We start from the raw sequence: 57,671 nt of genomic DNA, 5'->3' as shown, positions 1-57,671 counted from the left end.
GGGTAAAAATAGTCCCTTCAACCAAAGATCTCACATTATCTGGCGTGATATCACCAAGGCCAATGACATGATCAGCACCGCCATCATAAGCAACAACAGTATCAAAAGTAGAAGGATATCTATCAGTATCAAATTGGAAAATCAGTTTCTTCATGAGGCAGTTTAAAGTTTATGACAATAATGCGTTTAAACGAATATAAAATCGCGCTATTATACCGTATAAAAAAAGTTAAGCCTGCTTTGTCGCGCTGAAATTATCTCGCAACAATATAAGTCTATACACAAACAATAATCACAGAAAGGATGATAAATGAAGACACCCATTGATATTGCTGTTACCGGAGCCGCTGGGCAAATTAGTTATTCCTTACTGTTTCGAATAGCATCAGGCGAGTTATTTGGGCCTGATCAACCCGTTGTCTTGAGATTACTGGAAATCACTCCTGCCTTACATCGTTTGCATGGTGTTCAGATGGAGCTTAATGATTGCGCCTACCCTCTCTTACAAAAAGTCATTCTAACCGATGACCCTTTAGTCGCATTCAAAGATATAGACTATGCCTTTTTAGTGGGAGCGAGACCACGTGGCCCAGGCATGAAGAGAAAGGATTTACTAGAAAGTAATGCAGGCATTTTCTCAGAACAAGGCAAAGCGTTAAATGAAGTCGCACACCGAAATGTTAAGGTACTAATTACTGGAAATCCAGCCAATACCAATGCATTGATCACCCAGCGTAATGCTCCGGACTTAAGTCCCAAGTGTTTTTCTGCCATGAGTATGCTGGACCATAACCGGGCAATCTTTCAATTAGCAAAAAAATGTGGCGTACGCTCAAAAGATGTCAAAAATATAATTGTCTGGGGAAATCATTCTGAAACCCAGTTCCCTGATTTAACTCATGCAACGGTCAAAGGTTTAAGTGCTTTAACATTAGTTGATGAAAACTGGATTGAGAATGAGTTTGTCCCCATTGTACGACATAGAGGGGCCAGTGTTATTGAAGAACGTGGTGGAGTATCAAGTGCCGCCTCAGCAGCTAATGCAGCGATTTGTCAGATGCGCTCCTGGGTTTTTGGTACAGAAACCAGCGACTGGAGCGACTGGGTTAGTATGGCGGTTATATCCGATGGGAGTTACGGCGTAGAAAAAGGGTTGTTTTTTTCCTTTCCAGTTCAAGTATCAAGCTCAGGAGAAGTATCCATTGTGCAAGAGCTGGAAATAGATGACTTTAGCAAATCGTGCATTAAAGCATCAGTACAAGAATTAAAAGATGAACGTAAAGCTATAAAGCATTTATTGTAAAAACAAATTAAACATAGGGGGAGTAAGCTTTAGTCCATATAGATTATTGTACTCCCCCATTAATTACTACTAGTCAAATCGCTTTATTTTTCTTTATTGCACACGCTACTGACAACCATCTATCAGAAAGGATCAATGCATAGTAGACCTATACCTGAAGCATAAATACCACTACACAGGACATTTTGATTACTGATTGCACTGGTTAGGGGTATGAATTACTTGCTCAAGCGTATCTGAAACCCATTGATTAAGGCTCTTTCCAGAATGAACAGCTGCTTCAGCTATTTCGCTATGTAACGAGGATTTTACTCTAATCACAAACTTGCCAGAAAAGGGCTTATTAGGCTCTCTTCCTGCTTTTTCACAACTTTCAAGGTAAAAATCAACCGCTTCATGAAAAGCTTCTTTTAATTCATTGACTGATTCACCATGAAAACCGACAGTATCACGAATTCCAATAATATTGCCAAACAAAATATTATCATCTGGATCAAATTCAATTTTTGCTGTGTAGCCGTTATAACTCATTGTATTCATGGTTTCACCCCTGCTCTTAATAAAAAATCCCTGGCATTCCGTATTTGATAACGCTTTGCTTCTTTTTCAGGATGAGGCCTGTGAAAGTCACCTTTTTCATTATTAATGATGAAAGAAACTCGTGAGCCATCCCCTTCGATAACATCAGCACCTAAAGCCACAAATAGAACTTCAATTTTACGCCATTTAAGACTTCCAGGTATTGGATGTGAAAAAATAACTTCCAGAGTTTTTCTTTGTTTGCTATTCATCCCCTGATAATACTAAATGATAGTATCACCATCAAGGTAAAATTTTTAAAGGGTACTTTTTAAACATTCTAAATTTAACCTATCAATAATATCTTTAAATTAAAATGCTTAGAGGCTTTGTTTTTGAACCACTTCACTTTTCCTGAGCACATACCCCTGGCTGATAACCAATCACCTCTTCATGACTACATGCTGTACAGTCACTTGAATAACTAGTGAACTGCCCGCTTGTTTCCATTGCGCAGACAGGCGCATAAATCATGGTGCACACTTGCGGCCTTATTTCTGGGCAATCAATTAAATCACTAGGTCTTTTAGACGTATTTTGACAAGCACTAACCAGAATCAGCATCATCACAACCAATAAATTTCTCATTCTCATTGCAAACTCTCCAGTTCAACGGGTGATACTTTCACCACTGCACCAAACTTTGGATGATCTAAATAATGCATATCATTTAAAAGCACCCGCCTTTTTTCATTTAACCGATATATCACACCTTCAGACTCAGCCGGACTGAACTCCAGATCAGCAATGACATGCAATAAGTGTCCTCGCTGAACCTTAATCCAGCCATTTAAATCCACACCAGTACCAGAAACCTCAATAGGTAAACTGACACTACCACTCTCTACAGAAATTCGCCAAGCCTGATAATAAAATGGCTGATAAATACTGGACCTTTGTAGCCGATTAAAAGTACTTTGCAGAGTCTTGTTACCTTCTTTAACTTGCGCATACCGCGCTACAGGTTTAAGTTCTGTTTCTATTTGATCAAAAATTTCGGAATTAGGAGCCTGCAGCTGAAAAACGATTAGCTCCACCTGAAACCAGCGCGGCTCGGCAAGAGCTAGACTATTAAAGCAAAAAAGTAGTACAGCAAACTGAACCTTCAGTTGATACTTCATGAATTATCTTCCGTTAATTGTGTCAATAATGCACTGACAAACTCAATTTTTTCATCTGTTGTCGCGAATTTATGAGTAAAGCGTAATTTATCGCCGCCTTCAAACTTATAGAGATGGGCCTGCGTCTGAATCAAAATCAATAATTGCTGCATATTCAGTTTAGGGTCAGCACTAAATAGCAGCCGTCCGCCTTCATTATAAACATCAATTTTCTTAACCCCTATCTTATCCGCCTGCTGCTTTAATTCTGTCACTGAAAATAACACTTTAACCTGATCAGGTAACAAGCCAAAGCGATCAATCATTTCTATTTTTAAATCGCGCAATTCCTCTTTACTATCGGCACTGGAAATACGCTTATATAATACTAATCGTGCATGTATATCCGGCAAATAATCTTCAGGAATTAATGCAGCGGTCTGTAAATCCACTTCAGTGCCAGTATGTAACGGCGCATTTAATTCAGGTTGCTTACCCGACTTTAAAGCTTTCACTGCACGGTCTAATAACTCAGTATATAAGGTAAAACCTATTTCCTGAATTTGCCCACTTTGACCATCACCTAACAACTCACCCGCGCCACGAATTTCCATATCATGCGTAGACAACAAAAATCCTGCGCCTAATTCACCCGAGGTTTCGACAGCCTCTAAACGTTTTAAGCCATCTTTACTGATTAATTTTTTCGGCGGGGTAATAAAATACGCATAAGCGCGATGATGCGACCGCCCTACCCGCCCGCGCAGTTGATGCAATTGTGCGAGACCAAGCTTATCGGCTCTATTAATGATAATAGTGTTTGCGGTAGGTATATCGATACCACTTTCAATAATCGTGGTACTTAAAAGCACATTAAAACGCTGATGATAAAAATCTAACATAATGCGCTCAAGTTCACGTTCTGGCATTTGTCCGTGGGCAATTTCTACCCGCGCTTCCGGAACTAATCTCTCAAGTTCTCGCGCCATCTTGTCCATCGACTTAACATCATTATGCAGAAAATACATCTGCCCACCCCGTTTAAGCTCTCGCTGACAGGCCTCTTTAACCAATGAATCAATCCACTCAGTAATAAAAGTTCTAATTGAATGACGGTTCGGTGGTGGAGTTGCAATAATCGAAACATCCCGCAGACCTGCCATTGCCATATTCAATGTGCGTGGAATCGGTGTAGCCGTTAGCGTCAATAAATCAACTTCCTGGCGTACCAATTTAAAATGTTCCTTCTGGCGTACGCCAAAACGGTGTTCTTCATCAATAATCACCAGACCCAGGCCACGGTACTTAATCTCTTTAGAAAGCAATTTATGTGTGCCGATGATGATATCAACTTTACCTGCAGCTAAATCTGCAATAATTACCTTTTGTTGCTTAGGCGTAACAAAACGCGATAACACCTCAATTCTAAAAGGCCAGTCAGCGAAACGATCACGAAAATTATGGAAATGTTGCTGCGCTAGTAAGGTTGTTGGCACTAATACCGCCACTTGCCTACCACTTTGTGCAGCGATAAAAGCCGCACGCATAGCCACCTCGGTTTTACCAAAGCCAACATCGCCACAAACCACCCTATCCATAGGCTGGCCTGAACTCATATCCTCAAGAATACTATCAATCGAAGTTTGCTGATCCGGTGTTTCTTCAAAAGGAAAGGCATCCGCAAAAGCCAGATATTCACTTTCCTCATAAATGAAAGCATGGCCTTTTTTCAATGCTCGCTGAGCATGGATATCTAGCAATTCAGCCGCCACATCATGGATTTTTTCCAGCGCTTTTTTCTTCGCTTTACTCCACTGATCCCCGCCTAATTTATGCAACGGCGCATTTTCAGGGTTAACGCCAGTATATCGCCCGATGACATCTAGCGCCGAAACAGGCACGTATAGCTTATCTCCATTAGCATATTCCAGAGTAAGAAACTCTGCATCTATATCACCAAACTTTAAAACCTGTAGCCCCAGATAACGACCAACCCCATGCTCTTGATGAACCACCGGCGACCCAACGGAAAGTTCATTAAGATTATTAACAATCTTTTCCAGCTCACGAGCGGCTGATTTTTTTCGTCTGCGCCGTTGTTGCGCCTTATCTCCGGTTAACTGGCTTTCGGTAATAATCGCCAGGCCAGCATGCTGCAGATATAAACTATGATCTAAAGACGCAACGATAATACAGGGAGATTCCTCAGCCTGTACAAACTGCCCCCAGCTATCCAATTGTTTAACATTGATTTTATAGCCGCGTAATTTATCAATTAACTCCTCTCTATGCCCCGCCGTTTCAGCAACGAAAAGTATTCGACTCTCGCTATTCGCCACAAATGCCTTTAAACGACTCGCTGGCTCACGCAGCCTCTGATCTATACTTACTTCGGGCAGAGCAATACTCTCAGCCTGCCACGCCCCTGTCTCTTCCTGTGTCGTTAAATAGATACGCCGAAATTTATCTATATGTTGAATAAATTCATCAGCCTGTATATATAGCCTCTCTGGTGCTAACAGGGGCCGCTCAAGATCATATTTACGCTGTTGAAAGCGCTCATCAATCTCTTCAATAAAATGCTGTGCCGATTGCTCCAGTGCTTCAGGCAAAACAAAAGCAGTCGTTGCCGGAAGATAATCAAACAGCGTTTCTGTTTTATCAACAAATAAAGGTAAATACGCTTCTATTCCACTAGGAGTAATACCCTTGCTAACATCCTGGTACAAAGTATTATTCTGATAATTATCCGGAAATGTCTCACGAAATGCCTGCCGAAAATGATTAATCGCCTCATCAGTAAACGGAAACTCACGAGCAGGGAAAAGCTGTATTGCATCAACCTTTTCTATAGAAAGCTGAGTTTCAGGATCAAAGGTTCTAATCGACTCAACCTCTTCATCAAACAACTCAATACGAAATGGGTATTTGCTACCCATAGGAAACAAATCAACAATAGCACCACGCACTGCAAACTCAGCATGTTGCACCACTTGCGAGACACACTGGTAACCTACTGCCTCCAGCTTAATACGATTTAAATCCAGATTAAAAATACTGCCAATATTGATAGCAAAACTATTCGCTAAAATATGCTCTCTGGGGGCCAAACGGTGCATTAAGGTTGCTACCGACAGCACTAACGCCCCACGGCTGACTTCAGGTAATTTAGCCAGAGACTTTAAGCGTTCGGAAACAATCTCGGGCAAAGGCGAAAAAACATCATAAGGCAGCACTTCCCAATCTGGAAAATGCAGAATGGGATATTCGTCCTGTAGAAAAAAAGACAACTCATGTTCTAGCCGTAAAGCTGTCTGGCTATCAGGCGTTAACACCACAAATAGGCGGGATTCATTTTTAATCGCCGTTGCAATCGCTAATGAATCAGCACAGCCTGTTAAGCCAGACCAGAATAGTGGCTGTTTTATTTTATGCGGGACTTTGGGTAAAAAAATGGACTGACTATCTGACATTGTAAGAAACCAAAAAGATCAAAAACTGTAGAGCGAACTTCAGTCCGCTAAATAACACAAAACAACGAATAGTTTACCATGCACAAAAGCAGAGACTCATATCTAACTCTGTATATCGGAACAAATCTGGTAATACCCAAGGGCGTGGCTTTAGCCCGTCAATATACCGAGAGGCATTAATAGCGGGCTAAAGAGACTGTGAAAGTATCTGCTTTTAGCCTCCTCCCTTGAGAAGGGGGGATTGAGGGGGGATCATATAAAAACATATATCATTGATATTGCGTGATTAGTTTTAATATATCCCCCCCCCCCTAACCCCAACTTAACTAAGGAGGGGAATTTTGTTGAATACTTTCACCGCCTCTAAAGCTACGCTCTACACCTATTCACGCTGAATAAACATCGCATCACCATAGCTAAAAAACCGGTATTTTTGTGCAATGGCATGCTGGTAAACCTTTTTAATCCGCTCATAACCAGAAAAAGCGGAAACCAGCATTAACAAAGTCGATTCAGGCAAATGAAAATTAGTCAGCATCGCATCAACCGTTTTAAACTGATAGCCCGGCGTAATAAATAAATCAGTATCGCCCTGACATGCGTGCAACTCCCCGGTACGAGAAGCAGATTCTAAAGAACGCATCGCTGTCGTTCCAATCGCGATGACACGCCCACCTTGCGATTTCGTTTGCTGTACAGCCGCCACTGTTTCTTGCGGAACTTCAAAATATTCTTTATGCATCACATGCTCAGCCAGGTTTTCGACTTTAACCGGGCGAAAAGTTCCACTGGCCACATGTAAAGTAACAAAGGCAATACCACCCCCTTTAGCACGAATTTTATCCATCATCGCATCATCGAAATGCAAGCCCGCTGTGGGCGCTGCTACTGCTCCACTTTTCTGAGCAAAAACTGTTTGATACCGAGTCTGGTCATTTATATTATCAGCACGCTCTATATAAGGAGGTAAAGGCATATGCCCGATATGCTCTAAAATATCAGCCAGAGCCAGCTCACCCTGAAACTGCAAATGGAATAAATCATCGACCCGCCCTAATACCAGACACTGAAAACCTGCATCTAATCGAATCAATGCTCCCGCTTTAGGTGACTTACTAGAACGCATATGTGCCAAAACCTCTCGTTCATTTAGCACCCGCTCAATTAATATTTCAACCTTGCCACCCGATTGCTTATGACCAAACAAACGAGCGGGAATCACTTTAGTATTATTGAGCACCAACAGATCATCTTTATTCAGCAGCGCCAGCAGGTCAGTAAAATGCCTATCTTCAATCCCATCACTGTTTTTATCTAAACATAATAATCGGCTTGCACTACGCTCGGCCAAAGGTTGCTGAGCAATCAATTCATCAGGCAACTCATAGTAAAAATCACTTTTTTTCATGCACGCCATATTCGCCGCTTAGACGACTCTTAAAATTAAAACAGTCTATTTTATAGAATTTTCTGGCAATATAAAAAAAGATTACTTATAATTATCAGATCGTCTATGCCGGGGTGGTGAAACTGGTAGACACGCCGGATTCAAAATCCGGTTTCTTCGGAAGTGCCGGTTCGATTCCGGCCCTCGGTACCATAGATGACATAGGCCTTGCGTAAAAATGCAACGCCTTTTTTTTTGCTTAGATTTAGCGAGGAAAACAATTGAATACTTTTCAAAAGTTCATAATGTCTTTAATGGGCTGGGGATTAGCTTTACTCAAACTTCTCATTGCATTATCTCTCCTGGCTATTGCAAAAATCACTCTACGTACTAATCCAGACCTCGCCATTGCAGTACTAGGAACCGCAGCAGTCATATTTCTTCTTTGGTATTTCACCCCACAAATAAAGCAATTTTTTAGATAAATTCAGAGCTTCTAAAGTAACACCAGTATTGAGGGGCAGACTCGATTAAACTCTATGTCACTTGATTATTTTTAACTTTCAGCGACTTACCATTTATATACAAATAAAGGGTACTGACCCCTTATGGTTAGGTTAGTTTTTATTTATCCAACCTCCCCTAGCCCCTCCTTAACTAAGGAGGGGAATTATGTTGAATACTTTCACAGCCTCTAGAGTCCCCCCTCCTACAAAAAAACCAATATTCTAAGGAAATATAATGGGTGGGCACTGTGTCGTTATGCCTTGCTCAATAGTAACTTTAACCAACTTTGCACTTTCCTGACTTGAACTATCCTTATGTAAAACTTCGATAGCCATATCCCCTACCGGTGTATTCTTGATCAAAAAATGACCGCTTTCATCAGTTTTGATTGATTATGACCAACCAGATTCACTGAAGCACCTTTTACCCCTTTTCCTCCTCCAGCAACTTCACACACCTGCCCAGTGACCGAACCCGTTAAAGAAAGTGAATCCGTTGCTACCGGAGTTATCTTATTGGTTAATTGCCGAATCATCATAAGAATTGCTTCCGAGGAAAATCCCGCAATAAAACCCAGTGCCACGGCACTCGCCAGATTTCCCGGGTCAATAAGCTGATACGCCACTATCGCTATCAGAGGTGCAGAAATAAACTGAATGATCTGGAAGGCAAGGCTTTCACGAACCTGGCCTTTAGTCATATACGGTTTCTTATCAGTAGCAATGGACAGGTAATTACTTGCCGATCGCTTTTGATATTCAGGTACTCTACGCGTCAGGCTAATGGCCCCTCCGAGTAGTGCCAATACGATAAAATACAAAGGCACCTGTAAACCACCTGTGATCTCACAAGTACCTACACCGTAGTTATTACAAACTGTTCTACCACCAATATTAAACAGCCATTGTAAGTTAACATTCGAAGATTTTTTTCTCTGACGATCAATCGCTGAAACTCTTGTTCAGCCTCTTGCAAAGAGTTCCCTGCATTATTCAGATTTTCCTGGTCAATAGATTCCAGAGTTTTTGCCTTATTAAAATTACACCACAGCCAGAATACCTGTTATTTTCGTTACCGCAAAAGGTGAGACAGCCGACGAAAGTCTTGGCTTTGATATTGGTGCGGTAGATTACATTACCAAACCCGTTAGCCCTTCCCTAGTCCTACGTCGCGTACATACACAGCTATCACTTTACGATGAGAAACGCCTATTAGATGAAATGGTTAAGGATCGTACCAGAGAACTAGAGCAGACTCGTTTACAAATCATTCAACGCCTAGGTCGTGCCGCAGAGTATAAAGATAACGAAACGGGTATGCATGTCATTCGAATGAGCTATTACTCACAAATTTTAGCTCTTGCCAGTGGTATGTCAGAAGATGAGGCTGAACTTTTACTTAATGCGGCACCAATGCATGATATTGGTAAAATCGGAATTCCAGATAAAGTCCTTTTAAAACCGGGAAAATTAGATGCCGACGAATGGAAGATCATGAGGCGGCACCCGCAAATGGGAGCTGAAATTTTAGGCAGCCATGACTCCGTGTTACTGAACTTGGCTCGTGACATTGCACTAACCCACCATGAACGATGGGATGGTACAGGCCACCCCAACGGTTTGAAAGGCGCAGAAATCTCCATTCACGCTCGTATAGTTGCCATTGCTGATACTTTTGATGCTCTTACGACTGTCCGCCCGTATAAACAAGCCTGGCTAACAGGGGAAGCTATCGAGCAGCTGAAAAAAGAATCAGGAACACACTTTGAACCGGCTCTGGTGGATATATTTTTAAGTATTATCCCTCAAATACTTGAAATAAAAGATAAGTATGCCGAAATTACAGTTCAACACCTGGAATAACTTGAGCAGCTGATTTTCCTAGGTTAAAGGCTGTGAAAGTATTCACATCCACCTCTGCAAGAAGTAGCCCGTATGAAGCTTGCGGAATACGGGACAAATGCACTAAGAATTTTTTATTTCAATAAGTTACATACGTAATTACGGCAAATACCCTACCAACAAAATTCGATATTTGTGAGGTATCTCTGGTTCTTTTTATAGGTAATCATATAAACTCCCTTAAGAAATAATCCAGAGTTCATTCGGATTAAGTACAGGGAATCAATAACGAATATTATTTCTAAAAACTCACCGAGGATAATAAAATGAATAAATTATTATTAACCAGTACCCTATTATTTTCGAGCATTCTGATCAGCCGTATCCACTATAAATTTTAGGGAGGCACAAAATTTATAGTGGATACCACAAAACCACCTAGCGTCTGGGCTCACCACCCGAAATATACAAATAAGCTGCAGACATAAAAAAAGGCCCATTACCTTACCAGTAATGGGCCTTGGATTGATTTGATGTTTTAAATCAATACACCATAAACAACTTGTTTAGAAGTTATGATATTTTTCATTAACTTTTTTGAAACGCTGAACAGCATCAGTCATTAATTCTTCAGCTTTTTCATGTTGATCTTTTTTATAGGCTGAACGAGCTTTAGAAACTTTTGATAGTGCTCTATCACGATCAGCTAAAACAACAGAACTTTCAATAGTTTTAGCAGTTTGCTTAGTCTTCTTGAACATTGCTACAACAGTATCTTTATCTGTACCATCTTTCATAGCTGCTAACGTTTCTTCTGCCACTGCAATAGTATCTAAAAGTGACTGCTCAACTTCTGCCTGAGTCTGGTTAGCTACTTTACCTGCTGGCTTTGCCATTGCAGAAGGAGCTGTTGCAAGCATTGCAAAGCTAACAAAAAAAGCCAGTACTAATTTTTTCAATAAACCCATCTTAGATTTCACCTTATGTAAATGATTATTATAGTGTTAATGCATAATAAAAACATACGCATTGTTTTATGATACCACAAATAAAAAATGATTAGTTTTAAATATTAATGCCTTATAATATTTATGGTAATTTCAACTACTGCTCCGATTGAACGTAATTATTGCTTTACAATAATCACGTTCCACCTATAAATCAGCAACCTATTCAGGAATCAGGCCCTCACCCACAGTAACCACTTTAAGCGCATTGGTACCGCCTTTCTGCCCCGTTAGATCTCCTTTAGTAATAATAAAGGTATCTCCTTTTTCGGCATAGTTGAATTTTTTTAACAACTCAACAATTTCCCTATTCAATTGCGCATGATCCTGATCTTTAAGCTCAAAGTAAATGGGGATGACACCACGATACAAAGTCACCTGACCAAGAGTTTCTTCATGGCTACTAAATGCAAAGATAGGCAAACCTGATCTTATACGCGACATCCATAAAGGTGTTGCACCCGACTCAGTTAATGCCACCAGGCCTTGTACATCAGAGTGATTCGCCATGTACATTGCAGCCATTGCGATCGCTTCATCCTTACGATTAAAGCGCGCATCAACACGATGCTTAGATCGTCTGGCAGCACGCTGTTTGTCTGTCTGTATGCAGACACGTACCATTGCCTCAACCGTTTGTACCGGATAGCGTCCCGCGGCTGTTTCTGCAGACAGCATAATCGCATCGGTACCATCAAGCACTGCATTGGCTACATCAAATACTTCAGCACGAGTTGGAATCGGATTTTCAATCATTGATTCCATCATCTGCGTAGCAGTAATTACCGCTCGATCTAGTTCTCTTGAACGCTTAATAAGAAACTTTTGTGCAGAAGGCAAATTAGCATCACCAATTTCTACGCCTAAATCTCCACGCGCAACCATAATCACATCAGACGCAAGGATAATCTCATCCATTACTTCTGGCACCATAGCTTCTGCACGCTCTACTTTAGCAACAATGCTTGCATAACAATCAACATCGGCTAATAAACGACGCGCTTCATTTAAGTCTTCCGCACAACGCGGAAAAGAGACCGCTACGAAATCAGCTTTAATTTTACCGATAGTGATAATATCTTCTTTATCTTTAACCGTTAGCGCTGCAGCTGATAAGCCACCACCTAATAGATTAATACCTTTATTGTTAGATAAGTTACCACCGACAATCACTGTACAGTTAATACGGCCATTAACAACATCAACAACATCTAAAACAACGCGACCATCATCAAGCAATAAACGACTTCCGTTTACAACTTCTTTTGCTAGCGCTTCATAAGTAATGCCGACTTCTCTATTATCACCCACATTCACATCCAGGTTCATATCAAGTGCAAAGTCCTGCCCTTCATCAAGCCAGACTTTATCTTCAGAAAAACGAGCAATACGAATTTTTGGACCTTGTAAATCAGCCAGAATCCCCACTCTACGACCTGTCTTTTTAGATAAAGCACGTACTTGATTCGCCCGATCTATATGATCCTGGGCAACACCGTGCGAAAAGTTTAAGCGTACGGCATCAACCCCTGCATAGAACAGTTTTTCTAAAACGCCTTCTTTATCTGTTGCAGGTCCAAGGGTTGCTAATATTTTCGTTCTTCTAATTTCAGGCATATAAAAGGGAGTGGCTATTTAAGTTATCTATGACAATACAGGAGTTCAACTACAGAAACAGTTGAATATTCTAGCTACTGTAAGGCGGGGGGTTAATTAAGCTCAGAAAAAACAGGGGGACTGCTGCCCCCCGTTTCTTCTAATAAGAAGTTTATTTTGCGTTCATCAAGGCAATTGTTGTATCGATCATACGATTTGAAAAGCCCCATTCGTTATCGTACCAGGCCAGTACTTTAACTAATGTTCCATTAGTTACTTTAGTCAAGCTTGACTCATAAGTAGATGAAGCTGGATCATGATTAAAATCCATTGAGACTAAAGGCTTAGTATTAATATTCAATACACCTTTTAAAGGACCTTCTGATGCAGCCACTAATAACTGATCAATTTCTTCTTTAGTTGTCTCTCTTGAAGCAACAAAAGTTAAATCAACCACTGATACATTTATAGTAGGTACGCGCATTGCGAAACCATCTAATTTACCAGCCATTTCAGGTAGCACTAGACCTACTGCTGCTGCTGCCCCTGTTTTTGTAGGAATCATTGATTGAGTGGCCGAACGTGCACGGCGTAAATCCGGATGATAGACATCAGTTAATACCTGATCATTCGTATATGAATGAATCGTGGTCATTAAGCCGCTTTCAATTCCGATAGCATCAATTAATGGCTTAACTAACGGAGCAAGACAGTTAGTTGTACAAGAAGCATTAGAAATAACAGTATCAGATGCTTTTAAAATCTCATGATTAACACCATAAACAATGGTTGCATCAACATCTTTTCCGCCTGGCGCAGAAATAATGACTTTTTTAGCGCCTGCAGCTAAATGCGCAGAAGCTTTTTCTTTAGTAGCAAAAAAACCAGTACATTCATGTACTACATCAACACCTAACTCAGCCCACGGAAGTTTTGCTGGATCTCTTTCCGCTAAAACTCTGATTTTATCGCCATTAATAACAATATAATCGCCTTCTACATTGACTTCAAAAGGAAATTTTCCATGCACAGTATCATATTGCGTTAAATGTGCATTAGTTTCTGCGTCGCCTAAATCATTGATTGCAACGACTTCAACTTCACCTGTACGGTTTGCTTCATATATAGCACGTACAACATTACGACCAATACGGCCATAACCATTAATTGCAACTTTAATCGCCATCAAGTTTTCTCCAAAAGATAAATGTAAAAGGTTTATTCATGCACTAAAGATGCACGAAAATTCTTGAAACTATAACAAATTTTTTAGGGGTGCGTCTATCGAATTCGCACTCAAGCAGACAATAAAAAAGGGAGGACTAAATAATCTGAAGTTTCCCAATAATTATTTATGGTAAAATTGAAACTATGTAGCATTGTGTATTTCAGCTACTCAATAATTGGGAAACTTCAGTAAATAATTAGCCCTCCCTTTCTGTGGATTTATTTAATTACACTTGCGGTCCCGCTTTGGAATAGTCAAAGTTACCCGTTGCATCTTTATATTTTTCAAAGTTATTTATAAACATACCAGCTAATTTGGTCGCCGTTACATCATAAGCAGCTTTATCAGACCATGCATTTCGCGGATTAAGAAGCTTGGCATCGACATCTTGCAGAGTTTTAGGTACACATAAGTTAAATAGCGGCACATTTTCAAACTCAGCATCATGAATACTGCCATCTAAAATACTATTAACACAGGCGCGAGTCGCCTGAATACTCATACGCTCGCCAACACCATAACCACCACCAGCCCAGCCAGTATTTACCAGATAAGCACGAACACCATAGCGCTCCATTTTCTCACCCAGTAACTGAGCATAAATAGTTGGGTGCAACGGCAAAAAAGCTTCCCCGAAACAGGCAGAAAATGTCGCTTTTGGCTCAGTAACCCCTCGTTCAGTTCCCGCCACTTTAGCAGTATAGCCAGACAAAAAGTAATACATAGCCTGCTCTTTATTTAGCTTGGAAACAGGTGGCAAAACACCAAAAGCATCGCAAGTTAAAAAGATAATGCTTTTGGGCATTCCGCCTTTCAAGCCTGGACGATGGTTATCTATATGTTCAATAGGGTAAGAACCCCGGGTATTTTCCGTCTTCGAATTATCAAAATAGTCAACAACTCCATCATCGTCTGCCACCACATTTTCCAGCAATGCATGACGTTTAATAGCCCCATGAATTTCTGGCTCACTCTCTTCAGAGAGCCCTATGGTTTTTGCGTAACAACCCCCTTCAAAATTGAAGATTCCACTTTCATCCCAACCATGCTCATCATCGCCTATTAATTGGCGATTTGCATCGGTGGATAGCGTTGTTTTGCCAGTCCCTGAAAGACCAAAGAATATGGTTACTTCATCGTCTGCACAAACATTTGCACTACAGTGCATGGATAAAATACCCTTTAAAGGCAACCAGTAGTTCATCATGGTGAAGATACCCTTCTTCATTTCCCCTCCATACCAGGTGCCACCAATGATAGCGATATTTTTTTCTATATTAAAAATCACAAAAACTTCGGAATTCAGCCCATGCCCCTGCCATTTTGTATTAGTAAGATTGCTGGCATTATAAACACGAAAGTCAGGTGCAAAATTTGCTAACTCCTGCAGCTCAGGACGAAGAAACATATTTTTGACAAAATGAGACTGCCAGGCAAATTCGGTAATAAACCGGGCTGATATTCGCGTATCACCACTTGCTCCTGCATAACCATCGGTTACATACAGGTCTTTACCCGAAAGGTAATCAATCACTTCATCATAAAGCTCATCAAATATTTCCACAGAGACCGGCTTATTCACCTCACCCCAGGCAATGTATTCTTGAGAAGGTCCAGCTGTACAAAGTATTTATCTTTTGGTGATCGCCCGGTAAACTTCCCCGTATCGATCATTATCGTACCACTGCTTGCTACACGCCCTTCCTTGTTATTGAGTTCATGCTCAAAAAGCTCATCATAGCTCAAATTATGATAGACACTTCCAACACTTTTTAACCCTAAACTCTCCGCACTTAAATCACTCATTTACTGCCTCCCTTTAGACAAAAATAATTGCCATAATTTAAAAACAGTTGCCATTGTATCCATTAAACCTAGAAAAATCAGTTGCCCACGGTTTCTAGCACAAGCTTTTGATCCCACAGCACTTCAAAAAAATGCCCGCTTAACCTATGGGTGAAGCTAAGATTTTTTTAAAGCACTGTGCAAGCAATACCTTGCACTATAAATTCGCGTTTAACTGGTTTTTCTAGGTTGAAAATGACAACAATCTACATAACAACTTAATAATATATTAAAATATTTTTTCATTCAAACTATTGCTGAAAAAATCACACGCGTTCTTTCTACAGCCCACAGCATCAAGCATAACCAATAGTCTGTTATGTTATAATCTGATTAATATTTTTTAACCTCGGGGAGTTGTCTTTAGCCTATATGCATTGCTACATAGTGCGAGCAAAAACCTACTCCCTTTATTTTAAGGAATACGCACGACACACTTGAGCATAATATGGAGCACGGTTCTTTAAAGACGGTAAAAGTATGCAATATAATCCCCCTCCTTAGTTAAGGAGGGGCCAGGGGAGGTTTGATATATGTTGTTATACGCCCCCCCCCCCTCAATCCCCCCTTCTCAAGGGGGGATTGAGGCTAAAAGCAGATACTTTTACACCCCCTAAAGACCTGCGCCCCATATAGTAATGCAAAAGTGTGTCCTACACTTTCCCTACATAACCTCTCACACGAGCCATCTACAAATGCCAGTATCACTACAAACACTTGAAACCATCGTCCGCGAGGCCGGAGAAATCGCCCTAAGTCAATTTAATGACCTACAAAACCTGGAAGTTTCACAAAAAAGCCCGCGTGACTTTGTTACTGCAGCAGATATCGCCGTTGAAAAGTTTTTAAAACAGGCTCTCGCCCAGCATTACCCTGAGTATGGATTTTGGGGAGAAGAAAGCGGACAAAGCGAAAACCAGACTCAACGATGGGTTGTTGACCCAATTGACGGCACCCACTCGTTTGCTAAAGGACAATATTTTTGGTCCATCAGTGTCGCACTAGAAATTGATGATGAACTGATTTTTGGTGCGGTTTACGCGCCCGCATTAAATGTTTATTACTGCGCTAAAAAAGGCCATGGCGCCTTTAAAAATGGCCAGAAAATCAATGTTTCCAGCGAAACTGACTTAGGAAACTCGATGATTGCAACAGGATTTGCCTGCTTACGCTCTTATCTGGAAGAAAACAACCTGGAACGCTTTTGCAGAATTGCACAAAAAACAACGGGACAACGTCGTTTTGGTTCAGCTGCAATGGATTTATGCTTAGTTGCCGACGGGCAAGTTGATGCTTTCTGGGAGCAGGAATTAAATTTGTATGATGTTGCTGCAGGTGCCTTAATCGTACTTGAAGCAGGTGGTACGATAACTGATTTCAAAGGTAATAACGGTGTATTCCCTAAGCATATTCTAGCCAGTAATGGCACAATTTTAGATGAACTTTTGCAGCTGATGTAAGCTTTGGGATAGCCTGTATCTCGACAAGACTCTGTAGATTGGATATTTCACCTATGCCCCACCCAATCTCATTGCGCCTGATATTTCTACGCAAATAGAATAACCAAACCTTTACTGGAGTTTCTTAACTCTAATAATTAAATTGCCTGGGGCTAATAGTGCCTTTGCCTGTATTAACGGCCCCGACGTCCTGCCTTAGCAGTCTCGAAACCAACTTTTAACGGCTTACCGTTAAAATCTTTACCATCAAGCCCAGCAATTGCAGCACGCGCTTCATGTCCTTCCATTTCGATAAAACCAAAGCCTTTGCACTGCCCGGAAAATACATCAGTCACAAGTTTAAGTGAACGTACTTTACCAAATTCAGCAAACAAAGCCTCAAGATCAGTTTCACTTGTGCTAGCAGACAAATTTCCAACAAATAGTTTTTTCAATTCTTTTCCCTTTGCGAGTATGTAGGAGGGTTAAATAAATTAAGCCACAAAAAAAGAACCCCGCCGGAGCGGGGTTCTGCGTATCTAAGGCGTGACGCCTTAGGCCGCTGTAACACTCGTAGCCTGAGGGCCTTTAGGACCATCTTCTACTTCATAAGCAACTGCTTGATCTTCATTTAAAGTTTTAAATCCAGAACCCTGGATAGCACTAAAATGAACGAATACATCTGCACCGCCATCATCTTGAGAAATAAAACCAAAACCTTTGGCCTCGTTAAACCACTTTACTGTACCTGTAGCCATGAAACTTTTCACCTGAAAATAAATTAAACAAATAGGGTGTGCGTACAGCTAGTGAAACGGGGAAACCAGAAGGGGGTAACACGGTGGGAACAACCATTACTGCCAATTACAAAACCTGTAGCTTTGTCTACTATATGAGAATTTTGATCAATTTACCAGAAATAATTTATAATTCAGCCATTTATTATCTTAATTTTATATTTCTCTATACTAATTCACTATGGAACGCGCACGGAATAAGTTAGGCATCTGGCGCAGTGTTTGATTCATATTTAAGGCGCAGAAGACGTATAAAAAGACAAGCAAGTTGTCGAAGTTATTCCGTGTGCACTCCTTAGGAGTCAAAGTTTAATAAATCCAAAACGTTTTGTAGCCCGTATGGAGCTGGCGGAATACGGGAAAGTAAGTACGCCGCTCTTCCTGTATTACGCAAGCTCCATACAGGCTACATTAGAGAGTAGACTTTCGGACATTATTAAACCCGCATTCCTAAGCATTAAACTTAAGTATATCCTATAGCTATGAAGCAAACAGCGATAAAAGCAAACATTAATTTCCAGCAATTACTCAAGCAATTTCTGGAAATTCTTCCTGCAGAAGCTGTTCTATATCAGGAAGAAGATTTACGGCCATTCGAATGTGACGGTCTGGCTGCATACCGCCAGTTACCTTTGCTTGTCGTTTTACCCGACACAGTAAAACAAGTGCAGGACATATTACGCCTATGTAATAAAGTTGACCTTCCTGTGGTAGCCAGAGGAGCAGGAACAGGTTTGTCTGGAGGTGCATTACCTCACGCACAGGGGCTGTTACTTTGCCTGACAAAACTAAAAAACATTATTTCCATTGATCAGGAACTCCGCACTGCCCGTGTGCAGCCAGGCGTACGTAATCTAGAAATCTCACAAGCAGTTAAACACCTTGGTTTATATTATGCACCTGACCCTTCCTCACAAATTGCCTGCACTATCGGCGGTAATGTAGCTGAAAATTCTGGCGGTGTACACTGCTTAAAATATGGCTTAACAGTACACAATATTCAGCAAATAAAAATTGTCAGTATTGAGGGTCAACTCATTACCCTAGGTGGCAATGGATTAGATACTCCCGGCTATGATTTACTGGCTTTAATGACTGGCTCCGAGGGTATGCTCGGCGTCATTGTCGAAGTCACTGTAAAATTATTACCCAAACCAGAATGCACGCAAACATTATTAGCTGCATTTGATGATGTAAGCAAAGCAGGAGCAGCTGTCGCCAATATTATTTCAGCCGGAATTATACCTGCTGGCTTGGAGATGATGGATAAACTAGCTATTCAAGCCGCTGAAGATTTTGTCCATGCAGGGTACCCAAAAAATGCTGCTGCCATTTTATTATGTGAACTCGATGGTAATCGAGGCGAAGTTGACACTCATACCCTGGCAGTACATGAAATTTTAATCACCAGTGGTGCCACTGAAGTGCGTACTGCAAGAGATGAACAGCAAGGCATCACATTCTGGAAAGGCCGTAAATCTGCCTTCCCGGCAGTAGGTCGCATTTCTCCTGATTATTATTGTATGGACGGCACTATTCCACGCAAAAAACTGGCTCATGTATTGCTGGAAATGACTGAAATGTCACAACAATATGGGCTTGCTATTGCTAATGTTTTTCATGCGGGCGATGGTAATTTACACCCTTTAATTCTTTATGATGCTAATATTCCAGGCGAGCTGCAACGAGCAGAGGATTTTGGCGCTAATATCCTCGAGCTGTGCATTAAAGTTGGCGGCACTATCACAGGTGAACACGGCGTAGGCATGGAAAAATTAAATCAGATGTGCGTGCAATTTGAACTCACGGAGCTCAATCAATTTCATGCAGTCAAAGCAGCATTTGACCCTAAATCCTTATTAAACCCAGGCAAGGCAATACCAACTTTACATCGCTGTGCTGAATTTGGTGCCATGCACATACATGATGGAAAACTTCCTCACCCTGAGCTGGAGCGTTTTTAATGCATTCCACTCAAAACGACCTAAGCAAACAGATACAGGACACAGTTCTGCAAGCCATCAATACAAATAAAACCTTTACCATTAAAGCCGGCGGATCAAAAGATTTTTATGGACGCAATGTTACTGCTGATAAGCTCTTAAGCCTTGCAGAACACCAGGGCATTATTAGCTATGAACCGACAGAGCTGGTTATTAAAGCTCGCTCAGGGACACCCTTAAAAATATTACAACAAGTTCTGGCAGAAAATAGGCAAATGCTAGCATTTGAACCCCCTGCCTATCATGAAAAAACCACTTTAGGAGGTACTCTTGCAGGTAATTTTTCCGGACCACGCCGTGCATATAGTGGCGCTGCCCGAGACTATGTATTAGGTACTACTGTGCTCAACGGCAAAGCTGAAATATTATCTTTTGGTGGCGAAGTCATAAAAAATGTTGCCGGCTATGATATTTCTCGTCTAATGACAGGAGCACTAGGAACACTAGGAGTAATACTGGAAGCCTCCCTAAAAATAGTGCCTATGCCAGAAGCTGAAATAACCCTTATGCAACAAACATCCATAGATGCAGCCCTGCTAAAACTTCATCAATGGTCCCAACTTCCCTTACCCATCAGTGCCAGCTGCTTTTATCAAGACAAACTTTATATTCGCCTGTCCGGCACCGAGAAAGCCATTGATAATGCTCAGCAATCGATCGGAGGAGAAATATTAAAACAGGCGCACAATTTCTGGCAATCAATAACAGAGCAGACACACCCTTTTTTCCATAGCACGCAAGCTTTATGGCGCATTTCATTAGCATCCAACACACCCGCCTTACCTTTGGAAGGTGACTATCTTTATGAATGGGGCGGCGCATTACGCTGGTTAAAAAGCGACCTAGATCTGCAATCAATCCGTTCTGAGCCTAACTTATCAGGCGGCCACGCCACTCTGTTTCGCAGCCTAGGCGAGCGCAACGATATCTTTCACCCTTTACCCACACCTCTATTAAATAGCATAGTTTCAATTTTACCATAAATAATTATTGGGAAACTTCAGTAACAGAGCAGACACACCCTTTTTTCCATAGCACGCAAGCTTTATGGCGCATTTCATTAGCATCCAACACACCCGCCTTACCTTTGGAAGGTGACTATCTTTATGAATGGGGCGGCGCATTACGCTGGTTAAAAAGCGACCTAGATCTGCAATCAATCCGTTCTGAGCCTAACTTATCAGGCGGCCACGCCACTCTGTTTCGCAGCCTAGGCGAGCGCAACGATATCTTTCACCCTTTACCCACACCTCTATTAAAATTGCATCAACGATTAAAACTGGCTTTTGATCCGCATGGACTATTTAATATAGGTCGTATGTATGCTGACTTTTAAATTAATTCTTTTATGCAAACCCAGACAACAGAATATTTTTTAAAATCAGCACTAGGCCAGGAAGCAGATAATATTATACGTTCCTGCGTGCATTGTGGGTTCTGCACTGCTACCTGCCCTACTTATCAATTATTAGGTGATGAACGCGACGGCCCCAGAGGCCGCATTTATTTAATAAAACAAATCATCGAAGGACATTCGGTAAGCAGCAAAACACAGTTACATTTAGATCGCTGTTTAAGCTGTCGCGCCTGTGAAACTAGTTGCCCATCTGGCGTACAGTATGGCCGATTAGTCGACATAGGGCGCCAATTAATAGAAGATAAAACGACGCGCCCAAGTCATAAGCCGAATAATACGCCTTATACTAAGAAACTGAAGTTTCCCAATTATTGAGTAGCTGAAATACACAATGCTGGTGTATCGAGGTTTATTTTAGGTGGTTTTGCCATGTTTATAGCAAACCCCTACTTAATTCCCCTTAGGCAATAGCATTTGAAACGAATGAAAAGACTATTTTTTTCATATAGTTGTAGCATAGTTTCAATTTTACCATAAATAATTATTGGGAAACTTCAGTTTATTACTCAGTGGTTGTCTTATGTCATTTCCTTATAAAAAAAATATCGAAAAGTCGATGAAGAAATTTTATGACTCACTTTGTGAAAAAAATAAGTTAGCATAGTTTCAATTTTACCATAAATAATTATTGGGAAACTTCAGCTAAGAAAAATTTTACCTTATCCATCCCGGGTTACTATTTTATTAACAATCGGTCGACAACTTAAACCTCTGCTACCCCAGTCATTAAAGCGACAGATACCTGGCAGGCAAAAAACCAGCACATGGCCTGCTTATATTCCGGAAAACTCAGGACAAGCACGAAAAATGCTAATCCTAGAAGGCTGCATACAATCTGTTACTACCCCCAATACCAATACCAATTCAACTACGGCAAATATTCTACGCAAGCTCGGCATTACGCTTATTGCTCCTGACAAAGCTGGCTGTTGTGGCGCAGTCAGCCAGCATTTATCCGCACAACAGGAAGCATTAAATTTTATGCGCCGAAATATTGATGCCTGGTGGCCTTATATCGAACAAGGTATCACAGCAATCATCATTACAGCCAGCGGCTGTGGTGCCATGGTAAAAGAATATGGCTATCATTTAAAACAAGACGAACATTATGCAGATAAAGCACAAAAAATTAGTGAGCTTGCCAAAGATATCAGCGAAATCCTTTTGCAAGAAGAATTACCCCTAAGCCGCATTAAACCATCTATTAAGAATATTGCATTCCAAAGCCCATGCACACTACAACATGGCCAGCAACTTGATGGTGTTGTTGAGTCTATTCTTAAGCGTTGTGGTTTTGAACTTAGCGCTGTTGATGATACACATTTATGCTGTGGCTCAGCAGGCACTTATTCCATTTTACAGGCTGATTTAGCGCAGCAGCTCTTATATAACAAACTGACAAATTTACAAAGACACCAGCCTGAACTGATAGTCACAGCAAATATAGGCTGTCAATTACACCTGCAAAGCCAGGCGAGCATTCCTGTTAAGCACTGGATAGAACTGCTGGATGAAAGCTTTGTTTAACCTAGAATTCGCAACTGACCGCTATAAAGCACTATAAACAACTAGACTGACATTATGTTTAAATTTTTACCCGGCATTATCTTAATACAACTGGTAACAGGCGGCCTGATAGTGATGGCTCTTAATGGGTCACATGATTTTCAACTCATTATTGTGCTCGCAATGATTGCATTTATAAGTGCTATTTTGTCAGCATTCTGGTTTTCATCCATTGCACGTAATATTTTTCACGACCAGCAGACCGTCCTACGCGAGCAGCACGCACAGGACAGAGAAAGCTTTTTAAAGGAGGCCGGAGAAGAAAAAGCCAGCGCAATTGAAGAAAAATCTCAAATGCAGGATATGCATGCACGCGAACGCGAAAGAATACTACTGGATGCCGAACGAGAGAAAAGTGACATTCTTGCAGAAAGCTATAAGAAGATTGAAAAAGCAACCAGAAAAGCCCATGCAAAAGCAAATTTCAAGGTAGGCGTAGCTTTTGCTACGGCTGTTGGTGCGGGAGGTATTATGATATTCAGCCAGTTGGTCACTATCGGTGTAATGCTTTTGGTGGCATCAGGAAGCGGGTTAAGCGGCTATATCCTGCGCGCCCGACAAGAAGGTCTATCATACAAAAAACAGGCTCTTATTAATGGGCAGCGCTTGCTAATAGAGCAAACAGATATGACAGCATTGGATAATTTCAAACTGAAAGACAAACCTTAGATATATGAGTATTTTTAGTCAGGCCTAACCTAACATTTAATTCTGCTGACCATTCTCAACGAATTCCCCCAAGATTATTGTATTTACAATAACAATAAACGTATATACAATAAAAATCCATGAAAATTGAATATGACCCAATTAAAAGTGAAAACAATAGGCTTGAAAGAGGGTTATCCTTCGAACTAGCCGCAGAGTTTGAGCTTGATACGGCTATCATTCGAATAGATATTCGCCAACAATATGGTGAACCACGCTTTAATGCACTGGGGTTTATTTTAGACCGTCTTTATCATCTGACATTTACCATTAGGGCTGATGTTATCCGTGTTATCAGTTTTCGTAAGGCTAATAAGCGAGAGGTGAATTATTATGTTCGTAACCACTAAATCAGGCAGAAAAATAAAACTTCCAAACGACACGGAAGATGCTGAAATCACTAGACAGGCACTTGCCGATGGTACCTATCTTTCTGATGAAGAATTGGCTCAATTAAAACCAGTTACGGAATTTTCAGAACTGGAAAGCGCAGTCAAGGCATCAGTGGGGCGCCCCATGTCAAACAACCCAAAAAAGCCAATCAATATCCGTCTATCACCCGAAGTCTTAGAGTATTTCAGAGCGACTGGAAAAGGCTGGCAAACGCGCATGGACAGTGTATTGAGGGAATACGTCGAGTCACATCATAGGTAAGTGATGGTGGTTTCAATTTCTTAACCTCACTGTCTTCATTAGGTGGATTCTATCTCGTAATCTCAGTACTACCATATTTAAATGGCTCAGAAATCACCACTTTAATCAGCTGCCCTTTTTTAAGAGAAACATCTGCCTGCAGATTATTAGCAATTGCACAGCTTTCTTTATCCCATTCACTACCTACCCGCTTCAATAATGCCGAAATACTTTCCCCTGATCTGGCAGAGATGATACGTAGCCTTTGCTGCTTAATTTTCATCTTTTCTTTAGACCTTAGCTGATGAAAAGTAGCAATAGATTTTTTAATATCCCGGCGGTTTGTTTGTTGCTGCCAGATTTTTATTGATTGAGGTCAATCGAAACATCTGTTTCTGAAAGGCAACCCAGGTGATTATAGCCTCTTGCCTGCTCTTATTAATAGTTACCTGACTAGCTGAAAACCCTCCAATACTCAGCTTACTGACTGATTAGCTATTTTTGCCTTATTAAGAAAGTCATGGGCGGCCTTAACCGGATCATTTCCTTCACCCTGAAGCTCCAATATTAATAAGCCATCTTTCTGTTTGTTAACTGCTGACACATATTGAGGCTGGTTAGATATTTTCCAGTCACCTGGAAAAGTAAGCCCAATATTCATTGTTGGGTGTAGAAAATCCTGCTCGACAATCACCCCCTGTCTAGCATCAGAACCAACGATAAACCATTAAATTTATTTAGGAAGGCTTTATGATTTTTTGCGATCAAATAACGTTTCTGCTGAAACTTTTTCTCTGCATTTAACTCGACCGCCCTTACTTCAGTTGCTTTAACTCGTTTTGGCGTCGACGGATGTGTGGCAAAAAAGGAGAACTGATCTCCCTCCTGCCCCTTTCTTTCTGTTTCGCGATCCAGAGTGTTAAGAAAAGTAGTAATACCTTCAGGGGTCCATCCCGATTTAATTGCCAGCAACTGCCCTATCGCATCAGCGTCGTTTTCTTGTGTTCGACTATAAGGCGCAAGAATTGTCGAATTAAGTAGCGAGCCGGCCCCTGACACAGTATGCGCAAGAAAGGGGCTAACTATACCTACTGCAGCTGATGTTATTCCCGTGACTAGCCCTATCGGAGCAGCACGTGTTAAACGCTGTACAGAATGACGCGCTGCAACATGGCCAATCTCATGACCGATGACACCGGCCAGTTCATCTTCAGAATTTAATAGGACCAGTAGGCCACGACTAACATAGACATAGCCTCCAGGCAGAGCAAAAGCATTCGGTTCTTCAAGATCGACAATCTGAAATTGATAATTAACATCCTGATAAGGTGACTTTTCTGCCAGGCGCTGACCAATTGATTGTATATAGCTGACTAATTCAGGGTTATCAAATAAACCCATTTGCTCGGCTACTTGCCTGGCATTTTCTTCTCCAAGTTGCTTTTCGCCTTCAACCGACATTAAAACTATTTCATGACTTCCTGTCACCGGGTTAACTGCACAGCCATAGATCAAAATAGCGGAAACAATTATAATGATTTTTTTCAGTATTTGGAATATCTGCTTCATTGCCGTTTATTAACCCTTTTTTAACTTAATCAATCGTTCTTCCAAATTTATTTTGTATGTGCCGCGCATTATCGCCTTCAATTTTATTAATCGTACGGATTTGCTCTGGCGATGCTTCAATAATACGCTTAAGCACAAACCAGCTGACACTTTCGGTATAAGGCTTGGTAGTTAACGAGCCCCGGTAATGATAAAAGCTTGGGGTGGTGCTTAAAAAATCACTAAAAATATCACTCAATTTGACTTCGCCAGTTTGAAGTTCAGCTTTAGTATTTTCCTGTTTTGGAATCTTATTTAAAAACTCACTAATAAATTTGTTTTCTTTCCCCATTTTAAATAATGCAGCAATAACCAGATAATGCGGTGTATCACTCTCGTTTAGCGGAGGTACCTGGTTGACAATATGTAATTCCATCGGAAATGTCATGCCATCAATTAAATGCTCAGACGGGGTATGAAAGTGCATTTGCTTTAACTCATACTCCCGTCCATCACTACTAACAGTACTACCCTTATCAAAATCCAGTTGTACCGTATACCCCAGATTTTTGATTGCATTGATTTTATCCTGAAAATGCAGGGTAATTCCATGCCCCTTTGAAGCTTTTATTTCAGCAGATAAAATATTAATAGGAGATTGAATCAAGCCATGATCAAGCCCGGGTATAAAGTAGCTTTCTTGATTACTGTGCTGCTCCTTATCTATTGCAATCGGCACTTTATACTCTGCACAACCAGCGACTACCATTGCTATTAAAAGCATGATAGGGAAACTGTTTCTCATTTGCTTCTTTGCCTCCGGGTAAAAATTTATTCTCTTAGATGTACTTAGAAATGCGGACTTAATAATACCCGAAAGTATTCACCCCCCCCACTTGTTAAGGAGTTAGCGGAGGTTTGGTATATTAAAACTAGTCACGCAACATCAATGATCTATGTTTTTATACGACCCCCCCTTCTCAAGGGGGGAGGCTAAAAACTCATACTTTCACAGCTTCTTTAGCCTGACGAAGACTCGGCAGGAGCCATATTTAGTCCTTAACCATCACCTGCACCCTACGAGTAATACCACAAAGCAAAGTATAGGGGATAGTCTCTGCACCGGCAGCAATCTCTTCAACAGGCAGACCATCGCCCCACAATAAAACCTGATCTCCCACTTGTATGTCAGTATGCTCCGTTAAATCAACAGTGATCATGTCCATAGACACTCGCCCAACCAGTGGTACACGCTTATTATTGATTAATACTGGGGTACCTTGCTTAGCATAACGCGGGTAGCCATCGCCATAGCCTATAGAGACCACTCCAAGACTTGTATCCTTATCCGCCACCCAGCTACCACCATAACCTACTGCCTCACCCTTTTTAACTTGCTTAAGCGCAATAACCTGCGAATACAGGCTCATCACCGGCAATAACATTAATTGCTGAGCTGTCTGCTGCAACAAGGGGGAAGCGCCGTAAAGCATCAGCCCGGGCCTTATCCAATCCTGACGAGTCTCAGGCCAGGCAATAATAGCAGCTGAATTCGCGCTACTTCTTTGCCCAACATTGAGTTTAGTTACCTCATTAAACAGCTGTAATTGCCGTGTCGTTTTATCACCCTGAATATCATCCGCATTTGCAAAGTGAGTCATAAAGTTAATTTCAGGCTGCACTCCGCTGCATTGCTGTAGCCGCTGCAACACGACTGAAAATTGCTCAGGACGAATGCCTAGGCGGTTCATGCCCGTATCAATTTTTATCCAGATGGAGATTGCACGCTGCAACATAGCTGATTCTAATATACTAAGCTGCTGCTCTGTATGAATAACTGACTCTAACTGATAGCGCTGTAATAATTCTAGCTCATCAAGCTGAGAGAAGCCTTGCAAGACCAGAATTCTGCCTTGCACACCCGCTTCCCGAATACGAATTCCTTCATCAATACGGGCAACGGCCAAGGCATCAACAACATCCGTCAAAGAGTTCGCCACGCATATTAAGCCATGCCCATAAGCATTAGCCTTGATCACCGCCATTAAATTTGATTTCGGGGCAAGCTCTCTTACTTTGCGTACATTATGCCGTAAAGCATTAATATTGAGTTCAATATGCGCGGCCGCCTGGATCACTCATAATCTCCATCGGCATAAGGATTATGTACACAATTCTCAAAGCGTGTATATTTACCCAGAAAGGTAAGACGTACTGTACCAATCGGTCCATTTCTTTGTTTACCAATAATAATTTCAGCCATGCCTTTATCCGGGCTATCCTCGTTATACACTTCATCCCGGTAAACAAACATAATAACATCGGCATCCTGCTCAATACTTCCTGATTCACGCAGATCGGACATAACCGGGCGCTTATTAGGACGTTGCTCCAGATTTCGGTTTAACTGGGATAAGGCAACGACTGGCACATTCAATTCTTTCGCCAGAGTTTTTAATCCTCGAGAAATATCAGATATCTGTGCAACCCGGCTTTCACCACTGGAGGGGGACTGCATTAACTGCAAGTAATCCAGCACAATCAAGCCTAGCTGGCCATGATCACGAGTTAATCGTCTTGCTCTGGAACGCACTTCATTCGGGGTCAATGCAGGAGTATCATCGATAAACAGCTTGGTTTCAGCTAATAAATTAATGGCCGAGGTTAATCGTGGCCATTCATCATCATCTAGTTTACCGGTTCTTACTTTATGCTGATCGATACGCCCCAGCGATGACATCATACGCATCGCCAGTGAATCCCCCGGCATCTCCATACTATATACGGCAACAGGCAAGCCACTTCCTACCGCAACATTTTCTGCCATATTCATGGCAATCGTGGTTTTACCCATTGAGGGTCGACCAGCAACAATAATTAAATCACCTGCCTGCAAACCTGAAGTCATTTCATCTAGGTCGGTAAAGCCAGTGCTGGCCCCCGTAATACTTCCTTCTTGCTCAAATAGAACTTCAATTTTCTCAACGGCAGTACCCAGCAAATCCTTAATCGAAATAAAACCTGCCTGACCTTTTTGGCGTTGCTCAGCAATTTCAAATACGCTTTTTTCTGCACCTTCCAGCAAATCACTGGTCGTTACACCTTCCGGGTTAAACGCAGACTCAGAAATATCTGTGCCCACATGTATTAGTTGTCTTAATACCGAACGATCGCGCACAATATTGGCATAAGCAACAATATTTGCGGCACTGGGCGTGTCTTTTGCCAGAACACTTAAATAAGCCAGACCACCTGCATCCTGCAGTTCATTTATTTTACCTAGCGCCTCAGAGATCGTGACTACATCAAAAGGAATCTGTTTTTCAGCTAAATCCTGAATAACATGAAAAATAAGTCGGTGATCTTTGCGATAAAAATCAACTTCGCTCACTTTATCCGCAACAGTATCCCAGCGCTCATTATCCAGCATCAAGCCACCGAGCACGGATTGCTCTGCCTGAATTGAATGCGGTGGTACTTTTAAAGAGTCTATCGCTCGATCGCGACTTCTAAATTCATTTTCAGCCATACGCCTGTTTTTAATATCGGGGAGTGAGGTTTAGCCCTACCTGTGTGATGAAACAAAACCCTAAAACTACATGCTCATCAATTTGCGCCATTTGGTTTCGAGAGGACGAAAACACATACAACACTACATTTGCTATGTACGAAAAGTAACATACACAGCTAATAATTATGCAAACAAACAGGAGTAAAAGAGCTTTAGCATTTTTTATAACAGCAATAACTTTAGAGACTGTGAAAGTATATGCTTTTAGCCTCCCCCCTTGAGAAGGGGGGATCGTATAAAAGCATATGTTATTGATATTACGTGATTAGTTTTAATATATCAAACCTCCCCTAACCCCTCCTTAACTAAGGAGGGGGATTTTGTTGAATACTTTCACAGTCTCTAAAGCTATTGCACTCCTCTTTTCATTGCAATAAAGTAAATATGATAAGTATGAGAAAATATTTATGATTATACTTCTCGCACTAATCATGTGAAATATATTAATAAAAATCCATAAAAAAAGGGCTGTAATCAAATAATTACAACCCTTTTTTGCTGATCGATTCATACTGAGTTTAACAGAACCTAATCCATAATAAACAAAGCATATCGATAAAACGATTAACGTTTTGAATACTGAGGACGTTTTCTCGCTTTATGTAAACCAACTTTCTTACGCTCCACTTTACGTGAATCACGCGTAACAAATCCTGCTTTTCTTAACTCAGGACGCAATGTTTCATCATATTCCAATAATGCGCGAGTTACACCGTGACGGATTGCACCAGCCTGCCCTGAAGGGCCGCTGCCTTTAACCACAACATTGATGTCGAATTTATCATTTAATTCTAATAATTCTAACGGTGAACGAGAAACCATCTCATCGGTTTTACGACCGAAATAAACGTCAATTGCTTTATCGTTAACTGTAAATTTTCCAGAACCTGATTTAGCATACACACGTGCTATCGCACTTTTGCGTCGTCCTGTTCCGTAATATTGAGCTTCTGCCATGATATTAACCTGTTAGTTGCCTAAAGTTCTAAAACTTTAGGTTGTTGAGCTTGATGACCATGTTCAGGGCCCGCATACACTTTTAACTTTTTAAACATTGCACGACCCAGAGGGTTCCTTGGCAACATTCCTTGAACTGCATTATTGATAATGCGATCTGGAAAAGTTTGTCTTAATTTACCTAAACTAACACTTTTCAAGTTACCAATGTAACCTGTGTGATGATAGTACATTTTGTCTTTTTCTTTATTACCTGTCACGCCGATTTTCTCAGCATTAATGACGATAATATAATCACCTGTATCTACATGAGGTGTATATTCTGGCTTATGCTTACCGCGAAGGCGTCGTGCAACTTCGGTAGCCAGACGTCCAAGCGTCTTACCCTCTGCATCAATCACATACCAATCGCGCTTTACTTCCGCTGGTTTTGCGCTAAATGTTTTCATATTTATTATCTTTTTGTAAGATTTTAAGTTAGCCGTCCATTATATTAAATTTAAACTTTTCTTTCAAGCCCTTAGAGGCAAGATTTAATAATACCTGGAACCTTGGCGCAAATATTTTGTTCACATTCAAGACGAAAAAACAGGTGCATAGCAGGCTACGCAGCTTTTTAAACAACGCAGAAGAGAAACAAAAAGATAAGTCAGAAAAATACTAGCCACCCTGGCTCTGGCTTTTCAGCATATCCAGCGCAAGTGCTTCGGCTATTTTAACTCCATCCACGGCAGCCGATAAAATCCCACCAGCATACCCTGCTCCTTCCCCAGCTGGATAAAGCCCTTGAGTATTGATACTTTGCAAGGACTCTCTGTCTCGCTTTAAACGGATTGGCGAAGAAGTGCGAGTTTCCACGGCGGTTAAAATGGCATCATGCATGGCAAAACCCCGAAGTTTTTTATCAAACTCAGGAATGGCCTCCCGTATCGCTGCAATTGCGTAATCCGGCAAACTATGACTTAAGTCACCTAGTTTCACACCCGGTTTATAAGAAGGCTCAACACTACCTAATTGATGACTGGCTTTATTATTGAGAAAATCACCCACTAATTGTGCAGGGGCATCGTAGCTCTCTCCACCTAAGACAAAAGCATGTTTTTCTAATTGATTTTGCAATTCCAGACCTGCCAGAGGGTGACCTGGATAATCTTGCTCTGGATCTATACCCACAACAATCGCACTATTAGCATTACGCTCATTACGCGAATATTGGCTCATACCATTAGTAACAATATGCCCCTCTGCTGAAGTTGCTGCAACGACAGTACCTCCAGGACACATACAGAAGCTATATACCGAACGACCATTTTTACAATGATGCACCAGTTTATAATCTGCCGCCCCAAGCAATTCATTGCCTGCGTAATCACCAAAACGACACTGATCAATTAATGATTGTGGATGCTCTATTCTAAAACCGATGGAAAAGGGTTTCGCCTCAATATAAACACCTTTATCAAATAACATCTGAAAGGTATCTCTAGCACTATGTCCAATAGCAAAAACTACATGCTGACTGGCAAGCGTTGTACCATTTCCCAGAAGCACACCTTGCACACGCTGATCTTCTATTATGACTTCATCAACACGCTGCTCAAAACGAACTTCTCCACCTAATGATTCAATAGTATGCCGCATTTTCTCGACCATACTAACCAGTTTAAAGGTCCCGATATGCGGTTTACTCAAATATAAAATTTCTTCCGGCGCTCCTGCCGCAACAAATTCTTCTAACACCTTACGCCCCTGATGCAGTGGGTCTTTTATTTGCGTATATAGCTTGCCATCAGAAAATGTACCAGCCCCGCCCTCACCAAATTGCACATTGGATTCGGTATTTAGCTTTCGTTTGCGCCATAAGCCAAAAGTATCAACAGTCCGTTCACGCACAGCCTTCCCGCGTTCAAGAATAATTGGTTTAAAACCCATCTGTGCTAATATCAATCCAGCAAACAAACCACAAGGCCCCATTCCTATAACAATAGGACGCTCTGACAATGATTCGGGAGCCTGAGCAACAAAGCGATAACTATCATCAGGCCTGGCTTTCACTTGTGTATCATGTGCAAACAGCTCTAATAACTGCATGTTTTTACTAGTATCCACATCCAGGCTATAGATGAAGAATATATTTCTCTTATGTCGCGCATCATAACTGCGTTTATAAACGCTGTAGTCCAGCAGTTCAGCGTCTTTAATTGCTAGTTTAGCGGTAATAGCCGAGCGTAGATCAGAGTTAGTATGCTCCAGAGGTAGTTTGATATTGCTTAAACGTATCATGTTTTAATTCATTTATATGGCTGACAGGCTAAATACGATAAGGCTCTAACTGTATGGATGCTACTCTCCTACCTAACATTTGTATCTGGCCGTTATAGCGCTCCGCACCCGTTGAAGAAAACTCAAACTGATAGCCACGCGCTATATGAACTTTGCCTTTATTATCCCGCCTTAAAGAAATCGCATTAAACGCAATATATCCATCGAGCATTTGCAACTCCATCTCATGGCAGTGCCGCTTAGTTGCCGCCAAGGCAATTTCTTTAACTTTTTGCGCACTTTGCCAGTAAAGGAATCCTGCTGTAAACAGCAATATCATAAAAATATCGGGCCACATAGCTATATCTCTAACTCGCCTTCTAAAGCTAATGCCTGCAACTCTTCTAATGGCGGCATAGCATCTAAAGATGGTAAATTAAAATAATCTAGAAACTCTTTTGTTGTGCCATATAAAGCGGGCCGACCTGGGACTTCTTTGTGCGCCAAGACCTTAACCCATTCTCTTTCTAATAAAGTTCTTATCATTTGGGAACTAACACTCACGCCACGTATTTCCTCAATATCACCTCGTGTAACAGGCTGCTGATAGGCGATGATCGCTATAGTTTCTAATAATGCTCTGGAATATCTCGGCGGTTTTTCTGCAAATAACCGTGCCACCCAAGGGGCCATATCGGTTTTCACCTGAAATCGATAACCACTCGCTACTTTATGCAGCCCTATTCCTTGATCCTTATAATCATAATGTAAAGAATCTACGGCATCCTGAATTAGCTTTTTTTCTGGCGCTTCCAACTCAGGAAAAACAGTATGTAACTGCTTAACTGTCATCGGCTGTTCCGAGGCAAATAATAGTGCCTCAATAATACGTTTAATTTTGACATTAGCATCAACAGGAACGGTGGGAGGAATATAACCCTTAGACTCAGGATTAAGGTCTAGCTCTTGTTGTGAATTTGACTGCTCAGCAACGCTATCTAATTCTTGTGATGAATTCAGATCCTCTGGGACAATATCTAACACCTGCGGCAAACTCGACTGATCAGAAACCGTAACCACTTCCTGCTCTGAACTCAACGGCTCAGCAACAGATTTTAATTCTTGTTGGGAATTTGACTGCTCATTGACCACATCAAGTTCTGCTTGCAAAAAAGCAACCTTGGCAACCAGCTCATCTATTTTTTCTTTCTGCTCAGCTTGTTTTTGCTTTGCTTTGCTTACAGCAGGTTTGACTCGTTTGGGTTTGGGTGCTGACTCTATCTTTGGTTCTGGTTCTGGTTCTGGTTCTGGAGGCAAGTCTACAACTAATTCCGCTTCGGTCAAGACAGTATCTTCAATTGCCTCAAGAGGTACTTCCTGATCTAGCTCTGACTCGTAGCTCTCCGAAGGGCTCTGCCTGGAGAATTTCGATAAGTTCTCCTTTGCTGAGCTCAAGAATGGCAAGAAACGTGACAACAACCCCGGCTTTTCCTTCTTGCCGGGTAAAGAGTCGTGTAAAAAGGAAGCTACTCTTGTCTTCGAGTCTTCCCATAATGTGGGCCATTCTTTCACGGACGGATAAAGGTTCTTTAGTTATAATATGGTGACTTAATTGATCAACGCGCCGCAATACACTTTGCAAAGCAAACACGATATCCTGTAATTGCACTTCAGGCTGAGATTTATGTACATTGACTGTCGAGGTATCTACTGTAGCAATAAATATATCCCGCTCCATACGCGGTATTTCCCCTAACTCTTCAGCCACTTTTTTAATACGTTCATATTCTTGCAAACGCCGTATTAAAACTGCTCGTGGATCCTCTTCTTCCTCTTCTGGATTCACTTGCCTAGGCAATAGCATACGTAATTTTATCTCGGCAAGCAAAGCTGCCATCAGCAAATATTCAGCTGCCAGTTCCAGCTGAAAATCGCTCATCACATCAATATACCTCATATACTGTTTGGTAATCAGTGCTATTGGTATATTGAGAATATCCAGATTCTGCTTTCTAATTAGGTAAAGCAACAAATCTAAAGGCCCTTCAAAAGCATCTAGAAACACCTTAAGTGCCTCTGGAGGGATATATAAATCTTCAGGCAATTCTAAATAAGGCTCACCCGCAACAATGGCAATTGCTGTTTGTTCATGCAAAACAGCATCCATAGTCACCCTATTGCAAACCAGCTAAAGCAAAAAACAGGTTTTTAGCAATATTTAATGGGTAGCCTAAAATAACACCTAGACTATTAGTCATTAATAATAGTACCAACAAATAAAAACCATATTGTTCAAACTGATTGTAGTAATACCCCCAGCGCCCAGGCAAAGCCCAAGATAAAATACGGCTGCCATCTAAAGGCGGTATAGGTAACAAATTCAGCAGACCCAAAATCAGATTAATCATTATTCCTGCTATCCCTATGTAAATCATAGGAATTGAGATTTCATTCGTATTAATTAAAACACCTAACCTGGCAAACAAAGCCCAGCCTGTGGCCATCAAAAAATTAGCAACAGGACCAGCTAAGGCAACGATAGCCATATCATGTTTGGGGTTGCGTAAGTTTCTGACATTAACTGGTACCGGCTTGGCCCAGCCAAAAACAAAACCTGTAAATGCAAGCATTAAACCCGGCACTAAAATTGTCCCTACCAGGTCTATATGCTTAATTGGATTTAAAGTTAAACGCCCCAGCATCCAGGCAGTATTATCGCCATATTGCTTGGCAACCCAGCCATGTGCAACTTCATGTACAGTAATGGCAAAAATTACCGGAATCACCCAGACAACAATTTTCTGTATTAATGTTAGTTCATCCATCTTAATCCTCCAGCATAGGCGCAACACCTATTCCTTGACGTACAATTTCAACCTGGTCACCAGCACAGGATATGATGGTACTATTTTCACCATTTATAATGCCTGCATCAATAACTAAAGCTAGCTCATTCTCCAGTTGCTCCCTAATCTCATAAGGGTCACTTAATGCATATTCTTCGCCCGGAAGAATTAAAGATGCGCTCAATAAAGGCTCACCTAGCTCCTCAACAATTGCCAAGGCAATATTATTATCAGGAATTCGAATACCGATAGTCTTACGCTTTGCATGCAGCATACGCCTTGGCACTTCTTTAGTCGCATCGACAATAAAAGTAAACGGCCCGGGCGTCAGCGTTTTAATTAGGCGATGCGCATCATTACTAAGCCTGGCAAAACTTGAACATTGGGCCAGGTCTTTACACAGTAAAGAAAAGTTATGTTTATCGTCTAATTGTCTAATACGTTTTATGGAGTCTAAAGCCTGTTTTTCACCAATACGACATACCAGTGCATATGACGAGTCCGTTGGACAAACGACAACCCCACCTTGACGAAGAGCCTCTGCTACTTGATAAATCAAACGTGATTGTGGGTTTTCGGGATGTATTTCAAAAAATTGAGCCATAATCTTTTATTATAATTTTAATCCGCAAAACACTGGATACATTACTTTGTACCAATGGGACTGTAAAAGTATTCAACAAAATCCCCTTAGTTAAGGAGGGCTTAGGGGAGGTTTGATATATTAAAACTAATCAGGCAATATCAATGACTTATGTTTTTATACGATCCCCCTCAATCCCCCCCTTCTCAAGGGGGGAGGCTAAAAGCAGATACTTTCACAAGCTCCGATGCGCAGCTAAGATTTTAAGTTTTTAAGCGCGTCTCTTTCTGCGGTAGTTTTTGCCACTTTATCTCGTAAATACACGGGCATAGCCTGTTCAACAGGAACTGTTTGTTGCCGCTGAACAGCAACCGACCCCAACAAAGCTATCTCTGCTGAATGAGGCAAATAATCAGCATCATAGGCTATAAGTTGTTCGCCCAGGCGCGTACTTAACTCATGCTGGTAACACTGCCACCCAGAGCCTATGCCGTAGCCGGTTAACTGCAATGCATCTACTTCCGTTGCAGGCTGAACTTTTTCTTTACCTATTAGCTGCGCAAAACCTTGTGCATCACGCTGATAAACTGCCCAGTATATTTCAGCCATGCGTGCATCTACAGCAGTAAACACGTTATCGTACTCTGTTTTTTGCAGACACGCCTGACTGATCGCCGCTAAAGTCGACACCGGCACTACAGGTAAATCTGCACCATAAGCGATACCCTGCATAACCCCTGTTGCAATTCTAAGCCCGGTAAAAGATCCTGGACCACAACCAAAAGCGATTGCATCCAGCTGTTGCGGTTTTAGCTCTGCTTCTGCCATTAAATCATCGACCATAGGCAATAACAGCCGGGCGTGTTCTCGCGGCGCTATCTCAAAACGTTCTTTGATTTCTCCGTCAATATACAGCGCTGCCGAGCAAGCTTCGGTTGCCGTATCAACGGCTAATATTTTCATACTTTAGAAACCAGCTGAGTTTATAAATCTTTTAGTGCATCCAGAGCGGCATCATAATCAGGCTCATGAGTAATTTCGTTGACTAATTCGGTATAGATTACCCGATCACTTTCATCAATAATCACTACCGCTCGAGCTGTTAATCCCGCGAGCATACTGTCTAGCACACGCACACCATAGTCATCAGCAAAGCTGGAACGAAAAGTAGACAAAGGAAATACTTCCTTTAAACCTTCTGCCTCACAAAAACGTCCCTGAGCAAAAGGTAAATCAGCTGAAACCATTAGTACCACGGTATTTTTGCAATGATCCGCTTTTTCATTAAAAGCTCTTGCCGAAGCAGCGCAAACTGGCGTATCCAGGCTTGGAATAATATTTAGAATTTTTCGTTTGCCGGTATAAGTTGCTAACGAGACATCTTTTAGCTGACCATCCACCAAACTAAAATCAGGTGCCTGAGAACCGACTTCAGGTAATTCGCCATTCGTGTTAATGATAATTTCATCATTACCGGGTTTAAATGTTAATTTAGCCATATTCCTTCCTTATTATTTTACTGTTTACTGGTTTTATTGCTGACTGGAAAATATTTGAATACATGACATATACTGGTTATGGCTTCTTTTCAGGATCTTGCCTATTGTCAAAAACTGAGTGCACCACAATCCCCGTATCTTCAACTGTATAAAATACTGAGAAAGGAAAACGTCTGATTACGCACCCTCTATATGTGGAGTAATAGGTTTTATACATTTCTGGATTCTCCAGTATTGATTTTACTGCACCTTCCACACAATCCAGAAACTCAAACCCTAACCCTCTCCTTTGCCTTTCATACCATGAAAAGGCAATTTCCACATCACCCTTTGCTCTATCCGTGTAGCTTAGTTTCATTTATATTTTTCGCGCAAATCATTGTGGACATCGTCCCAATTATGAAGCTTCAGCTTGCCTTGTTTATATTCTTCATATCGTCTATCTAGCTCTCGCTTTTGCCACATAGACATAGGAATTTCTGAATTATTAGCAGCAATCGAATCCCATATATCTTCGACGAGAAGAAGTTTTTCAGATAACCCCAGTTTGCTAACTGCATTTTTTATTTGTTCTGGTCTCACTTGATAACCTCAATAGTGCTGCTTAAATATATGCCTTAAATTGTAGCTAACTTAAAAATATATAAAGCATTATTTGTCAGGCTGGCAGACTGCTTGATTTGCATATACAACTCTTAGTTAAGACTTAATTAACCCAAAATCTTAAGCAGTGTAAATACAAATGCAACAATGGCAACCACCCATGTAATTTTGCTAAGTAAAAACAAAAGAACTCCAGAAATTGTTGCAAATGCCCATATTACCACTGGCCATAAAAAAAAGTACCCCAGAATGCACAGGATAATGATAGCTAAGAGTTGTAACATAACAAAAAACCTCGTTCTGCTTAATAGGGCACCTCTACCAGATAAATTGGTTTTACATAGTCCATATTAAATAGCCTGATGTTCTTATGATGCCGAACACAATGTTTTATCAGAAAATTAGCAAAAGCAAGCTTAGTCTTTTAATCTGATTATTTGGTGAGTTACTTAGCATTACAACACTCTTCGACTAATAATGCTGCTGATTTTCTGCTTAGTTTGAACCTCTTCGAGAAAACCCAAATGTGGATTGTTAGCTTGTTCAATAATATAATCAATAACTGGTTTATCTTTAGAAACAAATTCTTCGATACATTGTAAGTAATTATTAGTTGAATAATACCTATTCCACCTTCTTTCGAGCCCGTATTTGTTGATACAGCTTACTTCAAACCCACCCAATTTTTTCATTATATTTTCAATCACAGGCTTTTTTGATGCATAAGCTTCTGAATTAGGAGTGTTAGATAGCTGAATAGAGCATGTATTCAAGGGCCTGCCTGATTGTGCCGTCAAATGTGCTTGAAAACAAATGTTTGAAGTCTTATTGAAACTGTCATGACCACTGTAAAAACCAATTAATAGATACTTATCGTTTCCAGGGAACCAATAGCCACGATCGAGCCTTCCATAATGATTGGTTTGTCTTGGCATAAAGTTAAACCCATTATGCTTTCCCATGTAATTCTCTAGAAATTGAAACAACTCATCATGAATTCTTTCTATCCGCCCTAAGCTCATACTTCTCCTTAACTATTTGTTAATAGTCATTAAATGACTCACAGAGGCATGTTTACGTATCTCGGTTTTTTCGTTTCAAAGCAATTTTCTTCTTTTTATGATGCTCCATTAAGCGCTTTTTCTTATGTAACTGACGGTCACTTAATTTATTTCTCACTTCTTTAAACGGATTTTTAGGTGATTTAAAAACAATCCTTATCGGTGTCCCTTCTAGCCTAAGTTTATTACGAAAATAATTAATTAAATAACGTTCATAAGCCGCCGGTAGTAAATCTGTTTGATTACCGTGCACAACAACAATAGGTGGATTTCGCCCGCCCTGGTGTGCATATTTTAATTTAATTCTCCGCCCATTGACCATTGACGGCTGATGTCCTGCAACAGCATCTTTTAAGATTTGTGTTAATACCGAGGTAGACATATCCACCATAGCTGCATCATACAACTTATGCACTACATCAAATAAAGTACCGACACCACTACCATGCAAGGCAGAAATTGGGTGCTTTTCAGCAAAATCTAAAAAAGGTAATTTAACATCAGTCTGTCGCTTAATCAGTTCTCGCTGATCAAAGTCCAGACCATCCCATTTATTAAATCCAATAATAAGCGCACGACCAGCATCCAGCACCATACCTAATAAATGCGCATCCTGATCGGTGATACCTTCACTGGCATCAATTAAATAAATCACTACATTCGCTTTTTCTACCGATTGCAATGCTTTAATAATACTGAACTTTTCAACAACCAACGTAACCTTTGCCCGGCGACGCATGCCAGCGGTATCGATCAAAGTATATTTTTTTCCATCACGCTCAAAGGGGATATAGACACTATCCCGTGTCGTACCTGGCTCATCGAAAACGACTACGCGTTCTTCACCCAACAGGCGATTAACCAGCGTCGACTTACCCACATTAGGCCGTCCAACAACGGCAATGGCTACACCCTGATCCAGCGCTTCAGCCTCGGGCTCCTCTATTTCCTCAGGTAACTCAGCACTGACTCGCTGCAATAATTCATTGACTCCGCGCCCATGTGTTGCTGCTATGGAAACAGGGTCTCCAATTCCTAAACGAAAAAAATCAGCACTAGCTATTTCTGCATTGATGCCATCTATTTTATTAGTTACCAGAACAACCGGTTTATCCAGTTTTCTCAGCATTACTGAAATAGCTTCATCTGCACTATTCAGGCCTTCGCGCGCATCGACTAAAAACAGGACGACATCCGCCTCTTCCAGAGCAAGCTGCACTTGCCTTTTAGCGACTGAATCAATACCCTCCACATCATCAGTGATACCTCCAGTATCGACCAATAAGTAGGGGGGGTCTCCCCGTTTTACACGCCCATATTTTCTATCTCGTGTTAGCCCGGGGTAATCAGCAACCAAAGCATCCCGTGTACGGGTTAAGTAATTAAATAAAGTTGATTTTCCTACATTAGGTCGTCCAACCAGAGCGATAACCGGTAATGTCATACAGATTCCGTATAGTAAAGCACCGAACTATAGCAAGTCCGATTATGCATAGACACAAAGTGGCCTACGATTTTATCTTGAGATTTGTGGTTTTGCAGAAACAGCCTAGAACCACGATATTTTTGTTATGGACCCTGCCTAAAGGTCACTACTACAAATAAAGTAACAAACTGATTATCTAAAACATTAATACTTTAACTGCCGCTAAAGTTCCGTCACTGGCATAAACATAAAGCATATCTTCAACCACAACAGGTGGAGCTACAATCGGCTCATCGGTGATTTCTATACGTCCTAGTAATCGCCCATCTGTTTTAGACAACCAGTGCAGGTAGCCTTCAAAATCACCGACAACTACATATTCTCCATAGATGGCAGGGACTGATAATCGACGCTGATGTAAATCAGTCTGCTTCCAGTATGAAGCACCATTACGCTGATCTAATTGCCAGACATCACTGCTTGCATCACTTAAATACAAATAGCTATAGTCCGCACTTAAACTATGATAGGCAGAGATAGATTCATTAACCCACAAAATCTCACCATCGATAGGCGTGACCGCATTAACTCCGCTTTTATAGCTACTGACAAAAACAATATCATCACTTAGAACTGGCGTACCATTGATGTCAGTAAGGCGATCTATTTCTGAACGACCTCGAGGAATAGCAATACTCGTTTCCCAGACGTGCGCACCATCAGCGGAATTAATACCAATCAACTTACCATTGGCATAACCAATAACCACCAGGTCCCCAACCACAACCGCAGCACCTTCACCTCTGACACTTAGAGCAGGAATACTATGTTGAATCGACCAGATTTCTTTACCGTCGGCCCTATTAAGTGCGACATCGTAGCCGTCAGCAGAACGAACGATCAGTTTATCAGCAACCACAACAGGCAGTGCCATCACTTCACTGGATAGCCGGTGCTTCCATACCGCTTCACCGGTACGGGTATTTAGTGCCAGGACATCTGCTTTACTAGTACCGACAAAAAGCAAATCACCATCAATAACCGGCCCGGCTGAAATAGGCAAATCTGTTTCAACTTCCCAGAATAATTCGCCATCGATCAGGCTTCTTGCCTGAATCAGGCCATCATGATCAGCTATAATAACCCTGCCTTCAGCAACTGCCGGCACTAGATTAAGCGCTAATTCATCAGTACCAACACCATCAGACTCATCCCATAAAACTTGCAGTTTTATTTCTGGCTGATATTCAGTTAGCTCCGCAGGAGGCTCTGAGTTATCCGAATCTTTGAATAAGTCACCCACTGCGTCACTCATATTGGTAAGAGTGGCACAACCCGACAGACCAAAAATAAATATTAAGGCTAAAATTCTTTGCATTTAAAAATCAGTATTTGCTTATAAGCTGCCTAGGCACCCAGTTTTACAGATGCCTGCATGGCATGGTGTGCAATGAATACTTTACTGAACTCCTGGAGTATCAGCACTAGTTAAATCATCTAACTTAAATTGTAATAATGGAGAGCTTTGGCCGGCTGTTAAAGCGGCCTGATAAGCAGTTCGTGCTTCACCTACACGCTCCATAGCTACATACAAATCACCTTTTAGTTCTTCATATACAGCTTCAAATCCACCTAGAGAAGACTGATCAACATCAGCAATAATCTGTAAGCCTGGCTCATATTCCTGTAATGCCAATAACACTCTTATTAAACGCGTACGCGCTACATGTTTTAATTCAGCGTCATCACTCGTTACCAGGGCCTTCTCTAATAGCTCTTTAACTGCATTTAAGTCCTGTTGCTCAACTTTCGCTTTTGCCTGAAATAATAATGCATAGCTAGCATAAGCTGTTGAACCATATGCATTATTCAATTTATTGGCAATCTTATCAACTGATTCAAGCTTATTCGCTTTTCCAGCCTTAATTAATTGCTCATATAATGACGAAGCACTGCTCATTTTATCTTGCTGATAACTTTGCCAAAAATTCCAGCCGCCAACAATGATAACAGCCATAACTATACCTGTAATAACTGATGTGCCATTAGCTTTCCACCAGTCTTTTAATGCTGCAACCTGTTCCTCTTCAGTATCGTAAATTTCCACTTTTTTACCTTTTAATAGTCGTTGTAATATGCTCTAGTCTTGTAATAATTCAATAAGCTGTGCACTGGAAACAGTACGTTGCTCTTCATCAGTACGTAAGAATTTAATGCTAATAGTATCATTAGAGACTTCATCTTCTGCAAGAATTAATGCGTAACGCGCCCCACTTTTGTCTGCTTTCTTAAACTGACTTTTAAAACTACCAGCGCCACAATGCATTTGCAATTTTAATCCTGGCACGCTATCTCTGATTTGCTCTGCCAGGATGATACCTGCACGCTGTGCAGATTCACCGACTAAAATCATATACGCATCAACGGTCTGACTATCCCCCAGGTCTTGTCGGTTTTCTAATAAAGCGAGAATACGTTCCATTCCCATGGCAAAACCAACGGCATGCCCAGGCTTACCACCCAGCTGCTCAATAAGGCTGTCATAGCGACCACCAGCACATATAGTACCTTGCGCACCTAATTCAGTGGTAACCCATTCAAATACGGTTTTACTATAATAATCCAGCCCTCGAACTAAACGTTTATTTACCGTATAACTAATGCCAAGCGCATCTAATCTATCTGTTAGCCCCTTAAAATGAGCTTTGCTTTCTGCTCCTAAGAATTCCATCAATTTCGGTGCTGCTTCAACCAAAGCCTGCATCTCTGGGTTTTTCGTATCTAGAATACGCAGCGGATTACTAAGCAAGCGACGCTGACTGTCTTCATCCAGCTGCTCTGAGTGTGCACTAAAATAATCTACCAGCTGCTCACGATAGCCCGCCCTCTCCTCTAGGGTACCGAGCGAATTCAACTGTAATTCGACACTGCCACTGATTCCCAGTCGCTGCCATAGCCGATGACTCAGTATTATTAATTCCGCATCAATATCAGCATCAGCCATGCCGTATGTTTCAACACCTAGCTGGACAAATTGACGATAACGCCCCTTTTGCGGGCGCTCGTAACGAAACATCTGACCAAAATACCAAAGCCTATGAGTCTGATTATGTAACAAGCCATGCTCTATACAAGCTCTGACACAACCAGCTGTTCCCTCAGGTCTTAACGTTAGTGAGTCACCATTTCTATCATCAAAGGTATACATTTCCTTTTCGACAATATCCGTCACTTCGCCAATCGAGCGTTTAAACAGCTCTGTTCTTTCAACGATAGGCAAGCGTATTTCTTTATACCCGTAAACACCTAACACGTCTCTTATGTGCTGTTCAACAAATTGCCAACGTGCGCTTTGCTCAGGTAGCACATCATGCATACCCCGGATTGCCTGAATATTCTTTGCCATAAATCTTAGTAGGATTAATTAATTTTTATTTTTTCTGCTGCATCTGAAAAAGGGTAGGCACGCTTTAATTCAAGTTGATATTGCTCAACAACATCATAGCTCTGCAATGCTGTTTCTATTTTAATCGCAAGCTCTAAACCATTCAGGGTTTTCCCAGCCGAGCTAAAGTAGCGTTCAATATAAGCCCTCGCTGACATCAACTCTCCCTGAGCATAACGAATTTTAGCTGTCTCATATAAAGCAAGCGAATAGCTTGCATCAATCTGCAAAGCCTTATAAAACTTAATTTCAGCCTGTTTTTGCTGGTCATTTTGTAAAAAATATAAACCAAGGTAACTATAAGCAACCCACTTTTTACGATAAAACGGCGCACTCACAACCCTGTTTAACTCAATTAAAGCTTCATCATGACGCTCTTGCTCATATAAGAAAACAGCATAAGCAGTGACTATATCAAGGTCTTTAGGGGCCAGTTTTAATGCTTTATCAAAATAGATCTGCGCTTGTTCAGGCTCATTACTACGCTGCTTAATTAAAGCAATAATCTGATAGGTAATCGCATTCTTATCATCCAGTTTTAATGATTCCTGCAAATTCTCCAGCGCATAATTATATTTCTCTAATTGATAATAGGCTAAACCTAGTTCAGTTAATGTTTGCGCTCGATCTTTAGCCGAGCGATCCAGCACTACCTTTTCTGGCGGGATGTATGCAATTTTCTCAGCTTCACCTGTAGCGCATGCTGTAACCAGCATTATCAACAATGGCCAGATTTTTTTAATTTTCATGCATCGCCTCCATACGCTTTAATTTCTCTGCTCGTCTACTTTTATCCTTTACTTTGCCGACTAGTTGGCCACAAGCAGCATCAATATCTTCACCACGGGTCTTGCGTACAGTGGTTACAATACCGGCTTTATATAATACATCTCTAAACCGTTCAATTACCTCAGGTGAAGAGCATTCATACTTCGTATCAGGGAACGGATTAAAGGGAATTAAATTCATTTTTGAAGGTACGTTCTTTAGTAACTTCACCAGAGCACGCGCATCAGCCTGCGAATCATTTACTCCATCTAACATGACGTATTCAAAAGTAATAAACCCTCTAGGAGAGGTGGCGATGTATTTTTTACAGGCTGCCATCAGCTCCTTTAATGGATATTTCTGATTAATCGGCACTAAAATATCTCGCAGCGCATCTGTAGGTGCGTGCAATGAAACCGCCATGCTAACATCACAAACCTCAGTCAATCGATGCATTGCTGGTACTACACCTGAAGTACTAATAGTCACTCTACGTTTAGAGAGACCAAAAGCAAAATCTTCAGTCATTAAATTCATCGCGGGCACAACATTATCAAAATTCAATAGGGGCTCACCCATGCCCATCATTACTACATTAGTCACCCGACCTTGCTCGCCAACACGCTCGTTGGCAGCAATTAACTGGCCAATAATTTCAGCAGTACTTAAATTGCGGTTAAAACCTTGCTGTGCAGTAGAGCAAAAAGTACAAGCCAGCGCACAACCCACTTGAGAAGAAACACATAAGGTCGCACGCTTCGCTTCGGGAATATAAACAGCTTCGACTTTATTGCCGCCACCCATTTCTACAACCCACTTACGCGTACCATCACTGGCAACTTGCTCAAAAATAATATCTGGCGCAACAATACAGCAATGCTCTTTTAAATAAGCCCGCAAAGACTTACTTAAATTGGTCATTAGATCAAAATCATACTCGCCTTCCTGATAAATCCACTTTATCAACTGAGTCGCACGAAAAGGCTTCTCTCCAATTTCAACAAAAAAGGCTTGCATGCCTTTTCTGTCAAAATTGAGTAGATTGATTTTTTCCTGTTTAACGGATACGTTCACAAAGCTCTTCATCAGAGAAGAAATATGCAATTTCTCTAGCCGCTGATTCAACTGCATCTGAACCATGTACCGCATTCTCATCAATGCTGGTTGCAAAATCCGCACGGATTGTACCTGCATCTGCTTCAGCAGGGTTAGTTGCTCCCATTAAGTCACGATTTTTTAATACCGCTCCTTCACCTTCCAGAACCTGAACCATAACTGGGCCAGAAGTCATAAAAGCAACTAGGTCATTAAAAAAAGGACGCTCACTATGCTCAGCATAAAAGCCTTCTGCTTTTTCTTTGCTTAATTGCATCATTTTCGCTGCAACAATACGTAAACCATTGCTTTCGAAGCGATTGTAAATTTCACCAATATGATTTTTTGCAACTGCATCAGGTTTTACGATAGAAAAAGTACGTTCTATTGCCATTTTTTTAAACTCCAAAAATAAATAAAAATATAAAATAAGTTGATGGCTACTTCCAGAAGCGCAACCATCTGTAATTTTTTGCACCTAAAGGCGGGCGAAAGAGACTGAGAAAGTATTCAACAAAATCCCCCTCCTTAGTTAAGGAGGGGTTAGGGGAGGTTGGATATATGTTTTTATACGCCCCCCTCATTCCCCCCTTCTCAAGGGGGGAGGCTAAAAGCATATACTTTCACAGGCTCTATAGCCGCGCCTACGTTGATTGAACCTTAAGGCATCATATCAACATCTTCACCTTCAATCTCAGGCTCCATCAAATCTTCTTTACTGACACCCAGAATCAACACTAAAGGACTGGCAACAAAAATAGATGAATAAGTTCCAATTACCACACCGATTATTAATGCAACCGCAAAATTATGAATAATCTCACCACCCAATAATGCCAACGCAACTAATACTAATAAAGTGGTTAATGAAGTCATTAAAGTACGGCTTAATGTCTGGTTTAACGAGGTATTCATCACTTGCTCTGGCGAGCCTTTACGCAACATCCTAAAGTTCTCACGAATTCGGTCATAAACAACAATGGTGTCGTTTAGGGAATAACCAATCACCGCTAAAACTGCCGCCAAAACAGTTAAATCAAATTCCAGCTGAAAAATCGAGAAAAAACCCAGAGTAATCATGACATCGTGCGCCAAGGCAGCAACCGAGCCCAAAGCAAATTTATACTCAAAGCGCCAGGCAACATAAATCAAGATACCAAACATAGAATACAACAGAGCCAGACCTCCATCTTCAGTCAACTCATCACCCACCTGAGGTCCAACAAATTCAACTCGACGCAAATCACCTTTCACTGCCATTGCGCTACTCGCGGCAGCTGCAACCTCGGTACTTAGCTGGGCATTACTTAAGCCCTCTCTTGGCTGTAAGCGAATCAGAACTTCTTGACTAGATCCAAAGTGCTGTACGCTAGCATCATCAAATCCCGCCGTTTCTAATGCAGCACGCATAACTTTAAGATCAACAGACTGCTTATAGCCAATTTCCACCAGAGTTCCCCCGGTGAAATCAATACCTAGCTTTAAGCTTTGTGCCGCCAAAGAAACAATAGCAATAATTAATAGCAAACCTGAAAGCATAGCCGCAAGTTTACGTTTACCTAAAAAATCAATTTGTTTTAACATGGTACTTCTCCTTCCTAAATAGACAGCTTGTCAATACGTTGACGAGCACCGTATATCCAGTTAATCACCATACGAGACCCTAAAATAGCAGTAAACATGGAAGTTAAAATTCCTATTGCCAGGGTAATTGCAAACCCTTTAATAGGACCAGTACCAAAACCGAACAAAACCAGTGCCACCAATAATGTCGTAATATTGGCATCAAAAATTGTGGCGAAAGCTTTTTCGTAACCTAGAAAAATACTCGTTTGCGGAGAGTTTCTATTTCTCAATTCTTCTTTAATACGCTCAAAAATTAACACATTCGCATCAACTGCCATACCGACAGTTAATACAATTCCGGCAATACCCGGCAAAGTTAAAGTTGCTTGCAGCATAGACAGAACAGCAACAATCACTACCAGGTTAAAGGTCAGCGCCAGATTAGCAATAAGGCCAAAGGTTTTATAATATACAGCCATAAAAACCAGTACGAGAACAAAACCAACCAATACCGATAACATTCCTTTATCAATATTGTCCTGACCCAGACTAGGACCTACTGTACGTTCTTCAACTATATCCACTGGTGCGGCTAACGCACCCGCTCTAAGTAATAAAGACAACTTACGAGCTTCTTGCGGACTATCCAGGCCTGTGGTTTGAAAGCGCTTACTAAAAGCATCACGAACGGTTGCAATACTAATCACTTCTTCAATTTTTTCTTTGTGACGTATTTTTTTCCCATTCACTATTTTTGTAGTGCTTTTCTGCTCAATAAAGACTACCGCCATAGGCTGGCCTATATTGTTTTTAGTGAATTTACCCATTTTCTTAGCGCCAATACCATTTAAGGTGATATTAACCGATGCCGAGCCGTTCTGATCCAGACCTGAAGAAGCATCAACAATCTGATCCCCGGTTATAATTACGCGTCTTTTCAATAGCACAGGTGCGTTAGTATCACGCTCATAGTAAAGCCTGGAACCAACAGGCACTCGTCCATCTAATGCATTTTGTACATCATGCTGGGTATCGACTTTACGATATTCCAGAGTCGCCGTGGTACCCAGTATTTCTTTAGCTTGCGCTGTATCTTGCACACCAGGTAACTGCACAACAATCCGGCTATCTCCTTGCTGTTGAATAACAGGCTCGGAAACACCTAATTCATTAACTCGATTACGTAAGGTAGTAATGTTTTGTGCCAAAGCAAATTTCTTGATTTCTCTAATTTCTTGCTCTGAAATACTTAAGAAGATCACTGGCTGAGTTTCGTCTACTTTCATATCCAGCTTACGAAATTCATCATCAACCAAGGCGATAGCCGCTTGCTTATCCTTGTCATTACGCAAAACAACCTTAACTGCGCCCTTATCAAAAGTAACCGATTTATAACGAATTTTAGCTGTACGTAACGCCATCCGAATATCGTTATTATATCGTTCCTCAGCCTGCTTTAATGCGGCCACCATATCTACTTCTAAAAGAAAATGCACCCCGCCCCGCAAGTCCAGCCCCAGATACATAGGCTCAGCACCTAATGAACGCAACCAATCAGGTGTTGCCGGCGCTAAATTTAAAGCGACTGTAAATTTTCCACCCAGGCTATTGCGCCATAAATCTGCAGCGCGCATCTGATCTTCAGTATTATTAAAGCGAGCTAAAATTTTACTGCCTTGTAATTCTATTGCTTTAGCTGTAATCCCGGCACTACTTAATGTGCTTTCAATATTCTCTAACTGTACGGCTGATATTTCTAAGCTATTGCCTGCTGATATTTGTACTGAAGGATCATCACCGAAAAGATTAGGTAATGAGTAAACTATCCCCAAGATCAGGACGGTGATGATCAATAGGTTTTTCCATAAAGGGAAATGGTTTTGCATGATAAGTCCAACAAGATAAATCAATGTCTGGTGCTATCTGCACCAATAAAGAATGAGCATACCCCGGTAATTAGCTACAGCCTATTCCTGGGTATACTCACTTATTCTAAGCCTACTTATAATCGCTTGAGCGATTTAAGATTTGCCCTTTTTCATTTGAACTTTATAAGTCCCTTTGGGCATTAAACTACCAATTTGATGGCGTTGCACTTGCAACACAACATTTGGAGACACCTCAACTTGCACAAAGTTTTCGTCAAGACTGATAACCTTGCCTAAAACGCCGCCTCCAGTAACAACTTCAGCCCCTGGCTGCATCTCTTCAAGCATTTTCTTATGCTCTTTAGTACGTTTGCCCTGAGGTCTTAGAAATAAAAAGTAGAAAAATACCAAAATACCTAGGGGAAATAACATCCCTTCCCAGCCAGGTTGTCCCGCTGCTGCTGGAGCAGCTTCTGCAATAGCATCAGAAATAAAAAAGCTCATGTTTTCCCCAATATCATCAATTATTTAGTAAAAAAGCTCTCTATTATGGCATATACTTAGCGCAGTCACCATTACGTATTTCTATCGGCTGTAATTAAAACTGAAGCGTTACTTGTAGAGCGGGCTTTATGTCGCTGGAACAGCCTTGCCCCGCAGCTCATAAAATGACTTAACATATTCTTCAAACACCTTACCCTCTATCGCCTCACGCACGTCCTGCATTAGTTTTAAATAATAATATAAGTTATGGATAGTATTCAGTCGTGCCCCCAAAATTTCGTGACACTTATCCAGATGACGCAAATAGGAACGTGAATAATTCTGACAGGTGTAACAGGCGCAGCTTTCATCCAGAGGCCTAGTATCAAGCTGATATTGGCTATTGCGAATTTTAATCACTCCCGTAGACGTAAAAATATGTCCATTGCGAGCATTACGGGTAGGCATCACGCAATCAAACATATCGATACCACGCCTAACCGCCTCAATTAAATCTTCAGGCGTACCAACACCCATTAAATAGCGTGGTTTATCAACTGGCAACTTAGAGTGCACAACATCCAGAGTTGCCATCATCTCATCTTTCGGTTCACCAACGGAAAGCCCGCCAATCGCATAACCATCAAAACCAATATCAATCAAGCCCGCAATTGACTCATGCCGCAAATGCTCGTACATCCCACCCTGCACAATACCAAATAAAGCCGACGCGTTATCTCCATGAGCTTTCTTGCTTCTTTCTGCCCAGCGCAGGGAAAGCCGCATCGAATCTGCCGCCTCCTGTACTGTTGCTGGGTACGGCGTACACTCATCAAAAATCATAACGATATCCGAGCCTAAATCACGCTGTACCTGCATAGATTCTTCAGGTCCCATAAAAATTTTACGGCCATCAATAGGTGACTTAAAGGTAACACCTGCTTCCGTTATCTTACGTAACTCACCCAGACTAAATACTTGAAAGCCACCAGAATCAGTAAGGATGGGACCATGCCAATTCATAAAATCATGTAAGTCACCATGCGCCTTAATAACCTCGGTCGTAGGGCGTAGCATCAAGTGAAAAGTATTACCTAATATAATCTGCGCACCAATACCTGTGAGCTCATCTGGGGTCAGTGATTTAACCGTTCCATAAGTTCCAACAGGCATAAAAATAGGTGTTTCAATCACACCACGATCAAAAGTCAAACGCCCACGGCGCGCATAACCATCATTATTTAGTAAATCAAATTGCATGGGGAAAAAAATAAATTTAATTGTTTTCTCAGAATTGAGCGTTAATCCTGATTATTATCGCAGATAACAAAGAGGTATCAAGGTGCAAGCAGCAAACCCTACTAACAATGTAGTGACCTATCTTTCCAGTAGGCGCACTGAATAACGCTTGTAAGCCCTCACTTATCCCGCCCTGTCCGATTGAATATCTTTCATCAAAATACCCTGCCGACCACTAAAATAGCTACTTAAATTTGCCTGAGTGTAGCCGAAAAGAAAGAGGATTTACATACTCACATATTCACTGGCAAATCTTCAATTCTGTGCCTACTCAGCCTTTAGGAGCGAGGATTTAATAATACCCGAAAGTATGACGCAGGATTTTTGCTTCACAGGTGCATTAGGAAAATAGGCGCATAGCAAGCTACGCAACTATTTTTCTAGTGCGTCTGTGGGGCAAAAAGACAAGTCAGATTAGGGTATTATTGAATCCTCGTTCCTTAGCGCATAAAAAACAGACAAATATTCATAGACTCCTTGTAACGCATTATTTAAATTTGTCTTTAAGTCTGTACAGGAAACAGTCCACCGCTCAATTTTATTATTAAAATGCAAAGCCCACTCTGAACTCCAACAAGTACGTTTCTTAACAAGCTTTCCGGATAATATTGTTGCAACATCATAGCGCGATGAAGCCTCTAGAATTTTATCCGGCTTAGCGGCTAATATATCTATAACTGATATTGCCTGCTTTTCCTCCAGATCCATCAATGGCAACAATAACGGAATTCCTTTGGCCATAGCCGCATCCTGTATTGCCTTCTCAACCTTAGCATTCCGATCAATATCCAGAAAAGCCTGCTTACCTTTTTGCTCAATAACCAGCCATAGTAGAATTTTAGCCCGATTTACATCCCATACAGCTAACCCACTACTATTCAATACATCCATTAAGGTGCTCTTATTAAAGCTAACAAGCAAACGATATGATAAGTCTTTTTTTCTATCATCAGAAATACTTACATATTGATCATCAGTGTTCCCCTATCTGATTCACCCTCGGAACTAATTTAGCAACAAGCGCATTGATAAAGCTACTCAGCGACTTTCCTGTCATTATTGCGTTTTGAACAGCCCGAATAGTATATGAGCTTATACGTGCGATTCTTTCATTAAAAAATAATGGATTCACAAATCCTCCCCTTTTTTTAGCTGCTTGCTGCCTTTTCTCAAGATCTTCGGTGTACTTTTTATCAGAAGGGTGAATCAACTCTGGATCTTGTATTTTAGAAAGCTCTTCGACCGTGCGTAATAAGTTGTAGCTCATTGCTGTCAGCCGCATCTGGTTCTTGAGTGAGTTATTATCAGAAGACCATGCTTTTGTTTCTTTCAAATTACTTTTACTGTTATTGAATGCTTTCTCAATCGTCCAGCGCTTGAAGTACAGCATGGCAATCGTTCCAGGGTTGATTGAGCCAGGTAAGGTCGTTATAAAGCGGTGAAGTTTTTTTGTTTCGGGATCGCGATAATTGACAATGCTAAACCTGATACCGTTGTTTTCATAAGTGCTGTAACTTTCAATCCCCGTGTTAAGTTCATGGCTGGTATCGAAATGAATTGATTCAACAAAAGTGGCGACTGAATTCTCCTTTAAAACTGAAATCATCAAATTCCCATGCTCTATTTGGTTATTCCAGAAAGCATAATCAGTGACCGCTTTATCATAGACGTAGAGGCACTTTTGGGTGCTGTTTTTTGTTCTGTTTTCTCTCTTGAGTTCGTCGCGCAGCACGGGGATTTCCTGATGCCGCCGGGTTCCATTTGTAATAAGCGAAAAAGGTCTGAGCAAACCATTTCTGAGATTTAAAGTGTAGATAAACCCTGCTGCGTAGACTTTTCCATTCTTTCCTTTTTCTGTATGACAGGCATGATCAATAAAGTGCCCATCAGCCGCCAATACGGTATAGTCATTCAGTTCAGGAAATGACTTTAGATAATCAATACCGTGCGATGACAGAGTTTCACTGTAAATGTCATAGCTTTGTTGTTCAACAGCTTCGAGCATTCTCACTCGTCTAGGTGACTTGAGTGATTTAAAATAGGTTGAAAGAGGGCATTGCTCCTCATGAACCTCTTCTGCTGCCTGTAAAAAATGGCGACCACTATCCACCAAACTGATGCAACGTAACATCCCAAGACGAATAAAGCCAATATCGTTTAGTCCTGGGCATGCTCGCTTCCACAAAGGGTAACGTTCTGCTGATACGGCATTGTCCATGCTCTTATTGCAGTGATCAAAAATAAAGGCATTCAGTGTCTGGGATTCGTACATGAGAGTTTCCGATTATAAGGTTTATAAAACGGAAAATTATAAAAAAATGTTTTTCGTAATTGCAAGCTTTATTTTAGGTTTTTTGTTGTTTTTCCATGTGCTTATCCTGCGAAGAATTTTTAGGATTGATTAAAAATCTGGGAGTAGGACAAGATAATCGCATACCGCCTCTAAAATAAGGCATACTCTCTAAGTTTCTTAGCTATTGTTGCTTTCAATGGAAACACTGATGATATTGATACTGATCCACATAGGAAGCAGCATTGTCCAGCACTGATTTTACTGCTGGTTGCTGGGCAAACTTTTTACCCTTAATCAATCGACTGACGACGATCACTAACGCTTCACGTATAGCAACATTTCTATCTTCACGTGATTGACTATGCACACCAACCTGCGCAGTAAATAGCCCTTCCACCTCTACCGCGGCAACACATTGCGTAATGAATAAGCAACAAAACCATAAAAACCTCGTATGCAATTTCATATCCTCTGTTTGTCTTGTACAATAAGCATAACTATAATTTAATTTGATCAGTAAGAGAACACTTGTGAGCGAACATAAAGCAGAGAGTTTAAACTATAAAGATGCAGGCGTAGATATAGAAGCAGGCAATACGCTTGTTGAACGCATTAAACCCATTGCTGCAAAAACCCGGACTGCTGGCGTTATGTCTGGTTTGGGCGGATTTGGTTCAATGTTCGAACTACCACTGGATCGTTATAAACAGCCTATTCTGGTCTCAGGTACTGATGGGGTAGGCACAAAATTAAAACTCGCTATTGATTTAAATCAGCACAACACAGTTGGCATAGATCTAGTAGGCATGTGCGTTAACGACATTATCGTACAAGGCGCTGAATCTCTATTTTTTCTAGATTATTTCGCTACCGGCAAATTAGATGTTGATACCGCTACTTCAGTTATCGAGGGCATTGGTAAAGGTTGTGAGCTTGCGGGAGCAGCATTAGTCGGCGGTGAAACTGCTGAAATGCCAGGCATGTATGCTGATGGCGAATACGATCTTGCCGGCTTCTGTGTCGGTATCGTAGAAAAAGAAGCGATTATTGATGGCAGCAAAGTATCCGCAGGCGATAAACTGATTGGCATTGCGTCCTCGGGACCACACTCGAATGGTTACTCATTAATTCGTAAGATTATTGAACGCAGCAATATCCCACTAACTAATACGCTAGCCGGAAAACCACTGGCAGAGCACTTACTCGAACCTACCCGTATATACGTTAAACCACTATTACATCTAATCAATAAAGTGCCCGTACATGCTATGGCACATATTACTGGCGGAGGAATTACCGAAAACCTTCCTCGCGTACTACCAGAAGGTTTAAGCGCCAGCATTGACCTGAACTCCTGGACGCTGCCGGCAATTTTTCAATGGTTGCAAGAACAAGGCAATGTCACACAGGCTAATATGCTGACTACTTTTAACTGCGGTATCGGCATGATTGTCTGCATTGCCGCAGAAGATGAAGCAGCAACGATAGCCACACTAAAAGAACAAGGCGAAACTGCTTTTAGCATCGGTGAGATCGTTAGCACACCCGGAAAAACACAAGTCGATTATTGCTGAACGTAGAGCGGACTTTAGTCCGCTCTACATCAAAAAAACTATATATCTATTTAGATGAATGCGGCTCTAGTTTTTTTAATATTCAACCTCATATTAAAAGTAACCTATTCAAACCCATGACTCATTATGAATAAACTATCTAGCTTGTTTTTAACAATTATCATTACTGCAACCCTAAGCTTTGCAGGCATTTCCGATGCTGAAGCCAAACGCTTTGGCGGTGCTCGTTCATTCGGCAGTACGTCAAAATACAGCAAGTCCTATAACCGAAAAGCATCAAAACCCACTCAAAGAACAGCAAGCCAGCAACAAGCCTATAGTAAAAACCAGTCAGCTCGGCAAACCATGTCCAAGCGTGGCGGATTAATGGGCTTACTCGGAGGCTTAGCTCTTGGGGGATTATTAGGTTCACTATTTTTTGGTGGTGCCTTTGAAAACTTTAATTTTATGGATATCCTGATATTCGGTGGTATTGCCTATCTTTTATTTAAATTATTTGCCGCTAAAGCTGCCAGATCCACAAGAAGCACCGCATATAACCGCAATAATTATGCTAAAAACTCACAGCCAGAACCGCTGACTAGCAATTATCAACGCTCAAATAGCTCAGCGTCTAATAGCGCTGCAGGCTTTGACACTGACATATTTTCTAACAAAGGCAAACAATCTAATTTTGAAGCAGCTGATAATACAGTAGAAGAAAAGCTGATCGAAGATGCAATCGTATTACCTCAGGGCTTCGATGAGCAAGACTTTCTGGAGGGTGCAAAAGGTGCCTTTAAGATGCTACAAACAGCCAGGGATACAAGAGACCTGACTGAAATTCGTGGCCTAACAACTGATAAAGTATTTGCTGAAATCCAAGCGCAATTGAAAGATTCAGCTACTGAAAACCATACCGATGTTTTAAAAATTGAAGCCGAACTACTCGAAATACGGGAAATAGGCAATGAATTAGAAGCTGTGGTCTTATTCGATACGCTTATGCGTGAAAATATCAGCGCACAACCTGAACAAGTGCGTGAAGTGTGGACCTTTATCAAGTCAAAAAACAGCAAGCAAGTAAAATGGTATCTAGATGGCTTACAACAGCTAGAAGATTAGCCGATAGCAGGAGGGGCTTTAGCCGCGACAACTTTCTTTGTGACTACAACCCCTCCTACCTTTCCTCTTAAGTACAATGCAGCGAGTCAATGCTCGTGCCCTATAGACTATATGAAACAAGAACTTCGCGAATTTATTTTTAACGAACTTATTTTTGTCGCAGAACCTGAAAAAATTTCAGATGCTGACGACTTATTAGAGGCCGGAACTATCGTACCCCTAATACGCGAACTAATACGTATATCTTCTCTTCAAAAATATTACCCTGCCCGACTCTGAAATTGACCCCGATAATGTCAATTCATTTAATGCCCTGGAGAAGTGGATACTCCACCACAAAGCATGAACACAGCCACAGATGACATTATCCAGATACTTAATCCTTCTGATTGCTTTACCCTGGCAATGGACGAGGAAATACGCCAGGAAAACATGCCGGGCAGTCAATGTGGTTTCGCTTTAGAGCTTACTAACGCTCCTGATATTAAAGCAATCGAGCAACGCATTAATGAATTTAGCCAACGCTTTCCACTATCGTTTGCCAGCTTACAGCAACGTGGCAAACGTTTTTTCTGGTGCCAGCGCGAGCAGCCATTTCCTTTATTTCATTTACATCAAGCTACCGACACCGCAAGCGAAGAAGAGTTTCACAAACAAACCGTACTCCAGCTCCTTAATCACAAACAGGCACGAGAGACAGTGCCCCCTATAGAATTCCACCTTATTCAAAGCGCCAGCAAAAACACCTTTCTGATGCGCTGGATCCATCCCTTTTGTGATGCCAAAGGGGCGGACTTAATTTTAAAATATCTTTGTACTAACGATGCAGAACAGCGACTTAAGTTTGATCTACCTAAACTGGAGCCATTAGTAATTACCCAGTTAGGTAAATATAAATGGTGGCAAAAAATAGCCATGTTTATTAAAGCCAAACGTCATATTACCCAACTAGACACGTTACAAAGCATTATCCATGCGGACACCAGCAAAGCGCCTGAACGATTAAACTTCCACACTTATACACTGAGTTCCGAACAGACCCAGACAATTAATCAACATGTGCGCCAGCAAGTTGGCCTAACAGCAAGTAGTTTATATTATGTCGGCTGTTTTATGCGCGCATTGCATCGCATGAATCCTGAGCAAACTGGTGATGTCTATTGCGCACCCTACGCATTCAATTTACGTAGAAATAAAGCCCTAAGCCGGTTATTAAGCAAGGCTCTATGTGAATCCTAGTGGGTAGTCGAATTTTAACTTACCACAAAGAAAGTAAATCATATTGATAAAATTATTAATATTGCGATAACCTCTTGCTCGTCGTTTGGCCAGTTGGACCTTGCTATTAATTCCCTCAAGAATTCCATTTGTAATCTTTGTTTCAACGAAAT

Annotated in this window: 61 protein-coding genes, 1 tRNA gene and 3 pseudogenes (1 of these 65 running past the window's edge); 16 read left to right on the top strand and 49 right to left on the bottom strand. The window is 41.2% G+C overall.

The window, feature by feature from the left end; translation table 11 throughout:
• A protein-coding gene (locus CDZ78_RS05490) for an NADP-dependent methylenetetrahydromethanopterin/methylenetetrahydrofolate dehydrogenase (protein ID WP_087869098.1) crosses the window boundary here: on the bottom strand, window positions 1-154 show its 5' end (the start). The gene continues 704 nt to the left of window position 1, outside the view; 154 of the gene's 858 nt are visible here — the first part of the coding sequence; it begins with the start codon at window positions 152-154; the stop codon falls past the left edge of the window.
• Between the two features lie 156 nt (window positions 155-310).
• Between CDZ78_RS05490 and CDZ78_RS05485 the strand changes: the two genes are divergently transcribed.
• Window positions 311-1,303 (top strand): malate dehydrogenase, encoded by a 993-nt coding sequence (locus CDZ78_RS05485; RefSeq protein ID WP_087869097.1) that lies wholly within the window; start codon window positions 311-313, stop codon window positions 1,301-1,303.
• A 189-nt stretch (window positions 1,304-1,492) separates the two neighbouring features.
• Here CDZ78_RS05485 and CDZ78_RS05480 read toward each other — a convergent pair whose 3' ends face one another.
• The 6 genes from CDZ78_RS05480 to queA all read right to left on the bottom strand — a co-directional run bounded on the left by CDZ78_RS05480 (window position 1,493) and on the right by queA (window position 7,863).
• Complete coding sequence (locus CDZ78_RS05480) at window positions 1,493-1,843, bottom strand: type II toxin-antitoxin system HicB family antitoxin (protein ID WP_087869096.1); 351 nt, start codon at window positions 1,841-1,843, stop codon at window positions 1,493-1,495.
• Window positions 1,840-2,094 (bottom strand): type II toxin-antitoxin system HicA family toxin, encoded by a 255-nt coding sequence (locus CDZ78_RS05475; protein ID WP_087869095.1) that lies wholly within the window; start codon window positions 2,092-2,094, stop codon window positions 1,840-1,842. Before CDZ78_RS05475 ends, CDZ78_RS05480 begins: the two co-directional genes overlap by 4 nt.
• Before the next feature lie 133 nt (window positions 2,095-2,227).
• Window positions 2,228-2,476 (bottom strand): hypothetical protein, encoded by a 249-nt coding sequence (locus CDZ78_RS05470; RefSeq protein ID WP_087869094.1) that lies wholly within the window; start codon window positions 2,474-2,476, stop codon window positions 2,228-2,230.
• The gene (locus tag CDZ78_RS05465) at window positions 2,473-3,003 is read right to left on the bottom strand and encodes a CsiV family protein (RefSeq protein WP_087869093.1); all 531 of its coding nucleotides are present in this window, start codon (window positions 3,001-3,003) and stop codon (window positions 2,473-2,475) included. The genes CDZ78_RS05470 and CDZ78_RS05465 overlap by 4 nt, the downstream gene beginning before the upstream one ends.
• Window positions 3,000-6,455: a transcription-repair coupling factor gene (mfd, locus tag CDZ78_RS05460; protein ID WP_087869092.1), complete on the bottom strand. Its 3,456-nt coding sequence runs from the start codon at window positions 6,453-6,455 to the stop codon at window positions 3,000-3,002. Before mfd ends, CDZ78_RS05465 begins: the two co-directional genes overlap by 4 nt.
• A gap of 382 nt (window positions 6,456-6,837) precedes the next feature.
• A complete protein-coding gene (gene queA, locus CDZ78_RS05455) occupies window positions 6,838-7,863 on the bottom strand; it encodes a tRNA preQ1(34) S-adenosylmethionine ribosyltransferase-isomerase QueA (RefSeq protein WP_087869091.1) in 1,026 nt (341 codons plus the stop codon).
• A gap of 107 nt (window positions 7,864-7,970) precedes the next feature.
• Here queA and CDZ78_RS05450 point away from each other — a divergent pair.
• Together CDZ78_RS05450 and CDZ78_RS05445 are read left to right on the top strand one after the other, a co-directional pair.
• Window positions 7,971-8,055: transfer RNA gene (locus CDZ78_RS05450), tRNA-Leu, on the top strand.
• Between the two features lie 68 nt (window positions 8,056-8,123).
• Window positions 8,124-8,327 carry a hypothetical protein gene (locus CDZ78_RS05445; protein WP_087869090.1) on the top strand — a complete coding sequence of 68 codons (204 nt, stop codon included), beginning with the start codon at window positions 8,124-8,126 and terminating at the stop codon, window positions 8,325-8,327.
• Between the two features lie 243 nt (window positions 8,328-8,570).
• On the opposite strand, the gene CDZ78_RS21730 is transcribed toward CDZ78_RS05445, so the two are convergent.
• A complete protein-coding gene (locus CDZ78_RS21730) occupies window positions 8,571-8,711 on the bottom strand; it encodes a hypothetical protein (RefSeq protein WP_167374187.1) in 141 nt (46 codons plus the stop codon).
• Window positions 8,708-9,175, bottom strand: a complete 468-nt coding sequence (locus CDZ78_RS05440) for a hypothetical protein (protein ID WP_087869089.1) — start codon at window positions 9,173-9,175, stop codon at window positions 8,708-8,710. Before CDZ78_RS05440 ends, CDZ78_RS21730 begins: the two co-directional genes overlap by 4 nt.
• A 220-nt stretch (window positions 9,176-9,395) precedes the next feature.
• Here CDZ78_RS05440 and CDZ78_RS05435 point away from each other — a divergent pair.
• Window positions 9,396-10,211, top strand: a pseudogene (locus CDZ78_RS05435) (HD-GYP domain-containing protein); the annotation flags it as partial.
• 545 nt (window positions 10,212-10,756) lie between these two features.
• Here CDZ78_RS05435 and CDZ78_RS05430 read toward each other — a convergent pair.
• The 4 genes and pseudogenes from CDZ78_RS05430 to pckA form a co-directional block, all read right to left on the bottom strand.
• A complete protein-coding gene (locus CDZ78_RS05430; RefSeq protein WP_140413894.1) occupies window positions 10,757-11,149 on the bottom strand; it encodes a hypothetical protein in 393 nt (130 codons plus the stop codon).
• A 210-nt stretch (window positions 11,150-11,359) separates the two neighbouring features.
• The gene (pyk, locus tag CDZ78_RS05425) at window positions 11,360-12,805 is read right to left on the bottom strand and encodes a pyruvate kinase (RefSeq protein ID WP_087869117.1); all 1,446 of its coding nucleotides are present in this window, start codon (window positions 12,803-12,805) and stop codon (window positions 11,360-11,362) included.
• Between the two features lie 160 nt (window positions 12,806-12,965).
• Window positions 12,966-13,979: a type I glyceraldehyde-3-phosphate dehydrogenase gene (gene gap, locus CDZ78_RS05420; protein ID WP_087869086.1), complete on the bottom strand. Its 1,014-nt coding sequence runs from the start codon at window positions 13,977-13,979 to the stop codon at window positions 12,966-12,968.
• A gap of 268 nt (window positions 13,980-14,247) precedes the next feature.
• Window positions 14,248-15,827 (bottom strand): annotated as a pseudogene (gene pckA, locus CDZ78_RS05415) (phosphoenolpyruvate carboxykinase (ATP)).
• Window positions 15,828-16,561: 734 nt separating this feature from the next.
• Here pckA and CDZ78_RS05410 point away from each other — a divergent pair.
• Window positions 16,562-17,326, top strand: a complete 765-nt coding sequence (locus CDZ78_RS05410; protein ID WP_087869085.1) for an inositol monophosphatase family protein — start codon at window positions 16,562-16,564, stop codon at window positions 17,324-17,326.
• Between the two features lie 173 nt (window positions 17,327-17,499).
• Here CDZ78_RS05410 and CDZ78_RS05405 read toward each other — a convergent pair whose 3' ends face one another.
• Both CDZ78_RS05405 and CDZ78_RS05400 read right to left on the bottom strand, forming a co-directional pair.
• Window positions 17,500-17,760: an RNA recognition motif domain-containing protein gene (locus CDZ78_RS05405; RefSeq protein ID WP_087869084.1), complete on the bottom strand. Its 261-nt coding sequence runs from the start codon at window positions 17,758-17,760 to the stop codon at window positions 17,500-17,502.
• Between the two features lie 99 nt (window positions 17,761-17,859).
• A complete protein-coding gene (locus CDZ78_RS05400) occupies window positions 17,860-18,063 on the bottom strand; it encodes a cold-shock protein (protein WP_087869083.1) in 204 nt (67 codons plus the stop codon).
• Window positions 18,064-18,584: 521 nt separating this feature from the next.
• Between CDZ78_RS05400 and CDZ78_RS05395 the strand changes: the two genes are divergently transcribed.
• From CDZ78_RS05395 to CDZ78_RS05360, 8 genes and pseudogenes are all read left to right on the top strand, one after another.
• Window positions 18,585-20,066: an FAD-linked oxidase C-terminal domain-containing protein gene (locus CDZ78_RS05395; protein WP_087869082.1), complete on the top strand. Its 1,482-nt coding sequence runs from the start codon at window positions 18,585-18,587 to the stop codon at window positions 20,064-20,066.
• On the top strand, window positions 20,066-21,088 hold the full coding sequence (gene glcE, locus CDZ78_RS05390; RefSeq protein ID WP_087869081.1) for a glycolate oxidase subunit GlcE: 1,023 nt from the start codon (window positions 20,066-20,068) through the stop codon (window positions 21,086-21,088). Before CDZ78_RS05395 ends, glcE begins: the two co-directional genes overlap by 1 nt.
• Window positions 21,089-21,192: 104 nt before the next feature.
• Window positions 21,193-21,441: a glycolate oxidase subunit GlcE family protein gene (locus CDZ78_RS05385; protein WP_087869080.1), complete on the top strand. Its 249-nt coding sequence runs from the start codon at window positions 21,193-21,195 to the stop codon at window positions 21,439-21,441.
• Between the two features lie 12 nt (window positions 21,442-21,453).
• Window positions 21,454-21,780 (top strand): annotated as a pseudogene (locus CDZ78_RS05380) (4Fe-4S dicluster domain-containing protein); the annotation flags it as partial.
• Between the two features lie 363 nt (window positions 21,781-22,143).
• Window positions 22,144-23,049, top strand: coding sequence for a glycolate oxidase subunit GlcF (gene glcF, locus CDZ78_RS05375; protein WP_087869078.1), 906 nt, complete (start codon window positions 22,144-22,146; stop codon window positions 23,047-23,049).
• A gap of 54 nt (window positions 23,050-23,103) precedes the next feature.
• On the top strand, window positions 23,104-23,757 hold the full coding sequence (locus CDZ78_RS05370; protein WP_087869077.1) for an ABC transporter ATP-binding protein: 654 nt from the start codon (window positions 23,104-23,106) through the stop codon (window positions 23,755-23,757).
• 119 nt (window positions 23,758-23,876) lie between these two features.
• Window positions 23,877-24,146: a BrnT family toxin gene (locus CDZ78_RS05365; RefSeq protein ID WP_087869076.1), complete on the top strand. Its 270-nt coding sequence runs from the start codon at window positions 23,877-23,879 to the stop codon at window positions 24,144-24,146.
• The gene (locus CDZ78_RS05360; protein WP_087869075.1) at window positions 24,130-24,450 is read left to right on the top strand and encodes a BrnA antitoxin family protein; all 321 of its coding nucleotides are present in this window, start codon (window positions 24,130-24,132) and stop codon (window positions 24,448-24,450) included. Before CDZ78_RS05365 ends, CDZ78_RS05360 begins: the two co-directional genes overlap by 17 nt.
• A 49-nt stretch (window positions 24,451-24,499) precedes the next feature.
• Here CDZ78_RS05360 and CDZ78_RS05355 read toward each other — a convergent pair whose 3' ends face one another.
• The 33 genes from CDZ78_RS05355 to CDZ78_RS05195 form a co-directional block, all read right to left on the bottom strand.
• Window positions 24,500-24,712 carry a hypothetical protein gene (locus CDZ78_RS05355; RefSeq protein WP_087869074.1) on the bottom strand — a complete coding sequence of 71 codons (213 nt, stop codon included), beginning with the start codon at window positions 24,710-24,712 and terminating at the stop codon, window positions 24,500-24,502.
• A gap of 192 nt (window positions 24,713-24,904) precedes the next feature.
• Window positions 24,905-25,123, bottom strand: coding sequence for a hypothetical protein (locus CDZ78_RS05350; RefSeq protein ID WP_140413893.1), 219 nt, complete (start codon window positions 25,121-25,123; stop codon window positions 24,905-24,907).
• Window positions 25,120-25,998, bottom strand: a complete 879-nt coding sequence (locus tag CDZ78_RS05345; RefSeq protein ID WP_087869072.1) for a M48 family metallopeptidase — start codon at window positions 25,996-25,998, stop codon at window positions 25,120-25,122. Before CDZ78_RS05345 ends, CDZ78_RS05350 begins: the two co-directional genes overlap by 4 nt.
• Before the next feature lie 25 nt (window positions 25,999-26,023).
• Window positions 26,024-26,761, bottom strand: a complete 738-nt coding sequence (locus CDZ78_RS05340) for a carbonic anhydrase family protein (RefSeq protein WP_167374186.1) — start codon at window positions 26,759-26,761, stop codon at window positions 26,024-26,026.
• A 268-nt stretch (window positions 26,762-27,029) separates the two neighbouring features.
• Entirely contained in the window at window positions 27,030-28,115 is a 1,086-nt protein-coding gene (gene alr / locus CDZ78_RS05335) for an alanine racemase (RefSeq protein ID WP_307190459.1), read from the bottom strand.
• Window positions 28,112-29,506: a replicative DNA helicase gene (gene dnaB, locus CDZ78_RS05330; protein WP_087869070.1), complete on the bottom strand. Its 1,395-nt coding sequence runs from the start codon at window positions 29,504-29,506 to the stop codon at window positions 28,112-28,114. Before dnaB ends, alr begins: the two co-directional genes overlap by 4 nt.
• Window positions 29,507-30,112: 606 nt before the next feature.
• Window positions 30,113-30,505 (bottom strand): 30S ribosomal protein S9, encoded by a 393-nt coding sequence (rpsI, locus tag CDZ78_RS05325; RefSeq protein ID WP_087869069.1) that lies wholly within the window; start codon window positions 30,503-30,505, stop codon window positions 30,113-30,115.
• Window positions 30,506-30,525: 20 nt separating this feature from the next.
• Window positions 30,526-30,954 (bottom strand): 50S ribosomal protein L13, encoded by a 429-nt coding sequence (gene rplM, locus CDZ78_RS05320; protein ID WP_087869068.1) that lies wholly within the window; start codon window positions 30,952-30,954, stop codon window positions 30,526-30,528.
• Window positions 30,955-31,165: 211 nt separating this feature from the next.
• Window positions 31,166-32,788, bottom strand: coding sequence for an NAD(P)/FAD-dependent oxidoreductase (locus CDZ78_RS05315; protein WP_087869067.1), 1,623 nt, complete (start codon window positions 32,786-32,788; stop codon window positions 31,166-31,168).
• Window positions 32,789-32,816: 28 nt separating this feature from the next.
• Entirely contained in the window at window positions 32,817-33,125 is a 309-nt protein-coding gene (locus CDZ78_RS05310; protein WP_087869066.1) for a DUF3301 domain-containing protein, read from the bottom strand.
• 2 nt (window positions 33,126-33,127) lie between these two features.
• The gene (gene scpB / locus CDZ78_RS22900) at window positions 33,128-34,111 is read right to left on the bottom strand and encodes an SMC-Scp complex subunit ScpB (RefSeq protein WP_244559161.1); all 984 of its coding nucleotides are present in this window, start codon (window positions 34,109-34,111) and stop codon (window positions 33,128-33,130) included.
• Window positions 34,112-34,130: 19 nt separating this feature from the next.
• A complete protein-coding gene (locus CDZ78_RS05300; RefSeq protein ID WP_087869065.1) occupies window positions 34,131-34,934 on the bottom strand; it encodes a segregation and condensation protein A in 804 nt (267 codons plus the stop codon).
• Between the two features lie 7 nt (window positions 34,935-34,941).
• Complete coding sequence (locus tag CDZ78_RS05295; protein WP_087869064.1) at window positions 34,942-35,592, bottom strand: site-2 protease family protein; 651 nt, start codon at window positions 35,590-35,592, stop codon at window positions 34,942-34,944.
• A 1-nt stretch (window position 35,593) separates the two neighbouring features.
• On the bottom strand, window positions 35,594-36,217 hold the full coding sequence (locus tag CDZ78_RS05290) for an L-threonylcarbamoyladenylate synthase (protein WP_087869063.1): 624 nt from the start codon (window positions 36,215-36,217) through the stop codon (window positions 35,594-35,596).
• 234 nt (window positions 36,218-36,451) lie between these two features.
• Complete coding sequence (gene tsaB, locus CDZ78_RS05285) at window positions 36,452-37,159, bottom strand: tRNA (adenosine(37)-N6)-threonylcarbamoyltransferase complex dimerization subunit type 1 TsaB (RefSeq protein ID WP_087869062.1); 708 nt, start codon at window positions 37,157-37,159, stop codon at window positions 36,452-36,454.
• Between the two features lie 20 nt (window positions 37,160-37,179).
• Window positions 37,180-37,695 carry a thiol peroxidase gene (gene tpx / locus CDZ78_RS05280; RefSeq protein ID WP_087869061.1) on the bottom strand — a complete coding sequence of 172 codons (516 nt, stop codon included), beginning with the start codon at window positions 37,693-37,695 and terminating at the stop codon, window positions 37,180-37,182.
• A 76-nt stretch (window positions 37,696-37,771) separates the two neighbouring features.
• A complete protein-coding gene (locus tag CDZ78_RS05275) occupies window positions 37,772-38,053 on the bottom strand; it encodes a type II toxin-antitoxin system RelE/ParE family toxin (RefSeq protein WP_087869060.1) in 282 nt (93 codons plus the stop codon).
• Window positions 38,050-38,277: an addiction module protein gene (locus tag CDZ78_RS05270; protein WP_087869059.1), complete on the bottom strand. Its 228-nt coding sequence runs from the start codon at window positions 38,275-38,277 to the stop codon at window positions 38,050-38,052. Before CDZ78_RS05270 ends, CDZ78_RS05275 begins: the two co-directional genes overlap by 4 nt.
• A 476-nt stretch (window positions 38,278-38,753) precedes the next feature.
• On the bottom strand, window positions 38,754-39,260 hold the full coding sequence (locus tag CDZ78_RS05265; protein WP_140413892.1) for a hypothetical protein: 507 nt from the start codon (window positions 39,258-39,260) through the stop codon (window positions 38,754-38,756).
• A 112-nt stretch (window positions 39,261-39,372) separates the two neighbouring features.
• Entirely contained in the window at window positions 39,373-40,803 is a 1,431-nt protein-coding gene (der, locus tag CDZ78_RS05260; protein ID WP_087869057.1) for a ribosome biogenesis GTPase Der, read from the bottom strand.
• A 178-nt stretch (window positions 40,804-40,981) separates the two neighbouring features.
• Window positions 40,982-42,163 (bottom strand): outer membrane protein assembly factor BamB, encoded by a 1,182-nt coding sequence (gene bamB, locus CDZ78_RS05255; RefSeq protein ID WP_087869056.1) that lies wholly within the window; start codon window positions 42,161-42,163, stop codon window positions 40,982-40,984.
• Window positions 42,164-42,244: 81 nt separating this feature from the next.
• On the bottom strand, window positions 42,245-42,892 hold the full coding sequence (locus CDZ78_RS05250; protein ID WP_087869055.1) for a YfgM family protein: 648 nt from the start codon (window positions 42,890-42,892) through the stop codon (window positions 42,245-42,247).
• Between the two features lie 33 nt (window positions 42,893-42,925).
• The gene (gene hisS, locus CDZ78_RS05245; protein ID WP_087869054.1) at window positions 42,926-44,191 is read right to left on the bottom strand and encodes a histidine--tRNA ligase; all 1,266 of its coding nucleotides are present in this window, start codon (window positions 44,189-44,191) and stop codon (window positions 42,926-42,928) included.
• A 14-nt stretch (window positions 44,192-44,205) separates the two neighbouring features.
• Complete coding sequence (locus CDZ78_RS05240; protein WP_087869053.1) at window positions 44,206-44,979, bottom strand: tetratricopeptide repeat protein; 774 nt, start codon at window positions 44,977-44,979, stop codon at window positions 44,206-44,208.
• Complete coding sequence (gene rlmN / locus CDZ78_RS05235) at window positions 44,969-46,084, bottom strand: dual-specificity RNA methyltransferase RlmN (protein ID WP_087869052.1); 1,116 nt, start codon at window positions 46,082-46,084, stop codon at window positions 44,969-44,971. The genes CDZ78_RS05240 and rlmN overlap by 11 nt, the downstream gene beginning before the upstream one ends.
• Window positions 46,056-46,487 (bottom strand): nucleoside-diphosphate kinase, encoded by a 432-nt coding sequence (ndk, locus tag CDZ78_RS05230; RefSeq protein WP_087869114.1) that lies wholly within the window; start codon window positions 46,485-46,487, stop codon window positions 46,056-46,058. Before ndk ends, rlmN begins: the two co-directional genes overlap by 29 nt.
• A 266-nt stretch (window positions 46,488-46,753) precedes the next feature.
• A complete protein-coding gene (secF, locus tag CDZ78_RS05225; RefSeq protein ID WP_087869051.1) occupies window positions 46,754-47,677 on the bottom strand; it encodes a protein translocase subunit SecF in 924 nt (307 codons plus the stop codon).
• A 14-nt stretch (window positions 47,678-47,691) separates the two neighbouring features.
• Window positions 47,692-49,545, bottom strand: coding sequence for a protein translocase subunit SecD (gene secD / locus CDZ78_RS05220; protein ID WP_087869050.1), 1,854 nt, complete (start codon window positions 49,543-49,545; stop codon window positions 47,692-47,694).
• 135 nt (window positions 49,546-49,680) lie between these two features.
• Complete coding sequence (gene yajC, locus CDZ78_RS05215; protein ID WP_087869049.1) at window positions 49,681-50,031, bottom strand: preprotein translocase subunit YajC; 351 nt, start codon at window positions 50,029-50,031, stop codon at window positions 49,681-49,683.
• A 126-nt stretch (window positions 50,032-50,157) separates the two neighbouring features.
• Window positions 50,158-51,270, bottom strand: coding sequence for a tRNA guanosine(34) transglycosylase Tgt (gene tgt, locus CDZ78_RS05210; RefSeq protein WP_087869048.1), 1,113 nt, complete (start codon window positions 51,268-51,270; stop codon window positions 50,158-50,160).
• A gap of 453 nt (window positions 51,271-51,723) precedes the next feature.
• Window positions 51,724-52,200: a DUF2066 domain-containing protein gene (locus tag CDZ78_RS05205; RefSeq protein WP_148900410.1), complete on the bottom strand. Its 477-nt coding sequence runs from the start codon at window positions 52,198-52,200 to the stop codon at window positions 51,724-51,726.
• Between the two features lie 82 nt (window positions 52,201-52,282).
• On the bottom strand, window positions 52,283-53,581 hold the full coding sequence (locus tag CDZ78_RS05200; RefSeq protein WP_087869046.1) for a transposase: 1,299 nt from the start codon (window positions 53,579-53,581) through the stop codon (window positions 52,283-52,285).
• Between the two features lie 214 nt (window positions 53,582-53,795).
• Window positions 53,796-54,068 carry a DUF8605 domain-containing protein gene (locus CDZ78_RS05195; protein ID WP_087869045.1) on the bottom strand — a complete coding sequence of 91 codons (273 nt, stop codon included), beginning with the start codon at window positions 54,066-54,068 and terminating at the stop codon, window positions 53,796-53,798.
• Between the two features lie 64 nt (window positions 54,069-54,132).
• Here CDZ78_RS05195 and purM point away from each other — a divergent pair, with 64 nt between their 5' ends.
• From purM to CDZ78_RS05175, 3 genes are all read left to right on the top strand, one after another.
• Window positions 54,133-55,176 carry a phosphoribosylformylglycinamidine cyclo-ligase gene (gene purM / locus CDZ78_RS05190; protein ID WP_087869044.1) on the top strand — a complete coding sequence of 348 codons (1,044 nt, stop codon included), beginning with the start codon at window positions 54,133-54,135 and terminating at the stop codon, window positions 55,174-55,176.
• A gap of 126 nt (window positions 55,177-55,302) precedes the next feature.
• Window positions 55,303-56,280 carry a Tim44 domain-containing protein gene (locus CDZ78_RS05185; RefSeq protein WP_087869043.1) on the top strand — a complete coding sequence of 326 codons (978 nt, stop codon included), beginning with the start codon at window positions 55,303-55,305 and terminating at the stop codon, window positions 56,278-56,280.
• A 342-nt stretch (window positions 56,281-56,622) separates the two neighbouring features.
• On the top strand, window positions 56,623-57,519 hold the full coding sequence (locus CDZ78_RS05175; RefSeq protein ID WP_087869042.1) for a hypothetical protein: 897 nt from the start codon (window positions 56,623-56,625) through the stop codon (window positions 57,517-57,519).
• Here CDZ78_RS05175 and CDZ78_RS05170 read toward each other — a convergent pair.
• On the bottom strand, window positions 57,505-57,671 hold a 167-nt coding region (locus CDZ78_RS05170; protein ID WP_140413891.1), incomplete at its 5' end, for a transposase. The two genes, CDZ78_RS05175 and CDZ78_RS05170, sit on opposite strands and share 15 nt — an antisense overlap.

Origin of the sequence: Bathymodiolus platifrons methanotrophic gill symbiont (assembly GCF_002189065.1) — a bacterium.
Classification (GTDB): domain Bacteria; phylum Pseudomonadota; class Gammaproteobacteria; order Methylococcales; family Methylomonadaceae; genus Methyloprofundus.
Note: the sequence above shows the minus strand (reverse complement) of the source record. Positions and strands in the feature narration are given on the sequence as shown.

Coding starts and splice junctions, on each gene's coding strand:
- CDZ78_RS05310 (WP_087869066.1), bottom strand. CDS start 33,125: ATGTGGCCCGATATTTTTATGATATTGCTGTTTACAGCAGGATTCCTT.
- CDZ78_RS05395 (WP_087869082.1), top strand. CDS start 18,585: ATGAAGCAAACAGCGATAAAAGCAAACATTAATTTCCAGCAATTACTC.
- glcE (WP_087869081.1), top strand. CDS start 20,066: ATGCATTCCACTCAAAACGACCTAAGCAAACAGATACAGGACACAGTT.
- secD (WP_087869050.1), bottom strand. CDS start 49,545: ATGCAAAACCATTTCCCTTTATGGAAAAACCTATTGATCATCACCGTC.
- rpsI (WP_087869069.1), bottom strand. CDS start 30,505: ATGGCAGAAGCTCAATATTACGGAACAGGACGACGCAAAAGTGCGATA.
- bamB (WP_087869056.1), bottom strand. CDS start 42,163: ATGCAAAGAATTTTAGCCTTAATATTTATTTTTGGTCTGTCGGGTTGT.
- secF (WP_087869051.1), bottom strand. CDS start 47,677: ATGTTAAAACAAATTGATTTTTTAGGTAAACGTAAACTTGCGGCTATG.
- CDZ78_RS05205 (WP_148900410.1), bottom strand. CDS start 52,200: ATGGATGTATTGAATAGTAGTGGGTTAGCTGTATGGGATGTAAATCGG.
- CDZ78_RS05175 (WP_087869042.1), top strand. CDS start 56,623: ATGAACACAGCCACAGATGACATTATCCAGATACTTAATCCTTCTGAT.
- CDZ78_RS05480 (WP_087869096.1), bottom strand. CDS start 1,843: ATGAATACAATGAGTTATAACGGCTACACAGCAAAAATTGAATTTGAT.
- CDZ78_RS05465 (WP_087869093.1), bottom strand. CDS start 3,003: ATGAAGTATCAACTGAAGGTTCAGTTTGCTGTACTACTTTTTTGCTTT.
- dnaB (WP_087869070.1), bottom strand. CDS start 29,506: ATGGCTGAAAATGAATTTAGAAGTCGCGATCGAGCGATAGACTCTTTA.
- CDZ78_RS05400 (WP_087869083.1), bottom strand. CDS start 18,063: ATGGCTACAGGTACAGTAAAGTGGTTTAACGAGGCCAAAGGTTTTGGT.
- queA (WP_087869091.1), bottom strand. CDS start 7,863: ATGAAAAAAAGTGATTTTTACTATGAGTTGCCTGATGAATTGATTGCT.
- CDZ78_RS05485 (WP_087869097.1), top strand. CDS start 311: ATGAAGACACCCATTGATATTGCTGTTACCGGAGCCGCTGGGCAAATT.
- CDZ78_RS05185 (WP_087869043.1), top strand. CDS start 55,303: ATGAATAAACTATCTAGCTTGTTTTTAACAATTATCATTACTGCAACC.
- CDZ78_RS05410 (WP_087869085.1), top strand. CDS start 16,562: ATGCCAGTATCACTACAAACACTTGAAACCATCGTCCGCGAGGCCGGA.
- CDZ78_RS05315 (WP_087869067.1), bottom strand. CDS start 32,788: ATGATACGTTTAAGCAATATCAAACTACCTCTGGAGCATACTAACTCT.
- CDZ78_RS05295 (WP_087869064.1), bottom strand. CDS start 35,592: ATGGATGAACTAACATTAATACAGAAAATTGTTGTCTGGGTGATTCCG.
- CDZ78_RS05200 (WP_087869046.1), bottom strand. CDS start 53,581: ATGTACGAATCCCAGACACTGAATGCCTTTATTTTTGATCACTGCAAT.
- CDZ78_RS05370 (WP_087869077.1), top strand. CDS start 23,104: ATGTTTAAATTTTTACCCGGCATTATCTTAATACAACTGGTAACAGGC.
- CDZ78_RS05475 (WP_087869095.1), bottom strand. CDS start 2,094: ATGAATAGCAAACAAAGAAAAACTCTGGAAGTTATTTTTTCACATCCA.
- rlmN (WP_087869052.1), bottom strand. CDS start 46,084: ATGAAGAGCTTTGTGAACGTATCCGTTAAACAGGAAAAAATCAATCTA.
- tsaB (WP_087869062.1), bottom strand. CDS start 37,159: ATGAAAATATTAGCCGTTGATACGGCAACCGAAGCTTGCTCGGCAGCG.
- CDZ78_RS05340 (WP_167374186.1), bottom strand. CDS start 26,761: ATGCTTTTAATAGCAATGGTAGTCGCTGGTTGTGCAGAGTATAAAGTG.
- CDZ78_RS05345 (WP_087869072.1), bottom strand. CDS start 25,998: ATGAAGCAGATATTCCAAATACTGAAAAAAATCATTATAATTGTTTCC.
- hisS (WP_087869054.1), bottom strand. CDS start 44,191: ATGGCAAAGAATATTCAGGCAATCCGGGGTATGCATGATGTGCTACCT.
- CDZ78_RS05355 (WP_087869074.1), bottom strand. CDS start 24,712: ATGAAAATTAAGCAGCAAAGGCTACGTATCATCTCTGCCAGATCAGGG.
- yajC (WP_087869049.1), bottom strand. CDS start 50,031: ATGAGCTTTTTTATTTCTGATGCTATTGCAGAAGCTGCTCCAGCAGCA.
- tpx (WP_087869061.1), bottom strand. CDS start 37,695: ATGGCTAAATTAACATTTAAACCCGGTAATGATGAAATTATCATTAAC.
- CDZ78_RS05240 (WP_087869053.1), bottom strand. CDS start 44,979: ATGAAAATTAAAAAAATCTGGCCATTGTTGATAATGCTGGTTACAGCA.
- CDZ78_RS05470 (WP_087869094.1), bottom strand. CDS start 2,476: ATGAGAATGAGAAATTTATTGGTTGTGATGATGCTGATTCTGGTTAGT.
- CDZ78_RS05290 (WP_087869063.1), bottom strand. CDS start 36,217: ATGGCTCAATTTTTTGAAATACATCCCGAAAACCCACAATCACGTTTG.
- CDZ78_RS05365 (WP_087869076.1), top strand. CDS start 23,877: ATGAAAATTGAATATGACCCAATTAAAAGTGAAAACAATAGGCTTGAA.
- CDZ78_RS05300 (WP_087869065.1), bottom strand. CDS start 34,934: ATGGATGCTGTTTTGCATGAACAAACAGCAATTGCCATTGTTGCGGGT.
- mfd (WP_087869092.1), bottom strand. CDS start 6,455: ATGTCAGATAGTCAGTCCATTTTTTTACCCAAAGTCCCGCATAAAATA.
- CDZ78_RS05265 (WP_140413892.1), bottom strand. CDS start 39,260: ATGGGAAAGCATAATGGGTTTAACTTTATGCCAAGACAAACCAATCAT.
- CDZ78_RS05195 (WP_087869045.1), bottom strand. CDS start 54,068: ATGAAATTGCATACGAGGTTTTTATGGTTTTGTTGCTTATTCATTACG.
- gap (WP_087869086.1), bottom strand. CDS start 13,979: ATGGCGATTAAAGTTGCAATTAATGGTTATGGCCGTATTGGTCGTAAT.
- CDZ78_RS05275 (WP_087869060.1), bottom strand. CDS start 38,053: ATGAAACTAAGCTACACGGATAGAGCAAAGGGTGATGTGGAAATTGCC.
- der (WP_087869057.1), bottom strand. CDS start 40,803: ATGACATTACCGGTTATCGCTCTGGTTGGACGACCTAATGTAGGAAAA.
- ndk (WP_087869114.1), bottom strand. CDS start 46,487: ATGGCAATAGAACGTACTTTTTCTATCGTAAAACCTGATGCAGTTGCA.
- CDZ78_RS05360 (WP_087869075.1), top strand. CDS start 24,130: ATGTTCGTAACCACTAAATCAGGCAGAAAAATAAAACTTCCAAACGAC.
- rplM (WP_087869068.1), bottom strand. CDS start 30,954: ATGAAAACATTTAGCGCAAAACCAGCGGAAGTAAAGCGCGATTGGTAT.
- tgt (WP_087869048.1), bottom strand. CDS start 51,270: ATGCAATTTGATTTACTAAATAATGATGGTTATGCGCGCCGTGGGCGT.